This is a genomic window from Pseudoalteromonas sp. 2CM39R (genome assembly GCF_023161845.1).
Map to the genome: position 1 here is coordinate 1 of NZ_JALNTM010000008.1, position 57671 is coordinate 57671.

The 57671-nt window shown below is 41.7% G+C and carries 50 protein-coding genes and 2 tRNA genes (1 of these 52 running past the window's edge); 12 read left to right on the forward strand and 40 right to left on the reverse strand.

The features are described from left to right. Position 1 precedes the first annotated feature (1 nt). A tRNA-Pro gene (locus tag MTF66_RS18040) sits at positions 2–75 on the reverse strand. A gap of 341 nt (positions 76–416) precedes the next feature. On the opposite strand from MTF66_RS18040, the gene folD reads away from it, so the two are divergent. After that, a complete protein-coding gene (folD, locus tag MTF66_RS18045; RefSeq protein ID WP_054553151.1) occupies positions 417–1271 on the forward strand; it encodes a bifunctional methylenetetrahydrofolate dehydrogenase/methenyltetrahydrofolate cyclohydrolase FolD in 855 nt (284 codons plus the stop codon). 52 nt (positions 1272–1323) lie between these two features. On the opposite strand, the gene MTF66_RS18050 is transcribed toward folD, so the two are convergent. Together MTF66_RS18050 and cysS are read right to left on the reverse strand one after the other, a co-directional pair. Then, positions 1324–2208, reverse strand: a complete 885-nt coding sequence (locus MTF66_RS18050; protein ID WP_248527731.1) for a DMT family transporter — start codon at positions 2206–2208, stop codon at positions 1324–1326. A 136-nt stretch (positions 2209–2344) separates the two neighbouring features. Further along, a complete protein-coding gene (gene cysS / locus MTF66_RS18055; RefSeq protein ID WP_248527733.1) occupies positions 2345–3724 on the reverse strand; it encodes a cysteine--tRNA ligase in 1380 nt (459 codons plus the stop codon). 177 nt (positions 3725–3901) lie between these two features. Between cysS and MTF66_RS18060 the strand changes: the two genes are divergently transcribed. The 3 genes from MTF66_RS18060 to MTF66_RS18070 are packed head-to-tail and all read left to right on the forward strand — an operon-like array spanning position 3902 to position 6030. After that, the gene (locus MTF66_RS18060; protein ID WP_248527735.1) at positions 3902–4393 is read left to right on the forward strand and encodes a peptidylprolyl isomerase; all 492 of its coding nucleotides are present in this window, start codon (positions 3902–3904) and stop codon (positions 4391–4393) included. A gap of 54 nt (positions 4394–4447) precedes the next feature. Next, complete coding sequence (locus MTF66_RS18065) at positions 4448–5182, forward strand: UDP-2,3-diacylglucosamine diphosphatase (protein ID WP_058586307.1); 735 nt, start codon at positions 4448–4450, stop codon at positions 5180–5182. A gap of 50 nt (positions 5183–5232) precedes the next feature. Beyond that, complete coding sequence (locus MTF66_RS18070) at positions 5233–6030, forward strand: transporter substrate-binding domain-containing protein (protein ID WP_248527737.1); 798 nt, start codon at positions 5233–5235, stop codon at positions 6028–6030. Here the strand turns inward: MTF66_RS18070 and MTF66_RS18075 are convergent. From MTF66_RS18075 to miaE, 3 genes are all read right to left on the reverse strand, one after another. Beyond that, positions 6023–7924, reverse strand: coding sequence for a sensor histidine kinase (locus MTF66_RS18075; RefSeq protein ID WP_248527738.1), 1902 nt, complete (start codon positions 7922–7924; stop codon positions 6023–6025). The two genes, MTF66_RS18070 and MTF66_RS18075, sit on opposite strands and share 8 nt — an antisense overlap. 5 nt (positions 7925–7929) lie before the next feature. Beyond that, positions 7930–10152, reverse strand: a complete 2223-nt coding sequence (locus MTF66_RS18080; protein ID WP_248527740.1) for an EAL domain-containing protein — start codon at positions 10150–10152, stop codon at positions 7930–7932. A 236-nt stretch (positions 10153–10388) separates the two neighbouring features. Continuing rightward, the gene (gene miaE / locus MTF66_RS18085; protein WP_248528073.1) at positions 10389–11147 is read right to left on the reverse strand and encodes a tRNA isopentenyl-2-thiomethyl-A-37 hydroxylase MiaE; all 759 of its coding nucleotides are present in this window, start codon (positions 11145–11147) and stop codon (positions 10389–10391) included. Between the two features lie 230 nt (positions 11148–11377). Here miaE and MTF66_RS18090 point away from each other — a divergent pair, with 230 nt between their 5' ends. Beyond that, on the forward strand, positions 11378–11977 hold the full coding sequence (locus MTF66_RS18090; RefSeq protein ID WP_054553157.1) for a Yip1 family protein: 600 nt from the start codon (positions 11378–11380) through the stop codon (positions 11975–11977). Between the two features lie 82 nt (positions 11978–12059). Here MTF66_RS18090 and purF read toward each other — a convergent pair whose 3' ends face one another. The 22 genes from purF to MTF66_RS18200 form a co-directional block, all read right to left on the reverse strand. After that, a complete protein-coding gene (purF, locus tag MTF66_RS18095; protein WP_054562087.1) occupies positions 12060–13586 on the reverse strand; it encodes an amidophosphoribosyltransferase in 1527 nt (508 codons plus the stop codon). An 18-nt stretch (positions 13587–13604) separates the two neighbouring features. Next, positions 13605–14099 (reverse strand): CvpA family protein, encoded by a 495-nt coding sequence (locus MTF66_RS18100; protein ID WP_036969851.1) that lies wholly within the window; start codon positions 14097–14099, stop codon positions 13605–13607. A 322-nt stretch (positions 14100–14421) separates the two neighbouring features. After that, entirely contained in the window at positions 14422–15075 is a 654-nt protein-coding gene (locus MTF66_RS18105; RefSeq protein ID WP_054562088.1) for an SPOR domain-containing protein, read from the reverse strand. Between the two features lie 11 nt (positions 15076–15086). Next, the gene (folC, locus tag MTF66_RS18110; protein ID WP_248527742.1) at positions 15087–16352 is read right to left on the reverse strand and encodes a bifunctional tetrahydrofolate synthase/dihydrofolate synthase; all 1266 of its coding nucleotides are present in this window, start codon (positions 16350–16352) and stop codon (positions 15087–15089) included. A 25-nt stretch (positions 16353–16377) separates the two neighbouring features. Next, positions 16378–17253, reverse strand: a complete 876-nt coding sequence (gene accD, locus MTF66_RS18115) for an acetyl-CoA carboxylase, carboxyltransferase subunit beta (protein WP_058586313.1) — start codon at positions 17251–17253, stop codon at positions 16378–16380. Positions 17254–17411: 158 nt separating this feature from the next. Beyond that, entirely contained in the window at positions 17412–18206 is a 795-nt protein-coding gene (truA, locus tag MTF66_RS18120) for a tRNA pseudouridine(38-40) synthase TruA (RefSeq protein WP_054553162.1), read from the reverse strand. A 141-nt stretch (positions 18207–18347) separates the two neighbouring features. After that, the gene (locus MTF66_RS18125; protein WP_054553163.1) at positions 18348–18680 is read right to left on the reverse strand and encodes a Na+/H+ antiporter subunit G; all 333 of its coding nucleotides are present in this window, start codon (positions 18678–18680) and stop codon (positions 18348–18350) included. A gap of 8 nt (positions 18681–18688) precedes the next feature. Continuing rightward, positions 18689–18958 (reverse strand): K+/H+ antiporter subunit F, encoded by a 270-nt coding sequence (locus tag MTF66_RS18130; protein ID WP_248527743.1) that lies wholly within the window; start codon positions 18956–18958, stop codon positions 18689–18691. Continuing rightward, positions 18952–19488: a Na+/H+ antiporter subunit E gene (locus tag MTF66_RS18135; RefSeq protein WP_054553165.1), complete on the reverse strand. Its 537-nt coding sequence runs from the start codon at positions 19486–19488 to the stop codon at positions 18952–18954. The genes MTF66_RS18130 and MTF66_RS18135 overlap by 7 nt, the downstream gene beginning before the upstream one ends. Then, on the reverse strand, positions 19488–21005 hold the full coding sequence (locus MTF66_RS18140; RefSeq protein ID WP_248527745.1) for a monovalent cation/H+ antiporter subunit D: 1518 nt from the start codon (positions 21003–21005) through the stop codon (positions 19488–19490). Before MTF66_RS18140 ends, MTF66_RS18135 begins: the two co-directional genes overlap by 1 nt. Continuing rightward, a complete protein-coding gene (locus MTF66_RS18145; RefSeq protein ID WP_054553167.1) occupies positions 21002–21346 on the reverse strand; it encodes a Na+/H+ antiporter subunit C in 345 nt (114 codons plus the stop codon). The genes MTF66_RS18140 and MTF66_RS18145 overlap by 4 nt, the downstream gene beginning before the upstream one ends. Then, on the reverse strand, positions 21346–24138 hold the full coding sequence (locus tag MTF66_RS18150; RefSeq protein WP_062566854.1) for a monovalent cation/H+ antiporter subunit A: 2793 nt from the start codon (positions 24136–24138) through the stop codon (positions 21346–21348). The genes MTF66_RS18145 and MTF66_RS18150 overlap by 1 nt, the downstream gene beginning before the upstream one ends. Positions 24139–24349: 211 nt before the next feature. Then, on the reverse strand, positions 24350–25552 hold the full coding sequence (locus MTF66_RS18155) for a hypothetical protein (RefSeq protein ID WP_248527747.1): 1203 nt from the start codon (positions 25550–25552) through the stop codon (positions 24350–24352). Next, on the reverse strand, positions 25536–26414 hold the full coding sequence (gene nlpI / locus MTF66_RS18160) for a lipoprotein NlpI (protein ID WP_248527749.1): 879 nt from the start codon (positions 26412–26414) through the stop codon (positions 25536–25538). Before nlpI ends, MTF66_RS18155 begins: the two co-directional genes overlap by 17 nt. A 128-nt stretch (positions 26415–26542) precedes the next feature. Continuing rightward, positions 26543–28672, reverse strand: a complete 2130-nt coding sequence (gene pnp, locus MTF66_RS18165) for a polyribonucleotide nucleotidyltransferase (protein ID WP_054562096.1) — start codon at positions 28670–28672, stop codon at positions 26543–26545. Positions 28673–28914: 242 nt separating this feature from the next. Continuing rightward, positions 28915–29184, reverse strand: a complete 270-nt coding sequence (gene rpsO, locus MTF66_RS18170) for a 30S ribosomal protein S15 (RefSeq protein ID WP_054553172.1) — start codon at positions 29182–29184, stop codon at positions 28915–28917. Between the two features lie 110 nt (positions 29185–29294). Next, complete coding sequence (gene truB / locus MTF66_RS18175) at positions 29295–30239, reverse strand: tRNA pseudouridine(55) synthase TruB (RefSeq protein ID WP_054553173.1); 945 nt, start codon at positions 30237–30239, stop codon at positions 29295–29297. Further along, positions 30239–30643 carry a 30S ribosome-binding factor RbfA gene (gene rbfA, locus MTF66_RS18180; RefSeq protein ID WP_054553174.1) on the reverse strand — a complete coding sequence of 135 codons (405 nt, stop codon included), beginning with the start codon at positions 30641–30643 and terminating at the stop codon, positions 30239–30241. Before rbfA ends, truB begins: the two co-directional genes overlap by 1 nt. Positions 30644–30753: 110 nt before the next feature. After that, positions 30754–33411: a translation initiation factor IF-2 gene (gene infB, locus MTF66_RS18185; RefSeq protein WP_248527750.1), complete on the reverse strand. Its 2658-nt coding sequence runs from the start codon at positions 33409–33411 to the stop codon at positions 30754–30756. A 25-nt stretch (positions 33412–33436) separates the two neighbouring features. Continuing rightward, the gene (nusA, locus tag MTF66_RS18190; RefSeq protein ID WP_248527752.1) at positions 33437–34936 is read right to left on the reverse strand and encodes a transcription termination factor NusA; all 1500 of its coding nucleotides are present in this window, start codon (positions 34934–34936) and stop codon (positions 33437–33439) included. A 38-nt stretch (positions 34937–34974) separates the two neighbouring features. Beyond that, a complete protein-coding gene (gene rimP / locus MTF66_RS18195) occupies positions 34975–35430 on the reverse strand; it encodes a ribosome maturation factor RimP (RefSeq protein WP_054562099.1) in 456 nt (151 codons plus the stop codon). A 289-nt stretch (positions 35431–35719) separates the two neighbouring features. Further along, positions 35720–35796: transfer RNA gene (locus MTF66_RS18200), tRNA-Met, on the reverse strand. Positions 35797–36039: 243 nt separating this feature from the next. Here MTF66_RS18200 and MTF66_RS18205 point away from each other — a divergent pair. Continuing rightward, positions 36040–36501 (forward strand): hypothetical protein, encoded by a 462-nt coding sequence (locus MTF66_RS18205; RefSeq protein WP_248527754.1) that lies wholly within the window; start codon positions 36040–36042, stop codon positions 36499–36501. On the opposite strand, the gene MTF66_RS18210 is transcribed toward MTF66_RS18205, so the two are convergent. Then, complete coding sequence (locus tag MTF66_RS18210; protein ID WP_248527756.1) at positions 36496–37269, reverse strand: DUF4124 domain-containing protein; 774 nt, start codon at positions 37267–37269, stop codon at positions 36496–36498. The genes MTF66_RS18205 and MTF66_RS18210 overlap by 6 nt on opposite strands. Positions 37270–37397: 128 nt before the next feature. Between MTF66_RS18210 and MTF66_RS18215 the strand changes: the two genes are divergently transcribed. After that, positions 37398–38948: a cryptochrome/photolyase family protein gene (locus MTF66_RS18215; protein WP_248527757.1), complete on the forward strand. Its 1551-nt coding sequence runs from the start codon at positions 37398–37400 to the stop codon at positions 38946–38948. Positions 38949–39011: 63 nt separating this feature from the next. Here MTF66_RS18215 and MTF66_RS18220 read toward each other — a convergent pair whose 3' ends face one another. Next, on the reverse strand, positions 39012–39458 hold the full coding sequence (locus tag MTF66_RS18220) for an Hsp20 family protein (protein WP_058586322.1): 447 nt from the start codon (positions 39456–39458) through the stop codon (positions 39012–39014). 329 nt (positions 39459–39787) lie between these two features. Between MTF66_RS18220 and MTF66_RS18225 the strand changes: the two genes are divergently transcribed. The 3 genes from MTF66_RS18225 (at position 39788) to MTF66_RS18235 (ending at position 42581) form a co-directional block, all read left to right on the forward strand. Beyond that, a complete protein-coding gene (locus tag MTF66_RS18225) occupies positions 39788–40246 on the forward strand; it encodes a TlpA disulfide reductase family protein (RefSeq protein ID WP_248527758.1) in 459 nt (152 codons plus the stop codon). A gap of 118 nt (positions 40247–40364) precedes the next feature. Beyond that, complete coding sequence (locus MTF66_RS18230; RefSeq protein WP_054553185.1) at positions 40365–40628, forward strand: GrxA family glutaredoxin; 264 nt, start codon at positions 40365–40367, stop codon at positions 40626–40628. Positions 40629–40775: 147 nt separating this feature from the next. Continuing rightward, positions 40776–42581 (forward strand): DEAD/DEAH box helicase, encoded by a 1806-nt coding sequence (locus MTF66_RS18235; RefSeq protein ID WP_054562104.1) that lies wholly within the window; start codon positions 40776–40778, stop codon positions 42579–42581. Positions 42582–42731: 150 nt separating this feature from the next. Here MTF66_RS18235 and MTF66_RS18240 read toward each other — a convergent pair whose 3' ends face one another. The 8 genes from MTF66_RS18240 to MTF66_RS18275 all read right to left on the reverse strand — a co-directional run bounded on the left by MTF66_RS18240 (position 42732) and on the right by MTF66_RS18275 (position 54338). Next, on the reverse strand, positions 42732–44291 hold the full coding sequence (locus MTF66_RS18240) for an AbgT family transporter (protein WP_248527759.1): 1560 nt from the start codon (positions 44289–44291) through the stop codon (positions 42732–42734). Between the two features lie 148 nt (positions 44292–44439). Further along, positions 44440–44718 carry a YfcL family protein gene (locus tag MTF66_RS18245; protein ID WP_054553188.1) on the reverse strand — a complete coding sequence of 93 codons (279 nt, stop codon included), beginning with the start codon at positions 44716–44718 and terminating at the stop codon, positions 44440–44442. Positions 44719–44720: 2 nt separating this feature from the next. After that, the gene (locus tag MTF66_RS18250) at positions 44721–45863 is read right to left on the reverse strand and encodes an ATP-NAD kinase family protein (RefSeq protein WP_248527760.1); all 1143 of its coding nucleotides are present in this window, start codon (positions 45861–45863) and stop codon (positions 44721–44723) included. Further along, positions 45853–46422 (reverse strand): elongation factor P hydroxylase, encoded by a 570-nt coding sequence (locus tag MTF66_RS18255; RefSeq protein WP_058586361.1) that lies wholly within the window; start codon positions 46420–46422, stop codon positions 45853–45855. The genes MTF66_RS18250 and MTF66_RS18255 overlap by 11 nt, the downstream gene beginning before the upstream one ends. Positions 46423–46512: 90 nt before the next feature. After that, the gene (locus MTF66_RS18260; protein WP_248527761.1) at positions 46513–49689 is read right to left on the reverse strand and encodes an HD domain-containing phosphohydrolase; all 3177 of its coding nucleotides are present in this window, start codon (positions 49687–49689) and stop codon (positions 46513–46515) included. A gap of 122 nt (positions 49690–49811) precedes the next feature. Next, positions 49812–52253, reverse strand: coding sequence for an HD-GYP domain-containing protein (locus MTF66_RS18265; protein ID WP_248527762.1), 2442 nt, complete (start codon positions 52251–52253; stop codon positions 49812–49814). 95 nt (positions 52254–52348) lie between these two features. Beyond that, on the reverse strand, positions 52349–53512 hold the full coding sequence (locus MTF66_RS18270; RefSeq protein WP_248527763.1) for a GGDEF domain-containing protein: 1164 nt from the start codon (positions 53510–53512) through the stop codon (positions 52349–52351). A 175-nt stretch (positions 53513–53687) separates the two neighbouring features. Beyond that, positions 53688–54338 carry a glutathione S-transferase family protein gene (locus MTF66_RS18275; protein ID WP_248527764.1) on the reverse strand — a complete coding sequence of 217 codons (651 nt, stop codon included), beginning with the start codon at positions 54336–54338 and terminating at the stop codon, positions 53688–53690. A gap of 101 nt (positions 54339–54439) precedes the next feature. Between MTF66_RS18275 and MTF66_RS18280 the strand changes: the two genes are divergently transcribed. Then, entirely contained in the window at positions 54440–55279 is an 840-nt protein-coding gene (locus tag MTF66_RS18280) for a LysR family transcriptional regulator (RefSeq protein WP_248527767.1), read from the forward strand. Between the two features lie 60 nt (positions 55280–55339). Here MTF66_RS18280 and aroC read toward each other — a convergent pair whose 3' ends face one another. Both aroC and prmB read right to left on the reverse strand, forming a co-directional pair. Next, the gene (gene aroC, locus MTF66_RS18285) at positions 55340–56437 is read right to left on the reverse strand and encodes a chorismate synthase (RefSeq protein WP_248527770.1); all 1098 of its coding nucleotides are present in this window, start codon (positions 56435–56437) and stop codon (positions 55340–55342) included. A gap of 65 nt (positions 56438–56502) precedes the next feature. After that, positions 56503–57438 (reverse strand): 50S ribosomal protein L3 N(5)-glutamine methyltransferase, encoded by a 936-nt coding sequence (prmB, locus tag MTF66_RS18290; protein ID WP_175079220.1) that lies wholly within the window; start codon positions 57436–57438, stop codon positions 56503–56505. Positions 57439–57539: 101 nt separating this feature from the next. Here prmB and smrB point away from each other — a divergent pair, with 101 nt between their 5' ends. Further along, positions 57540–57671, forward strand: partial view of an endonuclease SmrB gene (gene smrB / locus MTF66_RS18295; protein ID WP_054562116.1) — the 5' portion only. The gene runs 426 nt beyond the window's last position; the window shows 132 of its 558 coding nt (coding positions 1–132); the start codon lies at positions 57540–57542; the stop codon falls past the right edge of the window.

Below are 57671 nucleotides of genomic sequence, written 5' to 3' on the forward strand. Positions count from 1 at the left end.
GTCGGCGATGCAGGATTTGAACCTGCGACCCCTTGGACCCAAACCAAGTGCGCTACCAAACTGCGCTAATCGCCGATGCTTACCGTTGTTTGCGAGTGACCTCGTTAACAACGGGGTGCATAATAGTGATTTGACCGAGTCAGGTCAAACATTTTTTTAAGAAAATAATTCAATCGGTCACTTTTAGTTCATAATGGTTAAATATTGCAAATATAAGCTAAAATTTGAACTCTTTTTTATAAAGTAGCGCTTTATATAAGATTGCATCTTGGCGCTATGATGCTTTTCTGCGAAAATACGCAACATAAATAAATATGATCAAACAAACATGATTTGTGTATCCACGCCCCCTTTATTGGATAATCATATTTAGATGTATCAGTATCAAGTTAACTAACCCCAATTAAAGGTCACCCATGACGGCAAACATCATCGATGGTAAGGCAATAGCTAAACAAGTACGCAGCAATGTAGCAGAGCGAGTTGCAGAGCGTGTAGCGAATGGATTACGCGCTCCAGGACTAGCAGTTGTGTTAGTTGGTCAAGATCCAGCTAGCCAAGTGTATGTTGGTTCTAAACGTAAAGCATGTGAAGAAGTCGGCTTTGTATCTAAGTCTTACGATTTACCTGGCGACACAACTGAGCAAGATTTACTTGCATTAATAGATCAACTAAACGAAGACAAAGAAGTAGACGGTATTCTAGTACAGTTACCTTTACCTCAGGGTCTTGATGCTGAAAAAATTCTTGAACGCATCACACCACATAAAGATGTTGATGGTTTCCACCCTTATAACATTGGTCGTTTAGCTCAGCGTATGCCGGCACTTCGTCCTTGTACGCCGAAGGGCATCATCACCCTACTCGACTCTACCGGTGTTCGCTACAAAGGTATGCACGCAGTCGTTGTTGGTGCGTCAAACATTGTTGGTCGTCCTATGTCACTTGAGCTTTTACTTGCAGGCTGTACAACAACGGTTTGTCATAAGTTTACTCAAGATTTAGAAACTCATGTTCGCCGCGCTGATTTATTAGTTGTTGCGGTTGGTAAACCTGAATTCATTCCGGGTGATTGGGTTAAAGAAGGTGCTATCGTAATCGATGTAGGCATTAACCGCCTTGAATCTGGCAAGCTTGTTGGTGATGTTGAATACGATATCGCTGAACAAAAAGCACATTTCATTACACCAGTACCAGGTGGTGTTGGCCCAATGACTGTGGCAAGCTTAATCGAAAACACCCTTGAAGCGTGTGAAAAGTACCACAGCTAACAAAAATTTATGTTCGTAAAAAAGGCTGCCAATGGGCAGCCTTTTTTTGGTTTTAAGTTTTTTGAAGTTTGAACTGCTTAAGTTTTAGCATCTGGGGGAGCACTGAAAACACAATCATCATAAACATCAATAGGTATTGCCAGTCTTGATATTGTTCGTTTATGAGTAAAACAGCACATACTATTCCCGCGATTGGATTGGCTATTGTGCCGAATGAAAACTCAGCCACAGTCATGCGTCCTAATAACCAAACATACAGAATATAAGCGATGGCGGTATTGGGCACGATTAACCAAAATAGTGCAGAATATTGCAGCGTTGAAATAGGCTCAAATACCACTTGATATTGCTCTGGGTGAAGTAAACTGCCATCAATAAACGCAGCCAATAACAAAATAGTGCCGCCAATGATTAACTGCCAGGTAAGCACAACCCACCAATGAATATGCACCGACAAACTTTGTACCAAGGTGCTACCAATCACAATAGTCAGTAAGGCCCCAAATAAAGCAGCCACTCCCAATACATTTAATGCCACGTGTGCTGGGTCGAACAACAACCACGCCAATACCACCAGCGCCATAGCACAGAATGCTTGAATTTTTGCGGGGCGCTGCCCTTTAGTAAGCCAAGCATATAACAAAGCCACAACCGGCACAGACACCATCCCTACCCCAGCTATGGCTGCAGGAAGGTTTACCGCCATGATAAAAATAAAGGCAAAAAACAGCGCGATATTCACAGCACCTAGCGTTAACAAACTTGGCCACTGCGAACGGGTTGGCAAACTAGGTTTAAGCAATAAAAGTAATAACCCTGCAGGTAATGCACGCAATGCGCCTAATAAAAGTGGCGGCCAATCAGGTGTGGCATATTTGGTCACTGCATAGGTGGTGCCCCATAAAAAGGCGGGGATCATGGCAAGTAAAATATTCAATGTCTGTCCTTGTTAATACGAAGAGATGGCAAGGTAAAAGCTCAAGTACAGTTGAGGTCAATAGCTATATTGATTAATAACAAAAAAGGTTGCCTCGTTGGCAACCTTTTTTAATGAGTCATGCTTCGATGAATAGTTAGGCTTTACGCCATGTTGTTTTACCAGCTGAATCTTCAAGTACCACACCAAGCGCATTCAATGCATCGCGTGCTTCATCAGCTGCCGCCCAATCTTTGCTTGCGCGGGCTTCGTTACGTTTTGCTATTAGCGCTTCGATGTGAGCTACTTCGTCGTCAGCTTGGCAACCTTGTAAAAAGGCTTCTGGGTCTTGTTGTGCTACCCCTAATACCTCAGCAACACTGCGTAGTACATAAGCTAGCTTACCTGCTTGCTCTGCATCGCTGTCTTTAACACGGTTTAGCTCTTTTGCTAATTCAAATAATACTGGTAGTGCTTCAGGGGTGTTAAAGTCATCATCCATCGCTTTTCTGAATTTAGCCACATATTCATTGCTAGCTAAATCACATTCGATTGGCGTTACGCCGCGCAGTGCAGTGTAAATACGTTCAAGTGACGAACGTGCTTGCTCAAGGTTTTCTTGCGAATAGTTAAGCTGGCTACGGTAGTGACCTGAAATTAAGAAGTAACGAACTGATTCAGCATCGTACTCTTTTAATACGTCACGTACGGTAAAGAAGTTGTTTAAAGACTTAGACATCTTTTCTTTATTAACCTGAACCATACCTGTGTGGATCCACGTATTAACGTACTTGCCGTTATTTGCACAGCATGACTGAGCAATTTCGTTTTCATGGTGCGGGAACTGTAAATCTGAACCACCACCGTGAATATCAAAGTGCTCACCTAAGTGCTTAGAACTCATTGCTGAACATTCAATATGCCAACCAGGGCGACCCTCACCCCATGGTGAAGACCATGACGGCTCTTCTGGCTTGGCTTTTTTCCAAAGCACGAAATCAAGTGGATCTTGCTTATCTTGTGCAACTTCAACACGTGAACCAGCCTGTAGCATGGTTAGGTCTTGTTGCGATAAAGCACCGTATTGCTCAAAGGTTGATACATCAAATAATACATCACCATCTGCAGCAACATACGCATGGCCTTTGGCAATTAAACGCTCAACCATAGCGATGATTTCATCCATGTGGTTTGTTACTGTTGGCTCAACATCCGGACGCAGCATATTTAAGCTGTCGAAATCTTCATGCATGGCTTTGGTCATACGAGTCGTTAAATCATTAATTGACTCACCATTTTCGTTAGCACGTTTAATGATTTTGTCGTCTACATCTGTGATGTTACGAACGTATTTTAAATCGTAACCAATGTGGCGTAGGTAACGAACAATGACGTCAAAACCAACGAAAGTACGAGCATGACCAATGTGACAGTAATCATAAATGGTGATACCACACACGTACATGTCGATTTTGCCATCAACAAGGGGTTTAAACTGCTCTTTTTGTCGCGTAAGTGTGTTGTAAATTTGTACCATTTATAAAATGTCCTTAACGGTGTTTCGAGATTCTCTATGGTAACACTTGCAAAGCCACTGCTCTAGCGCTTTATCAATTGAATAAGCACTTTGTTAATCGTTTTAAACAAGCTCTTTGTTAATCAAAGACAACTACTATAAAATAGCCCCATTATTAAACCTGATATAGGAAACCTCATGGTTGTACTACACACAAACTTTGGTGACATCACTATCAAGATGCACGAAAGCGATGCACCAAACACAGTTAAAAACTTCTTAGAGTATGCGAATGCTGGCTTTTACGACGGTACTATCTTCCACCGTGTAATTGATGGTTTTATGGTACAAGGCGGTGGTTTTGAGCCGGGTATGGTTCAAAAAGAAGTAAACAACCCTATCGAAAACGAAGCAAATAATGGCCTTGCAAATAAAGTGGGCACATTAGCAATGGCACGTACGCCGGATCCACATTCAGCGACTGCGCAGTTCTTCATTAACGTTAACGACAATGACTTCTTAAACTTCAGCAGTGAAACATCACAAGGCTGGGGCTACTGCGTGTTCGCAGAAGTTGTTGAAGGTATGGACGTGGTAAACAAAATCAAAGGTGTTGCTACTGGCAGCGCTGGTTTCCATCAAGATGTACCTCTTGAAGATGTAATCATCGAAAAAGTAACGGTTAGCTAATTTAATCGTTTAGTCTTTTTAAGCGGGCCTTTGCCCGCTTTTTTGCGAGTAACCATGAAACAAAGTTATTTTATTGCCGACCTCCATTTAACAGAAAACCGCCCAGACATCACTGCGGCATTTTTTGATTTTCTTGATAACAAGATTATTAATGATGACGTTGATGCACTGTATATTTTGGGTGACTTTTTTGAAGTATGGGTAGGTGATGACTATCAAACTGACCTTTCAAAGAGTGTTGCCGCACGTTTAAGCCAAGTCAGTGAAAGTGGTACTGAGGTGTTTTTTATCCATGGCAATCGCGATTTCATTATGCGAGAAGACTATGCAAAAAGCGCAAGTATGACTTTGCTACCTGAGCAAGTTGTTATTGATTTATACGGTACTCCAACAGTTATCTTGCACGGTGATGAAATGTGCACTCAAGATATTGAATATCAAAAGTTTCGCAAAAAAAGCCGTGGTTGGTGGTGGCCAAAATTAATGCTTGCTATGCCGCTTTGGTATCGTAAGAAAATTGCCCGCAACGCCCGCGAAAAATCAAAACAAAGCCAAGCAGGCAAAGCGTTAGAGATTTTAGATGTGACTGAAGATGCGGTACTAGCCATGTTTGAAAAGCATCAAGTTACTAATATGATCCACGGTCATACCCACCGCCCTAATGTGCATCACTACAATCAGGCAGGTAAAACGCTAACCCGCACTGTACTGGGTGACTGGTATGAGCAAGGTTCATACTTAAGAGCTACTCCAGAGCAGCAAAAACTAGTCCACACGCCCTTTAAATAGCCGATATTTTAACTATGCTTTAACCAGTATTGTCAAAAAAAGTATCCTTTATGACGAGTCGGTTAAGCCTATTATGTTGTTGTTTACTAATTAGCTTTTCAATCAATTGCCAAACTTGGCAATTGGTCACAGAGCCGTTTCCACCTTATTTTATTGATAAGCCAAACAAGCCGGGCTGGCTGCACGAAGTAATCATCGCAGCACTGAAAACACAAAAACATCAAGCCACTATTGAATACACACACTGGGGACGTGCTCTAAAGCTTGCCAAACGCCATAAACGTGTTGCAGTGCTAGGTGCTTTTTATACAAAGCAAAGAGCGAGAGATTTTCTATATTCAGCCTCATTAGCAACCGCACATACCGTGTTATTCAAGCGTGTTGATAGCAAGATAACCTTTACAGGCTCCCTTTATTCATTAAAGCCATATACAATTAGCAAAGGTGAAGACTATGTGGTTAGTGAGCAATTTGAGCACCACCCAAACCTTAGCCTAACAACCACAGGTAGCTTAATTGAGAGCTTGTTGCTATTAAAGCATGGTCGTGTTGATTTAGTTGCAGGCACAAAAGAGGTTGCCTTGTACTGGCTCAATAATAGCGAACGCTTACAGCGAGCAAAGCAAACAGAGTTAGAAATAGTTACCCCCTATCTTGCTACTCAACACTTACATGTGATTACTGATAAAAATCACCCTCAGGCTGAGCTTTTTCAGCAAAGTTTATCTTTAGGTCTTAAAGCTATTACGGCTTCAGGCAAGCTTTTAGAGATACTGAAGCATTATGAACTGAATGAAAAAGAAATTAGCCATATTACACAGCTATACGAAAAAACCTATGCTAACTAATTTTGTTCTTTTTCAAGCGTGGCAAGGTAATCTTAAACTGCGTTGCTATACCTTCAGGTAGGTCTTTGCTTGCAACTAGCTGGATTTTTCCATTAAGAACACTCGTAACCCATTCATGCACAAGGTACAAACCTAACCCTGTATGACCATGGTTTCTCGATGTAGTCACGAAGGGGTCAAATAGATTACTGCATAAAGAGTCATCAATCCCACAACCATTATCAGAAACGCTAATACAAAGGTCACCTTGTTGATTTAAATGTACATGCAGTTGAATGAGCTTGCTATCAAGCTCGTCAAAGGCGTGAGAAATTGCATTAACGATTAAACTCTCGATAACCTGAGAGATAATCCCAGGGCGACTAACAATGTCTTTTTTGACATCGATTTTGGTTTCTATAGATACTTTTGAGGCTTTAAAGCGGGATTTTAAACCAAGTAGTAGATCATCGATGACTTTTTCAATATTAAAGCTAATATATTGATCGTTTGACCGATCATGGGCCATTTCTTTAAAGCTTTTCACATGATCAATAGCCTTTTCTAAGTTTACTTGTGAGAGCCTTAAGTTATCAGCAACTTTTACTACGCTTGATTCTAAAAACTGCTTAGTAAAGCCCTCATCTATTTTATCTTTGAGTTGTTGATTAATTAATTGTGCATTCGATAGTGAAATAGCAGCACCGCCCAATGGTGTATTCATTTCGTGGGCAACACCTGCCACCATTAAACCCAGTGATGACAACCTTTGTGCTTCAATAAGCTCACCTTGTAGTTGATGCTGCTGTTTTATGTAACGTTGTAATTTAGTATTGGCCGCTAACAGCTCTTGCTGCTCGTGCTCTAAGTGCGCTCTGGCTTTAATAACCTTACATTGGTCTCGGTAACTGCGCTGCAAATATAGGCCAGAAATTGATATCAGGCTGACAGCGCAAGCTAAAGCGATAATAAAAGATCGTAAAATAAGTGCGTTTTGCACTGAACCATCTGCCTTTACCAGTACAATAATATCGTTTGTACCATTTGCGCTATTATTACCTAAGGTCATTTTTAAAAAGCTAGTTGCATGACTATGCGATGCAATAAGATCCTGAGATTTCGGCAGTTGAGTGATGACTTGCCATAATGAGCTATCTTCGTTACCGAGTGTCAGCATCGGTTTCTCCAGCATAAACCCCCACTCTTTATCTTTCTTTGGGTGTAACAACCAATAACCTGCGCCATTAATTAATTGTATTTGTGCTTGTAAGCTGCTGAGTGACTTTATTTGCTGTAAGGTTTTCGACAGGTCAAAATTGACAACCACTAATCCGTCTAGAAAAAAGCTATCGCTTGTGGTTCGATAAGATGCTCTTAATGTTGGTTCATGCGGTGTAGCAACTGCGCCACGCTCTACATTTAAATCTATTGGCGTGATATAAACTTCACCCTTCCTGTGCTCCATCCCCTCGGTAAAATAATAACGGCTACTTTTATTTTGTAACTGTTTTGTTGGTACTGGCTCCGCTTGCCCTGCTTTAAAGTTAACCCGATACCTTTCTTGGCCTTCATTATCTAGCCAACGTATTTGAGATATATTTTCTGCGGCTAAACCAAAGTTCACAAAATGGGTTTGTATTTGTTGCTCAAGTAATGCGTTTTCACCACTTTGCTTTAATATGTCATCGGCCACCAGCAACTTAACAACTTTACGTACATCACCAAGCTCCCTGCTAAGAGTATTGTGAGCGGCAAGTAAGGTGTTATCTTGCAAAAGCGTGACACTACTTTTTTGTATTTGATATTGAATCACATAAACCATCAAGCTAATTAATAAGCTAACAGCTGCCATGACCATAAATTTAAAAAGTAGACTTTTCTTCAGTGACTTATATTGGCTTGTTACTGCTATCATAATAGTTATCTAGGCCTGTCCTTTAGCCACTGCAATGCATCATCATAAAACATGGGTTTTGCGTAATAGTAGCCCTGCCCTATGCTACACCCAGCTTCAATTAGACAGTTGTGCTCGGCTTCTGTTTCGATGCCCTCTGCCGTTACCTCAAAGCCAAATTTTTCTGCCAGCAACATAATCATTTCGATAATGTGTTGGTTAGATTTTGACTCTTGAATATCGGTTACAAAGCAGCGATCTATTTTTATTATCTGCGCAGGAATTTCACTAATATGGGCAAGTGACGAATAGCCAGTACCAAAGTCATCAATACTAATTTTTATACCCAAGCTCGCAAAACGACATAAACATGTATTGATCTTTTCATAGTTAAAAATCGCTTGAGTCTCTGTTACTTCAAGCTCAAGTAACGAAGGTGAAATGCCATATTCCTCAATGCGTGCTGCAACCTCGACAAAGTAATCATCGGCTAACAAATCAAACGTCGATGCATTAAACGCGATTGGCAAACTAACGCCCTGCTCTGCAAATTGCTTAATCGTTTGCATTATTTTGTCAAAAATCAACTTATCTAACTCACTAATAAGTCCTGCGGTTTCGGCAAGTTCAATAAACTCATCGGGCCTTACAAATGTTCCATCACCTCTTTGCCATCGCGCCAGTGCTTCAAAACCAATCACTTCATTAGTGGTTAAATTAACCTTGGGTTGCAGGGCTACTTGGAGCTCTTTGTTACGTATTGCTGTGCGCAACTCCTGCATTAGCTCATAGCGCCGTGTAATCGCTTTGGTATTATCTAATGTATAATAGAGCAGCTCAGCTCTTTGTGTGTTTTCTTCGTTGAGTGTCGACTCTGCAAGATTAAAAATTTGCTCAGCGCTATGTTCTTCAAAAGCGATTAGCTGCATGACTAAAATACGCACATCTAAAAACTGTTTTACTCCATCAATTTCAAAAGATTGACGTTTTAAAGAGTCAACAACGCTTTCATCTTCAAATGCATGGCTTGACACTAAAACACCTAAACAATCACTTTTAAATACTGCTATTCTAGGATGGTACGACTCCAATGCTTGCAAAATATTCTCGCGCATTTTGAGGTGTGTTTTTTTACAAAATTCATGACCAAACCGAAAAGACTTTTCGTCAAACTGGAGTATTTCAAATACCACTAACTGAGTTTCAGCTTGTTCGTATTTGTTCATATTATCGATTTCGCGCTGTAACCAGTTTCTGTTAGGTATATTTAGCGTTATATCGGTATATGCAAGTTCCGTCAGGCGGTTCATCAGTGCAATATTCGAAAAGCCAGTACTGACATTTTCACTAAACACTTTTAGCAAAAATACATTATGCTCGTCGATGGGAACATCTGATTTAACAATCGTGATGTAATAGCTAATATCAACATCTGCGGTATCAAAATAAAAAACACTGTAATGCTCAGAAAACACATGCTCTTTTTTATCTCTGGCTAAAATATACGATTGCTGTGCTTCTTCAGAGAGCACATCTTTGCTGAGCTCTTTACCATCAAGCCCTCTATAGCAGCCGATACTAGTTATAACTTTGGGGTGTTTATCAAAGTGCTTTTCATTGCCAACACATAATACGCCACCTCCCTTAGATAGGTGCAAAATTTTACCTATTTCATCTAGCACCGCATGAGAAAACGCACGTATATCGTGTTTACTATTAATGCTTCTTGATGCATCGAGCACTAGCTGCAGTCCTTGTTTAGCACTTGAGATTTGCGAAATGTATTGATACGTACGAAGATGGCTACTAACGATAGATTTAAGCTTATCTACCGTCATGTCTGACTTATTCCAGTATTCGTCAATATCAAGCGATTGCATTACTTGTGGTTCAGGGGCAAAGCTTGGTTGCCCTGTTAATAGCACTATGCGTATATCGTTATTGCCTAAAACGTGACGAATGGTATTTACAAGTCGTAGGCCAGAATCATCCTCTTCCATTACCACATCAAGAAATACAATAGCGATGTCTTTGTGACGCGATAACACAGACGATGCCTCTGACACTGAATTTGCCGTTAAGAGCTCCAGTGACTCATTATTATCAAGAGATATGGCATTAAAACTGTTTAGTAATGCTTGTTGATAGTTTAAGTCGTCTTCAACCGTTAATATTTTCCATGTTTTTTGAGTATGCGATTGTTCAGAAGCATCCTCTTTAAACTCGAAAGGCACATTAGAATCACGCATGACTTCTCCTTTTAACAACTTATGATTCTATTTTACGAATGTTAATAGCAATCTAGGTCAAAGGTAGTGCAAGATTTTAAAAGGTACAAATTATCTACTAAAACAATAAATGAATAAGTATTAGAAAAGTAATGAGAATTAGTTAATTTGAATAGGGGTAAAACCTAACTAATAAAAGACTAAGTTTGGCAAGATAAATGAACTAGAGCGCCAAACAGGCGCTCTGATTTAATATATTATGCAGGCACACCGCTGTGAAATTTAAAGTCTTCATCTGGGGTTGAAATAAGCTCAGCTTCATGTTGACCAAAAAATTCAACACGCTCAGTAATATCAAACTCACTGATTTCTTGCGCAAGAGTTAAATAATCTTGGTAATGACGCGCTTCAGAGCGCAGTAGTGAGATATAAAAATCACCTAAGCGTTTATCAACATGTGGGGCTAATTTAGCAAAACGCTCACACGATCGGGCTTCGATGTAAGCACCGATAATTAACTTATCTACCAAGGCATCTGGCTCGTAAGTTTTTACGTGGCGCAGCATACCCTTTGCATAACGGCATGGTGTAATGCTTTTATATTCAATACCGTACTCATCCATAATCTCAAGAACTTGATAAAAGTGATGTAACTCTTCTTTGATGAGCATCACCATTTTATCAATGAGATCTTGCCCATAAGGTGAATTCGATTTTGGGATCATTGATTTAGTCAGCTTGTTTTTATCTGCAAGCTCACGCCAATCCCCTTCTCGCTTATAAATAAGTGTTTCAAATGGTTTTAACCACTCAAGCAACGCATCACTGCTTTCTTTATCAACCGCGTACTTACGGATTAAAAACATAGCAGACTGAGCTGCTTTTAATTCACAGATAAGATGGTCGATTAAAACCACATCTAAGTTTTCTTTTTTGGTTGCCGCAGCAATCCACTCATCGGGTGTTTCGCACTTTAAAAAAGAATGAATGGGCGCTAATAAATCAGAATAAGGCACTGAATAACTTCTCATCAAAAATCTTAATTCGATTTTATCACATAAATTAGCCCACGTTCCATGACCCACATCAGTGCAAGTTAATTTTCTATATGCACTAAAGAGTTACATTTAATCGGCTATTTCGATTATTTCAGCTTCTTGACAAGATTTAATTACTGAACCATAACTTAATCAAAGCTGTACAAAAATAAAACAGCTCATATTCCTTTTTTACAGGGGCAATGATTATGATTCTAAACCACTTATGGGGCTTATACGCTCACCCACTCGAAGAATGGCAGACAATTGATAACCGTCACGAAAGCTTGCGCTATAGCTTATCGCACATTTTATTAATCGCCTGTATTCCTTCATTAATGGGCTACTATTCATCAGTTTATTTGGGCTGGAGTATTGGCGCAGGTGAGGCTGTATATTTAACCCATGATAGTGCATTACTTATCGCGGTTGCGATGTACTTTGCACTAATTGCGGGCGTTTTTGCACTGGCATACTTAGCTCATTGGATGGCAGTGACCTTTGGTGCAAAACCCACCTTTACACAAACCCTAGAGCTTGCAGCTTATACAGCGACGCCAGTATTTATGTCTTCATTTGCGGCATTTTTACCTGAGCTGTGGTTTGTGGTGTGCGTAGGCCTTGTAGCACTAGCCTACTCAGTTTACTTACTCTACACAGGGGTGCCAATTTTAATGCACATTCCTGAAGAGCGAGGTTTTATCTATGCCAGTTCAGTAGTCACCTGTGGGCTGATCTTACTGGTAATTATTTTAGCTGCGACAGCTATTTTATGGACTAACGGAATTGTCCACCCTATGTTTACTTAAGTTCATTGTTATTTTCCTTTCTTTCCATAAACAAAAAAGGAGCTGTAAAGCTCCTTTTTTATACCAATCAAATCAAGGCTGATTAATCAGCGCTGTTTTCTTCTTGGTTATGTAACTCTAAACTCGCTGACATCGCATTTTCACGAGTTGATTTCGCTGAATCATTACGTAAACGGTCAATGTGGTTTAGGTAGTCTTGGTCGATATCACCAGTGATGTATTGACCATCAAATACTGATGTTTCAAAACGGGTGATTTCTGGGTTTTCTTGGCTTACTGCTGAGATTAAGTCATCTAGCGATTGATAGATAAGACCATCTGCACCAATGCTTGCGTTGATATCTTCAACTTCACGGCCATGAGCAATTAGCTCAGCTGCTGATGGCATATCAATACCATAAACGTTCGGGAAGCGAATCTCTGGTGCTGCTGATGCGAAGTAAACGTTCTTAGCACCTGACTCACGAGCCATCTCAACGATTTGCGCTGATGTTGTACCACGAACAATTGAGTCATCAACAAGTAATACGTTTTTACCTTTGAACTCACGGTCAATGGCATTCAGTTTTTGACGAACTGACTTCTTACGCATTTCTTGACCTGGCATGATAAACGTACGGCCAATGTAGCGGTTTTTAACAAAACCTTGGCGGTATGGCAGGTTAAGGGCTGATGCAATCTCCAGTGCTACGTCACATGATGTTTCTGGGATTGGAATAACCACGTCGATGTCTTTGTCAGCCCATTCACGTGCGATTTTCTCACCTAACTTAGTACCCATGTTTACACGTGTTGCATAAACAGACATACGGTCAATTGTTGAATCTGGGCGCGCAAAGTAAACGAACTCAAAGATACACGGCGAGTAAGTTGCTTTTTCAGCACACGCTTGCGAGAAAAGTTGACCATCTTCAGTTACGTAAATTGCTTCACCTGGTGCAACGTCACGTACAAACTCAAAGCCATCTGTTTTTAAAGCAACGCTTTCTGATGCAAACATGTACTCAGTACCGTTTGCAGTTTCACGCTTACCAAATACTAATGGGCGGATACCGTTCGGATCACGAAACGCAACAATACCGTGACCAATGATCATTGCAATCGTTGCATAACCACCGGTTACTTTATTATTCACTTCAGTTACCGCTGTGAAGATATCTTCAGCATCAAGTTTTAGCTTGTTCGATTTACTTAATTCATGCGCCATGATGTTAAGTAAAATTTCAGAGTCAGATGTTGTATTAACATGACGGCGAGCTTCTGAAAATAATTGCTGCTTTAATGCTTCTGCGTTTGTTAAGTTACCATTGTGCGCAAGTGCGATACCAAATGGCGAGTTAACATAGAAAGGTTGCGCTTCAGACGAGCTAGAAGAACCAGCTGTCGGGTAGCGAACATGGCCAATACCAATTGTACCTTGCAGACGTTTCATATGACGGGTATGAAATACATCTTTTACAAGGCCATTGGCTTTACGTAAGCTAAACGTGTTGTTTTCAATGGTAATGATGCCAGCTGCATCTTGACCGCGGTGTTGCAAAACAGTTAAGCCGTCATATAACGCCTGATTAACAGGAGAAGTTCCGACTATGCCAACGATACCACACATTAAATTTATCCTCGCCGATTAACGGTTTACAGAATTTAAAAAGCTCGAGTTGTTTTCGAGGTACGAGAAGAACCACTCAACAACAAAGCCAAATTCTGGAATCAAAATAGAGTTGCCCCACCAATGCGTATTAGGTGCACCGGTAAAAGCATCAAGAAAGAAGAGTAACGCGCTTACGACCAACACGCCACGAAGAGCACCAAACACTATGCCGAAAACACGGTCTGTGCCAGATAAACCAGTACGTTGTACAAGTTCACCTAAAATATAGTTTAGTAACCCACCCAACAGGAGTGTCGCAAAGAATAATATGGCTATTGCGGCTGCATTTCTTAAAAGGGGTTCTGAAATACTTGTTAGGAAGGATGCTAAATATTGGTAAAACAAACTAGAGATGATAAATGCGCCAGCCCATACAGCTAATGACATTGCTTCTTTTACAAAGCCACGTATTAAGCCGATGATAGTGGATAGTGCAATAATGCCAAGTATGGCGTAATCAACCCAGATCATAAGAACCAACTAGTCGTTAATTTGGGGCGCATTCTATACCCAAACCACCTGTGGATGCAAGAATTCAGCATGAGATAAAACGCATTTAGGCAAGGCATTGATTGTAGGGAATGGTGTCCCCTTGTCAAAATCAATAACGCAGAATAAATGCGTTTTAGCCATGCCCTTCGGGCGCTTCACAGGGCTTCCACTACTGTGTTGTGGCAATTTGAAAGGTACCTACATTCCTGCATCGCCACGCCTTGTATTGAAAACCCTGTGATAGCGCTGAATCATGGATCTACAGGTGGTTTGGGTATTTGGCTATACTCAAAATGCCAGATCATTTTGTAATTTCAAACTGAGTAACTTTGCCGTTTAACTTGGTTAACTGCTTTAACTCAGGAAGCTTACTTTCTAACTCTTTCTTGCTAAGTGAAGGACCTACAAAGACTTTTGTCAGTGTGCCGTTCGGGGTTTTGATTGGGCGAGTGAAGGTTTTGAAACCATTCGCTTTTAATTTTTCTTGTAGTGATTTCACATTAGGTGCGTGAGAAAAACTGCCCAGTTGAATAACATAAGCCATTTGTGTGAGGTTCTCTTCTGGCTTACGGGTTGGCTCAGGCGTTTTAGCAGCTGGCTTGGCAGGCTCTTGCACTGCAACTTTCGGCTCAGCTTTGTTAATTACCGGCTCATCAGTTGAAGCTTCTACCATTTGTGGCGCAGTATCAATTTGCTGGGTTTCATTTGCGACAAGATCAGCATCGTTTGCTTGCGTATCTTCAACTGGAATTTGCGAAGGTTGCTCAGCAGAGGCGACTTTATTATCAATCACCTCTTGCAAGTCTATCGTAGTGAACTCAGGGCGTTCAGGAATAGCTTTAAAGCCTTCTTTATAATGAACCTTTTCACCATCCAAAATGTTTGGAATGAAGACAATAGCCGCCACAACCACAATCGTGGTGCCTACTAAGCGATTAATAAACCCTGCGTTCACCGATTTCCTCTCTATTTTTTAAAGTAATTGATGGCTGCAGCCACAGTTATAAACGAACCGAACACAATCACTAACGTGTTTTCATCAACATTTGGTAATAACGTATCTAGCGCAGTTTCAACACTCTCATAGTGCGTACTAGGCGCTGTTGATGTGGTTTCGGCTAGTGCTTTAGCAAGATTCTCAACTTTGTCGCCACGAAAACAATCTAAGCTTGCTAACGACCACTGGTCAACAACATTTGCCACGGCCGACATTGCAGCCACTTTATCTTTATCTGCAAGCATAGCGACTAATGCATGAATTTTAAACCCTTGATCTTTATACACGCTTAATTTGCGTGCCAAATATCGAGCTGACTCAGGATTATGTGCAACATCGGTAAAAACAAGCGGCTGCTGACTTAACTGCTGAAAGCGCCCTTCTACAGTTAGATTCGCCAAGCAATCACGCACTTGTTGCTCACTTGGCAATAGCTCAAGTTTTGCAAGTAGGGTCAACGCAGTTGCTGCATTTTGACAAGGGATAGCAGGCTTAGCTAAGCGCCAATCGTTATCTTGGTACTGCCAGTTAAAGCCTTCATTATCTTCTGTGAATATGAAGTCTTGGCCTGATAGCACCATATCAGCGTTAATCTCATTTCCATAATCAGTCACTGTATGCGGAATCGCTAAATCGCCAACAATAGCCGGTGTATTGGTACGGAAAATACCCGCTTTATCGTAACCAACAAGTTCACGAGTATCGCCTAGGTATTCTTTATGGTCTAAATCTATGGTGGTGATCACACAAGCATGCGGGTTCACGATATTAGTCGCATCATAACGGCCACCCAGCCCCACTTCTAGCAGCACATAATCAACGGCGTGACGTTTAAAAATAGCAAGCGCGCCTAGGGTACCATACTCAAAATACGTGAGCTGCGTGTCACCACGGCCTTTTTCAAGCATATCGAAAGCATCAACATGGAATTGATCGTCAAGCTCTTGGCCATTAATACGTACGCGCTCGTTATAACGAATAAGATGCGGCGAAGCATAAGTACCCACACTGTAACCCTGAGCAAGTAATAAGCTTTCAAGGCAACGGGCTGTGGTCCCTTTACCATTAGTACCTGCAATTAGGATTATTTTGCTTGATGTATCGAGTAAGCCGACTTGGTTTGCCACGCGTTCTACGCGCTCTAAACCCATTTCGATATTAGCAGGATGGACACTTTCTAAATAACAAAGCCAATCATCAAGGCTTGATGATTGGCTAGGAAGGATTTCTGTCATAGCGTTTAATCAGTTAAGCTGAAATTTACGCTACTCTATGCTCTTGTTCAGTAGAAGGCAAGTTCATAAATTTCGCTAAGATACGTGCAAGGGTGTCACGCATTTCACGACGGTCTACAATCATGTCGATTGCACCATGCTCTAGCAAGAATTCACTGCGTTGGAAACCTTCAGGAAGCGTTTCACGAACTGTTTGCTCAATTACGCGAGGACCCGCAAAACCGATAAGCGCTTTAGGTTCAGCAACGTTTACATCACCAAGCATTGCCAGTGATGCAGATACACCACCCATTGTTGGATCAGTTAATACTGAAATAAACGGTAAGCCTTTTTCGCTCATTTTTGCAAGTGCAGCACTTGTTTTAGCCATTTGCATTAATGACATAAGAGCTTCTTGCATACGTGCGCCGCCTGATGCAGAGAAACAAATAAGTGGCATGTCGTGCTCTAAACATTGATCTACAGCTTCAACAAAACGAGCACCTACTACTGACGCCATTGAACCACCCATAAACGAGAACTCAAAAGCAACAGCAGCAACAGGAATGCCTTTTAGGCGGCCTTTCATTGCTACAAGTGCGTCTTTCTCGCCACTTACTTTTTGTGCTTGGGTAATACGGTCAGAGTATTTTTTAGAGTCTTTAAACTTTAATACGTCTTTTGGTTCGTGCTCTGCACCAATTTCTTGGCGGTCAGCATCATCTAAAAAGTTTTCAAGACGTTTACGGCCACTTAAACGCATGTGGTGATCACACTTAGGACACACGTTGAGTGCTTTTTCTAATTCTGCTTTATATAAAATTGAATCACAGTCTGTACACTTAGCCCAAACCCCTTCAGGGATTTCTTTACGACCTGACGATTTAGTCGTTTTAGGTAAGATTTTTTCTAACCAACTCATTTGCAACTCTCTTAATGCTGTTCTGTGTCGCAGTCTGTTTAATTGGAAACACTCGCTTGTGTTTCTGATAACAAATAAACAGACAGATTTTTTCAATTAAAACATGAATTACCCGCAGACGATATAAAAAACTGGTCTTAGTAGTCGTGGACTTAAGACTAACTGTCTGAATCAGGTAAAAACAAAGGCCCTAATGGTGTTTTAGGAATGCCAAAATGTTCTGGGTAATCCACGTCAACTAAGTAAAGGCCAGCGGCTTTTGCTGTTGCACTTGCCTTAGCGCGCTCTTTTAAATCAAGTAATTCTTTTAACCACACAGGTTCATGCTTATGCAGACCAATGTCCATCAAACACCCGGTGATGTTTCGTACCATGTGATGTAAAAACGCATTGGCTTTAATATCAATGATCACATAATCACCTTGGCGTTTTACCGATAAATGGTGAATAGTACGGTTTGCTGTATTTGCTTGGCAGTGTAGTGCTCTAAACGAAGTAAAGTCATGCTCACCTATTAAATACTGACAGGCTTCTTGCATTTTAGTTTCGTCTAATGGGTGATGAAAATGGGTCACCCCTTCACTCATAATAGCGCCGCGATAGGTGTAATTATAAATCACATAGCGATAGCGACGTGCTGTGGCACTAAAACGAGCGTGAAAGTCTTCGCTTACAGGCTTGGCAAAGCGAATAGCAATATCTTTTGGCAGTAAGGTATTCATACCCATCGTAAACGCGACCATTTCACGCTCAGCGTGAGTATCAAAATGGATCACCTGCCCAGTGCCATGTACACCCGCATCGGTACGGCCTGCACAAACTATTTCGACTGGATGATTACAAATACGCGACAACGCCGTTTCTACTTCTTGTTGTACGCTATTGACGTGTGATTGACGTTGCCAACCACTGTAACGCGCGCCGTTGTACTCTACTCCAAGTGCTACTCGCATAATGCTCTATTTACCTACTGTACTAAATGACGGGGCATTTTATGCGATCTACGAGCGCAATAAAAGCCACTGTAGTAGATCACATTGTTCTGGTTACTCAGATATCACACCAATTCGCTTAACTATAGTTGCGAGCTGGTATTAATCTTCTTCGATGTTATCGAGGCCCTTGGTGCCATCTTTAGCACGAAGCTTGTGGTGGATGGCTGATTTGATCAGCATATAGCCGCTGATAGGTGCGGTGATCAGTAAGAAAATTGAAATCAAAATTTCTTTCACACTGATGCCATCGTGGGTGTAGCTAAAATACACCATGGCGGCAATTAACAATGATGCCATGCCAAGCGTTGTTGCTTTAGTTGGACCGTGCAGGCGCATAAAAAAGTCAGGCATTTTCACAAGTCCGATTGAACCTATAAGAATAAAGCAACCACCAATTAATAATAAGATTGATACAATCCATTCACTCATCATTTGCTACCTTATTCAATAATATCGCCACGTAGCAGGTATTTACATACCGCTACAGTACTCACAAAGCCAAGCATGGCGATTAATAATGCGGCTTCAAAATATAAATCGGTGCCCATGCTCATGCCATACAGAATAATTAAAGCAATGGTATTTATGAACATAGTATCTAAAGCCAATATACGATCAGGTACCGACGGCCCAGCAATTAAACGCCATAGGTTTAACAATAACGATATGGCGATCATTGCAAAAACAATTAGAAAAACGGTATCTAGCATCGAAAAATCTCCTTAAGCGGTGCTTCGTAGCGCTGCTTAATAGTATTAATTAACGCTTGTTCATCAGCTAAATCAAGTACATGAATCAATAAGTAGCGCTGCTGAATTTCTTCGCCCTCTTCGAGTGACTCAGGAATAGGATAAACCTCTGCGCTCACTGTACCTGGTGTTAAAGATACTGTGCTTGCCAATATAGTGATTGGCATTTCATGGCTTAAATCCAATGGTACTTTGATAAAACCTGGGCGTAACTTTTTCGTTGGTCCAAGGATCAACAGAGCAACTTGTAAGTTAGCAGTCACAATATCGTACAGCACTAACAATAAGTGCCTAAACGCAAGACCTGGCCTTACAATAAGAGGCTGTGGATCACGAAATGGGAATGTGATCCACGGAATAGTAATAGCAAAAAATGCAGCTAAAAACAGATGTCCTGGCGACACACTGTTATTTAACAACAGCCATACAATGAATAATAAAACACTGCGAAATGGTGTTGGCAACCAACGAAAGCGAGCTTCTAAACGCATTATTGGCCTCCTTGTAATACAGCGTTGATGCTAGTATTGATATCAAACAACTGCTCTGACGTTGCTAACATATAGTCTGAAATAGGTCCTGCAAATACAACCATTAATGGTGAACACGCAAGTAATGCAACTACAGCTATCACTTTAACAGGGTGTGCTTTGGTGCCTTCAATTGCTTCACTGTCTTTATGGGTGTGATCCCAAAATAAGCTGGTACCGGCTCGTGAAACCGCCACTAATAACGCTAAACTCGAAACTAGATATATTGGCCAAAACAACATGGCTTTTTCGCTATCTAGCGTGCTCTTTAAAATCCATACCTTGCCGACAAAGCCAGATAACGGTGGCATACCCACAACAGCAAGCGCAGCCACTACAAAACAAGTACCAAGTAAATATGGCTGTGCAACGGCGCGCCCTGCAACTAACCGGTCAGCAACTTTACCGCGCTGTTGAGCAATTAAATCAGCAATTAAAAACAGTGCTGCGCAAATGATGGTTGAATGCACTAAGTAGTAAAGTAATGCAGCTGTTGCAGAGATATTTTGAATCGCAACCAATGCCACTAAAGTACCTACAGATACAACAACCAGATTCGCAATAAGCTTTCTAAAATCTTGACTTGCTAACACACCAATACCACCCATCACTATGGTCGCAAGTGCTAAGCCCCATAACCAAGGCTGTGCCATATGAGCAAGCTCACCAGCATTATCACCAAATATTACGGTATACACGCGCAACATGGCATACACACCGACCTTGGTCATAATCGCGAATAATGCAGCAACTAATGGCATTGCACTGGCGTAGGTATTCGGTAGCCATAAATGTAACGGTAATAACGCGCCTTTTAACGCAAAAACCACGATTAACAGCAGGCCACCAATTTTGGCAAGGTAAACATCATCGCCCGTCAGCTGTGGTACTTTTTGCGCTAAATCAGCAATGTTCAATGTGCCTAGCACACCATAAAGTACACCCAGCGCAATTAAGAATACGCTTGAACCAATCAGGTTTAAAATGACGTACTGCAGTGCAGCACGAGTGCTTTGTTTGTTGCCGGCATGCATCAATAATGAATACGAAGCAATCAATAGCACTTCAAAAAATACAAACAGGTTAAATACATCGCCAGTTAAAAAGGCGCCATTTACGCCTAACACTAAAAAGTGCACTAACGGATGGAAAAAGCTCCCTTTTTTATCATCACCAGCACAGCTATAAAGCACTACGACCGCACCAAGGAAACTGGTAAGTAGCACCAGTAGCGTTGCTAGCCTATCGGCAACCAGCACAATACCAAATGGTGCAGACCAATCACCAATTGCATAAACAAGCGGTGCAGTACTATTTACGTGAAATAATAAATAAACGCTGACCAATAGTGTGACAATCGACAAAATAACCGACGAAACACGACGAATATGTAAGTTTTTACCACATGGCGGCATGAGTAAAATAACCCCTGCCAACATCGGAATTAAAATCGGTAAAGAAGCTAAATGCTGAATCATTTTTGCTCCTTCGATGACTTAACAAGATGGCCATCAACATGGTCATTACCCAAGTCAGCACGACCACGAATCGCTAAAATAACCACAAAAGCAGTCATCGCAAAGCCAATTACAATGGCTGTTAAAACCAGCGCTTGAGGGAGTGGATCGGCATACTCACTGCCTGTACCAAGTACAGCAGCTTTGTTAATAGTTAAACGACCTGAAGAGAATAAAAACAGGTTAACTGCATACGACAACATAGTCAGGCCGAGTACCACTGGGAAGGTACGAGCCCGCAATATTAAGTAAATTCCGCATGCAACCAGCACGCCGACGCATGATGCGTACAATACTTCCATTAAATATTTACCTCTTGCTTGGGTGTATCAGCAGTTAATTTACCTAAACTTGCTAAAATCATCAGCGTTGCACCTACAACAGTTAAATACACACCTAAATCAAATACGATAGCACTAGCAAGTTCTGTCTTGCCGACTAGCGGAATATCAAAATAATCAAACCAGGTTGTTAGGAATGGACGTTCGAAAAACCAACTTCCAAGACCTGTAAACAATGCAATAGCAATACCTGACGCAATAATCTTACGATAATTCACGTCAAATCTGTCTGCAATCCAGTGCGAACCATTAGCCATATATTGCAAGATAAATGCAATCGCGGTAACCAGTCCTGCAATAAAGCCACCACCTGGTAAGTTATGACCACGTAAGAAAATATACGCAGACACAAGTAATGCTAGTGGTAACAAGCTTTGTGAAATACTCGACAGTAGAATTGGGTAACGCTCTCTTGCCCATGGGCGCCCTTCACTATCACTTGCTGGCATAAACAGCGGCAAGTTAATAAGAAGCTTATAAATACCTAATGCAGCAATACCTAGTACGGTAATTTCACCTAAGGTATCAAAACCCCTAAAGTCAACGAGGATTACGTTTACAACGTTAGTACCACCACCGCCAGTTTTTGCATTGGCAACAAAGAAGTCAGAAATTGACTCAAGTGGTCTTGTCAGAAGCGCATAACAAATACTCGCCACAACCACACCAATTGCCGATGAGATACCTAGGTCACGCAGAATACGCAGTGAGCTTGATTCTTTCGGAGTACGCTGTGGTAAAAAGAACAGTGCAAGCATCAGTAGCATTACGGTAACAACTTCAACCGTTAACTGAGTCAGCGCTAAATCTGGCGCCGAGAATCGAGTAAATGCAACAGATACCATCAGGCCTACGATTGAAATCATAATCAAAGATATCATTCGTGAGCGGTGCCAAATAACCGTTGCCAGCGCACCAATTATTAGTAAGCCAGCACCAATAGCATTATGGAAATCGATTGGCGTTAACTCGCTTGCTCCTGCTAACTGGCGCATTTCAAATAAAGGCCAGCCCGCACACATAAGCACCACAGCAATCATTACAAAGGCATAGCGCTGTAACGAGCCATTTTCGATTCGTTTAATCTTTTCTTGTGACCATTTAATTAAGCTATATAAGCCACGCTCAAAGCCTTTTTTAGCATTTAAAGTTGGCAATGACGCTTGGAAGTGGAACAGGTGCTTACGCTGCACATAAATCATCACACCCACGCTTGTTGCAATAAAGCTCATTAACAGAGGTAAGTTAAAGCCATGCCATACAGATAGCTTATAATCTGGGGCTGCATCGCCAAGCACTGCATAAGACGCCGAAGCTAAAATATCACTTACCGCAAAGTGCGGGAACATACCAACGAGTAAACACAGCACAACCAAAATTTCGATTGGTACACGCATATAGCGTGGTGGCTCATGGGGCTGTTTTGGCAAATCGATTGGGTCGCCATTGAAAAACACGTCGTGAATAAAGCGTGCTGAATACGCGACAGAGAGTGCACCAGCAATAGTCGCTAACACTGGAATTAACCACGACATAGAACCAAGTACTTGCTGGTGTAGCGTTTCGGCAAAGAACATTTCTTTCGACAAGAAACCATTTAACAGTGGCACGCCCGCCATAGCTGCAGCTGCCACCATAGCAAGTGTGGCGGTATACGGCATAAATCGCCACATACCATTAAGTTTACGCATATCACGGGTGCCAGTTTCATGGTCAATGATACCCGTTGCCATAAATAACGACGCTTTAAACGTTGCGTGGTTAATAATGTGGAAGATAGCAGCCACTGTAGCAAGCTCAGTGTCTAAACCAAGCAGTAAGGTAATTAAACCTAAATGGCTGATTGTTGAATACGCCAGTAAGCCTTTTAAATCATGCTTAAATAACGCGATATAAGCGCCAACCAATAAAGTCGCCAAACCCGTCATTGCCACTAAGATAAACCATGTATCTGTACCTGAAAGCGCAGGATAAAAACGCGCTAATAAAAAGATACCTGCTTTAACCATGGTTGCAGAGTGTAGGTAGGCACTGACTGGTGTAGGTGCCGCCATCGCATGTGGTAACCAAAAATGAAATGGAAATTGTGCAGATTTAGTAAATGCACCTAAAAGCACTAATACAAGCGCAGCCTCATAAAGTGCATGAGATTGAATAAGCGCTTTGCTTGCTAAAATAACATCAAGATTATAGCTACCAACAATATCACCAATTAGTAATAAACCTGCTAGTAACGCAAGACCGCCGGCACCAGTAATAGCTAGTGCCATACGTGCGCCTTTGCGAGCTTCTGACTTATGCCACCAATAGCTAATCAATAAGAACGAGCTAATACTGGTGAGCTCCCAGAAAAACCATAGCTGGATCACATTATTCGACATCACGATGCCGACCATTGCGGTCATAAAGAGCATTAAATAGCAGTATAGCTTTGGCATTGAGTCGCTACTACTTAAGTAATAACGCGCATAAAAAATCACCAGGGTACCGATACCCAAGATCATATATAGAAAAAGTAACGTTAAACCATCAAGTCGAAACGAGACTTGCATGTTTAAAAGAGGGATCCACTCAGCAGTGTAGCGAATTGTTTCACCAGAAAAGACTGCAGGGGTATACGAAAATACAATTCCAAGGGCAATCAAAGGCGCTAACATGGTCAAAGCAGTGCTTTGGTTACGTGTTAGTTTTGAAGTGCAGGATGAAATAACACTGCCGATTAAGGATAACAGGGGTATCCAGAGCAAAGTCATAATTAGGAGCCTTTTAGTGTCATAAGAATATCAATACCGCTCTAGTTTTAATTAGTTGCGTACTGTTCATTTGGATGGTTAAAAGTTGGCTTCAAAAAAAGCTTACAATGCGTATAGTTATACTGATCAGGTGCTATTTTGTCTATAGGAGACACACCTATTCGCACAACATTTAACCACTTCGCATACTAAAATAGCAATAAATAGACGATTAGTCAGAAAATTTCTGCTCTTTGGAAGCTGTTGTAAACACTGGCTTTAAGCCTAAAAAGGCAAAATATTCAGAAAACCGAATCGGCTTTGTTAAGGGCTGGTTAATTTGTTTTTGCCAAAGCTCACGGTATTGCTCAGACAGGCTCATAGTTTGGTACTGCATAATCGACCAATTAGGGCTTGGTTTATAGGCTAACTGATTGCTACAAGCGATACTTTTTTGCCAGCCTTTTGGTGGGGAAACCTTATTTGCAATAAACAGATTTGGCGCAACCAGCCCCTGTTGCTTACACAGCCACTGTTGTTTTTGCTCTGCTAAAACATACTCATCTTCAAAGCCATTGAAATGCATTAGCTCATGTAAAAATACCGCATAAGATTGCGATGAATTGATATGCATAATCCCGCCAAGCACATTAGCAGCCCCTTGCTTTGACATCATCACAATAAAGTCAAAACCTTCAGGCCAGGGATGCGCTGCCGCATTTTGCCAGTTACACTTAAGCGCCCCACTACTATCATCACAACTAAACTTATCAGCAACATAAACAACGTCAGTAAAACAAAAGCTGCCTTTTGCAGGCTCAGGCGCTTTACTGTATTGCTGCTTATACTGCTTTAAAGTATCAATGCCCTTGTAATGATCTGTCATCATTAAAATATTAAATTGGCACTGACTGCTTGCTTGTACACTTGATGTTGATAAGGCTAATTGCTGTTGCTGCGCATAAGCTGGGTCAATTTGAGCTGGCGGCATTTGTTGCTGCAACAGCCAAGCTTGCTTGGCATTTCCCTCTGGTAACTTGCCAGCTTTACCTAGGTAACTTATATCGAGCCACTGGTTTGCTCTGACTAGCTGCTCCGCTAAGGTTTGTTGCTGAGCTAAATTGAATTTAGCAAAGTAAGGCTGCCACCATAACTTTGCTGCAGTGTAATTTTGTTGCTGCAAAAATCTGAGCGCAAGCTGATACGCCGCATTACTATCATTAAGCGTTGCTAACTGACGAAGCTGTGAGTTACTCAGCACTAAATGCTGCAAATTAATGGCGCTGGGTGCCAAATGATAGATAGCTGTTGCTTGTGAAGGAGTAGTATTTGCGTAATAAGCGTAAGCGGGAATAAAACGAGACACTGAGCTTGGTACGAAACCCAAGCTCAGTAATAGAATAGCAGTAAAAGAAACCTTAGCTTGCGTTTTCACCAGCCATTAACTCAAGCTCTAAGCGGGCATATTTGTATTCAACAAACTCATGCACATTGGTGGCAAGGGCAAGTCTAAAGTAATCGGCAGCAAGATAGTTATCACCCGCCGCTTGATGCATCTTCGCTAGGTAGAAATAAGCTTCGCATAAGCGATGCGCATACTCTTGCTCTGAAGTTACACCTTCAATAATGCCAGATAAAAACTCAAACTCACTGATGTCACCTAAATAAAGTGCCAACAGTTGGTAACCCCATTGAGACTCATCAACACCCTGCGAGTTAGCTTGTAAATCAATTAAAGCCTGCGCTTTATCAGCTTCTGATTGAGCTAAATAAAGCCATAGCACACGGTAAGGGTCGCTCGGTGAACGATTTAAAAACTGCTGTAAATCATCTTGTGCAAGTGATGGACGGTCACCATAGTAAAGGGCAATACCACGATTTAAATAGGCATACTCATGTTGCTCGTTAAGCTCAAGTGCCGAATCAAAGAACTCATAAGCTTGTTCATACTGCTGCATTAGTGTGTGATGAATGCCTAAGAAGTTATACACCTCTGCTAGGTCTGGTTTAAGCTTAATCGCACGGTTAAAGTCAATACGCGCCAAGGTCGACATACCTAAGCTGTCAAATAATACACCGCGATCGTAATAAAGTTTGGCTTGTTGCTCGGCACTTAAATCAGCACGATTTAGTAGTTCAGAATATCGAGCAATCGTAATTTCGTTTCGAAAATCAGGCGCTAATGGTGCGGTAAAAGGCACATTAACAATAGGGACTGACTCAGGTTGTGAAGTTGTTTGACATGCACTTAAAGAAAAAATAGCCACAGCGGTCAATGCTAAGTGTTTAAAAATCATTAAATTCCTTAATACCTGAATTCTCTGTAGACAAAGGCGAAGCGGATAGGTTTCATTAAAGCATAAAAAAAGGGGCTAAACAGCCCCTTTTTCTTATATCCAGCAAATAACTGGTTATTCAATCATCATTAAGCGTCTTTAGACTCTTCTGCTTTTTCTTCAGCAGCTGGTTCCATTGCTTCTTTGATGCTTAGACGTACACGACCTTGGCGATCTACTTCAAGAACTTTAACTTTAACTTCTTGGCCTTCGCTTAGGTGGTCAGTTACGTTGTTAACACGCTCTGTGCTGATTTGTGAAATGTGCACTAGACCGTCTTTACCCGGAAGGATATTAACGAACGCACCAAAATCAACGATACGTACAACTTTACCAGTGTAGATAGTACCTACTTCTAGTTCAGCAGTTAGTTGCTCGATACGCTTGATTGCATCGTTTGCGCTGATGCCGTCAGTCGCAGCGATCTTGATTGTACCATCATCTTCGATTTCGATCGTTGTGCCAGTTTCTTCAGTAAGTTGACGGATAGTTGCGCCACCTTTACCGATAACTTCAGCAATTTTCTTCGCAGGGATTTGCATTGTGTAGATGCGTGGTGCGAATTGAGATAACTCTTCAGAAGGTGCTGCAATCGCTTCGTCCATAACACCTAAGATGTGTAGACGTGCTGCTTTCGCTTGTTTAAGAGCGATTTGCATGATTTCTTTAGTGATACCTTCGATCTTGATATCCATTTGTAGTGCAGTGATACCGTTTGAAGTACCCGCTACTTTAAAGTCCATGTCACCTAAGTGATCTTCATCACCTAAGATATCTGAAAGAACAACGAAATCGTCGCCTTCTTTAACTAGACCCATCGCGATACCAGCAACAGATGCTTTGATTGGTACACCTGCGTTCATAAGTGCTAGTGACGTACCACATACTGATGCCATAGACGATGAACCGTTTGATTCAGTGATTTCTGAAACAACACGGATTGAGTATGGGAAGTCAGTAAGTGTAGGTAGTACCGCAGCAATACCACGCTTAGCTAGGTTACCGTGACCAATTTCACGACGCTTAGGAGAGCCTACAAAACCTGTTTCACCTACGCAGAACGGAGGGAAGTTGTAGTGAAGCATGAAGTGATGCTTGTTAGTACCTGTTAAGTCGTCGATTAACTGTGAATCACGCTCAGTACCAAGCGTTGCAGTTACAAGTGCTTGCGTCTCACCACGCGTGAAGATTGCAGAGCCGTGAGTACGTGGTAAAACACCTGTCATTACGTCTAGTGCACGAACCATATCTGGTTCACGACCATCGATACGTTTTTCACCAGCGATGATACGGCCACGAACGATTTCTTTTTCTAAAGAACCGAATAGTTTGCCAACTTCTTGCGTATCTAGCTCTTCGCCTTCAGCAAGTTCAGCTGTTAATGTAGCAACAACTTCTTCTTTCGCTGCACCTAGTGCTTCTTTACGCGCTACTTTGTCAGTGATGCGGTATGCTTCACCTACTTTATCAGCAGCAATTGCAGAGATTTTCTCAGCAAGTGTTACGTTTTTCTCTGGTGCAGTCCAATCCCAAGCAGGTTTACCAGCTTCAGCTTTGAACTCGTTGATTGCGTTGATGATAGCTTGAGATTGCTCATGACCATAAACAACCGCACCTAACATTACGTCTTCAGATAGTGTTTCAGCTTCTGATTCAACCATAAGTACTGCGTTATCAGTACCAGCAACAACTAGGTCTAATTGGCTTTCTTCAAGCTCAGCTAGTGTTGGGTTAAGTACGTATTCACCGTTGATGAAACCAACACGTGATGCACCGATAGGACCATTGAATGGAATACCAGAGATAGCAAGTGCTGCTGAAGTACCAATCATAGCAACCATGTCAGGTTGGATTTCTGGGTTAACAGAAACAACTGTCGCGATTACTTGCACTTCGTTTACGAAACCGTCTGGGAAAAGTGGACGGATTGGGCGGTCGATTAGACGAGCGATAAGTGTTTCGCCATCGTTAGGACGACCTTCACGCTTAAGGAAACCACCAGGGATACGACCCGCAGCGTACATACGCTCTTGGTAGTTAACTGTTAGTGGGAAGAAGTCTTGACCAGGTTGTGCATCACGCTTACCAACAACAGTAACTAATACTGAAGTATCGCCAATGCTTGCTAGTACTGCGCCGTCAGCTTGACGAGCGATAGCACCTGTTTCTAGGGTCACTGTGTGTTGACCTAGTTGAAATTCTTTAATAATTGCTTGCACTTAAAAATGTCCTTTAAATGTAAAAGCAACTCAGAGCTGTGCTCCGAATTGGTAAAAAATAGTCCATCAAAGTACCAATTACAGTACTTAATTGTGCTTATGAAAACACGATTAAGTACTACAATTGGCAATGATGTTTTTTGATATCTAAGCAGTATCCACTACCTAGGTGTGCGCTAGTATACCTTTCATGCGCGCACAAAAAAAGGGGCTAAATAGCCCCTTTTCTCGTAATCTAGTTCTTAGCGACGTAGGCCAAGCTCTTGGATTAACGCAGTGTAACGTGCAATGTCTTTACCTTTAAGGTAGTCAAGCAGTTTACGGCGTTGGCTTACTTTGCGAAGAAGACCACGACGTGAGTGGAAGTCGTGCTTGTGGCTAGCAAAGTGACCTTGAAGCTTGTTGATATCGAAAGTTAGAAGTGCAACTTGTACTTCAGGTGAACCAGTGTCGCCTTCAGCGCGTGCAAATTTAGCGATGATTTCAACTTTTTCTTGATTGCTTAGTGACATAGTAACTCCAAAAATTAATTTAAATTGTGTTTTAGCCGATCACTAATTCAGCCAAAACGATTGAGCGGGGCGTATTCTACCCAGCTTTGCTAATAACTACAAGGTAATCTTTACTCAGGCAGTTGATTTGATAAGCCACGCTTTGATTTTAAGTGACCGTCTTTATGACGCTCACCGGTGCCAATGAACACTCCATCAGCCATTACCTTTACCACACCATCTGGTACAGGCTTGCCAATCACGACTGTTTGACCATGACTAAATGCCACGCCCTGCTCTTGAGTAATCTCAATTACAGGTAAATCAACCAAAGCAGTATCCATTGGCAATAGTAGCTCATCTAGGTAGCTTGAAGGCGCAACATCGTCTGCTTTTGCTTGCTGTAGCTTTTCTTCAAGTTGCTCAAGAGTGACCATTTTTTCACTTGGATAATGGCCAACTGCACTGCGATGTAACATGATGACATGCGCACCACAGCCAAGCTTTTCACCTAAGTCGTCAACAATAGTACGTATATAAGTGCCTTTAGACACATGTGCCGTCATTTGTACTTCATTATTAGCTTCATCAAACTCATCAAGCGTTAAACTAAATACATTAATTTTTCGACACTTACGCGGCACTTCGATACCTTCGCGAGCATATTTATACAAAGGCTGACCTTGGTATTTAAGCGCAGAGTACATCGAAGGGTATTGATCCGACTCACCTAAGAAACTGGCAATTTGCTCAGCTAATTGTTCACGGGTGACCGATACATCGCGCGTTTCAACCACTTCACCATCTGAATCAGAGGTCGTGGTTCGCTCACCAAGTTTGGCGCGTACAACATAGGTTTTGTCAGTATCAAGCAAGAACTGGGTAAACTTAGTCGCTTCACCAAAACAAATAGGCAGCATACCCGTCGCGAGCGGATCAAGCGCACCGGTGTGGCCTGCTTTTTGAGCAAAGTAAATTCCCTTTGCTTGCTGCAATGCTTTGTTTGATGAAATACCTTGCGGCTTATTAAGTAATAAGATGCCGTCAATAGCACGACCTTTACTGCGTCTAGCCATTAGTCTTTAGTGCCTTCTTCGCTGTCATCTTCGTCTACATGCTTGGCATTGTCTTCACGAATAACTGAGTCAACCAAGTTTGAAATACGCATACCTTCCATAAGCGAGTTATCGATCACAAAACGTAACTCAGGCATGATGCGCGCACGAATACGTTTACCTAATAAAGAACGAATATAACCCGTTGCTTCATTTAAGATTTTAGCGCTTTGCTTGGCTTTATCTTCATCATCAGTATTAAACACTGTGATAAATACTTTTGCGTAAGATAAGTCGCGAGATACCTCAACCGCAGACACTGTCACCATGCCTAAGCGTGGATCTTTGATTTCGCGTTGCAGAATAACAGCAATCTCTTTTTGAATTTGCTGTGCAACACGATCAGTGCGAGAAAATTCTCTCATTTCATTTCACTCTAAAATAATAACTTATTGATGTTAAAGAATAAGTTAATTTAATTACGAATACACAAATGGGGGCTAGGCCCCCATTTAAAGCAATAACTTAAACGAAATTAAAGTGAACGTTGTACTTCAACCGTCTCGAATACCTCGATTTGGTCGCCAACTTTAACATCGTTGTAGTTCTTAACGCCGATACCACATTCCATACCGTTACGTACTTCTTGAACGTCATCTTTAAAGCGACGTAGTGACTCAAGTTCACCTTCATAGATAACCACGTTATCACGAAGTACACGGATAGGCGCGCTACGCTTAACGATACCTTCAGTAACCATACAACCTGCGATTGCACCAATCTTAGGTGACTTGAACACGTCACGAACTTCAGCAAGACCAATGATCTCTTGCTTGAATTCTGGTGCAAGCATACCTGACATCGCTTGTTTAACTTCTTCAATCAGGCTGTAGATTACACTGTAGTAACGTAAGTCTAGGTTTTCTGACTCAATTACTTTACGAGCTGATGCATCAGCACGTACGTTAAAGCCAACAACGATTGCGTTTGACGCCGCTGCAAGAGTTGCATCAGTTTCAGTGATACCACCTACACCTGAACCAACAATCTTCACTTTAACTTCATCAGTAGAAAGCTTAGTTAATGAATCAGCGATTGCTTCAATTGAACCTTGTACGTCAGCTTTAAGAACGATGTTAACTTCTGATACATCGCCTTCAGCCATGTTCGTAAACATGTTTTCAAGCTTCGCTTTTTGTTGACGAGCAAGCTTCACTTCACGGAACTTACCTTGACGGTAAAGTGCTACTTCACGCGCTTTACGCTCATCTTTAACTACTGTTGCTTCATCACCAGCAGCAGGGATACCAGATAGACCTAAAATCTCAACTGGGATAGATGGACCCGCAGACTTGATGTCTTTACCGTTCTCATCTTTCATCGCACGTACACGGCCATATTCAAGACCACAAAGTACGATATCACCTTGGTTAAGCGTACCAGACTGAACTAGGATTGACGCAACTGGACCACGACCTTTATCTAGACGCGATTCAATTACAACACCTGCAGCCATACCTTCAGCTGGCGCAGTTAGCTCAAGTAGCTCAGCTTGCATTAATACCGCTTCAAGTAGGTCATCAATACCTAAACCAGTTTTCGCAGAGATGTGTACAAACTGTGTTTCACCACCCCACTCTTCTGGGATAACGTCTAATTGTGCTAGCTCGTTCTTAACGCGATCTGGGTCGATGCCTTCTTTATCCATTTTGTTTACTGCGATGATTAAAGGAACGCCTGCAGCACGCGCGTGCTGAACCGCTTCTTTAGTCTGTGGCATTACACCATCATCCGCAGCAACTACTAGGATTACGATATCCGTTGCTTTAGCACCACGTGCACGCATTGATGTAAACGCGGCGTGGCCTGGAGTATCTAAGAAAGTAATCATGTTGCCATTCGTTTCAACGTGGTATGCACCAATGTGCTGAGTAATACCACCGGCCTCACCAGAAGCAACTTTTGCTGAACGAATGTAGTCAAGTGTTGACGTTTTACCGTGGTCAACGTGACCCATTACTGTTACAACCGGTGCACGAGGAATAGCTGTACCTTCTTCGCTACGGTCGTTTAGAACTTTCTCTTCTAATTCGTTTTCTTTAACGATAATAACCTTGTGACCCATTTCTTCAGCAACAAGCTGCGCTGTTTCTTGGTCAATCACTTGGTTGATGGTAACCATGTCACCCATCTTCATCATCGTTTTAACAACTTCAGCACCTTTAACTGCCATGCGTGATGCAAGCTCAGCAACAGTGATTGTTTCACTGATACGAACTTCGTTTTTCACGTCAGCCGTTGGTTTTTGGAAACCATGTTGTAAAGACGTTGGTGCTTTAAGCTTGCCTTTCTTACCTTTAGGACCGGCAGCGTGTTTATCTTTTTGAGGTCCTTTTTTCTTTTTCTTACGACGAGCGCTATTCTCTTCACGTGCATCAGATTCATCTTCTGCTTCACGTGCGTAAGTTGAAGTCGTAAGGTGGTGATCAGCGTTTTCTTCACGCTGCTTACGCTCTTCTTCTTCCTTTTTCCAGCGAGCTTCATTTTCTTCAGCTAGCTTTCTTGCCTCTTCTGCTTGACGTTTCGCTTCTTCTTCAGCTTTTCTCAATGCGGCCTCTTCTGCTTCTTTTTGCAGACGCTCAGCTTCGGCGCGATCTTGTTCAGACTTAGCACTTTGCTCTGGGGTCATCTGCTTCTGTTTCGCTTTACGCTCAGCTTCAGCTTTACGTTTAGCCTCTTCTTTGGCTTTACGCTCAGCTTCTTCTTTCGCTTTGCGCTCTGCCTCTTGTTTCGCTTTAAGCTCCTCAGCTTCTTGCTGGGCTTTAAGCTCTGCTGCTTTACGTGCAGCTTCTTCTGCAGCTAAACGCTCTTCTTCTTGCTGTTGCTCAATGGCGCTTTTCTTAACGTAAGTACGTGTTTTACGTACTTCAACTTGCACAGACTTCGCTTTACCTGTAGAGCCAGTTACGCTTAGCGTACTTTTGCTTTTACGTTGCAAAGTCATGCGAGCTGGGCCTTCTGAGCCCGTGCCGCCGTGCTGCTTGCTCAAGTGATCTAATAACGTCGACTTTTCAGACTCAGTTACCATATCACCTGCTTTTTTAGAAATACCGGCTTGTTCTAGCTGCTGTAGTAATTTATCAACAGTTGTACCAATATCTCCGGCTAGTTTTTCAACATTTACTTCTGCCATAGTGTGTAATACCTCCGTTAATAAATTACTCGTCTGCGAACCAACAAATGTTACGCGCAGCCATAATTAGCTTGCCAGCTTCTTCTTCTGAAAGTTCAGTGATGTCTACTAACTCATCAATGCCTTGCTCAGCTAAGTCTTCTAGTGTTATTACACCTTTACTTGCCATAACAAATGCAAGGTGACGCTCTAAGCCTTCAAGCGCTAGTAGGTCTTCTGCAGGTTCTGCACCTTCTAGGCTTTCTTCAGTTTTAAGCGCTTTCGTTGTTAATGCGTCTTTTGCACGTGAACGTAAGATATCAACTGTTTCTTCATCTAAACCGTCGATTTCTAGGAATTCTGATGCTGGTACGTAAGCCACTTCTTCAAGTGTAGAGAAACCTTCGTTGATAAGTAATGTTGCAAACTCATCATCTATATCTAGGTACTCAGTGAATAAGTTGATTAGCTTATCTGATTCCGCTTCGTTCTTTTCACGCATGTCATCAACTGTCATTACGTTTAATTCCCAACCAGTTAACTGGCTAGCAAGACGAACGTTTTGACCATTACGACCGATTGCTTGTGCTAGGTTATCAGCTTCAACAGCGATATCCATTGAATGTGTATCTTCATCCATTACGATTGACGCAACTTCTGCTGGCGCCATTGCATTGATAACGAATTGCGCTGGGTTGTCATCGTAAAGAACGATATCAACACGCTCACCACCAAGCTCAGTTGAAACTGCTTGTACACGTGCACCACGCATACCAACACACGCACCTACTGGGTCGATACGTTTGTCGTTAGATTTTACCGCGATTTTTGCACGAGAACCTGGATCACGTGCAGCTGCACGTAGTTCAATCATCTCTTCGCCAATCTCTGGCACCTCAATGCGGAAAAGTTCCATTAGCATTTCTGGCTTAGAACGCGTTACAAATAACTGCGCGCCACGTGCTTCTGGCTTAACTTCGTAAAGAAGACCACGGATACGGTCACCTGGACGGAAGTTTTCACGCGGTAACATATCATCACGGTAGATAACCGCTTCAGCATTGTTACCAAGGTCAAGTACGATTGCATCACGGGTTGCTTTTTTAACAACACCTGTTACTAATTCGCCTTGTTGATCTTTGTATTCTTCAACCACCAATGCACGCTCAGCTTCACGTACTTTTTGTACGATAACTTGCTTAGCCATTTGTGTTGTAATACGGTCAAACTTGATTGACTCAATTTGTTCTTCAACGTAATCACCTAATTGTAGGCTTTCGTCTTCAACCTGTGCCGCTTCAAGTGTGATTTCGCTGTAAGGATTTTCTAAAGAACCATCTTCAAGAACTTCAGCAATCTTCCAACGACGGAATGTGTCGTAATCACCTGTTTTACGGTCGATTGATACGCGAACTTCGATTTCGCCATCGTGTTTTTTCTTTGTTGCAGTCGCTAATGCGAACTCTAACGCTTCAAAAATCTTTTCTTTTGGAACCGCTTTCTCATTGGAGACGGCTTCAGCAACCAATAATATTTCTTTTGCCATGGGTTATGCCTCGCTTGCCCTATTCCTTCGCACTCGAATTAAAACTTTGCGATGATGTTCGCACGTTCAATGTTACTAAGCATAATCATATGCTCAGCGCCATCTGCTGAAAGTGTGATCATATCACTGCTAACTGATACTAAATCGCCTTTAAAGTTACGACGACCATCTTGCGGAAGCTTTGTACGCACGCGTACTTCTTCTCCTTGCGCCTTCTCGTAGTGATCTTGTTTGAATAATGGACGATCAACACCAGGAGACGAAACTTCCAAATCATATTCATTTGTAATTGGGTCTTCGACGTCTAAAATTGCGCTAACTTGACGACTAACGTCGGCACAATTGTCAACCGTAATCCCTGCATCGTGATCGATATAAACACGTAATGTAGAGTGGCGACCAGCTTGCACAAACTCAAGACCATGTAACTCAAAGCCTAACATTTCAACGGCCGGTGAGAGCATGGCTACTAAATCTTGCTCAAGTTTTGTCACGAAAATCCTCCATACAAACAAAAAAAGGGCATATAGCCCTGAAATACTGAGTTTAATAATGATTTAAAATCACCGCCAAGCAGATACAACAACGCCCCGAACCAAGCGGGGCGTCACACCTAAAGCATAAAACTGTGTGGCCTAGGGCCAAGCTTGGTTGCGAGTCAGTCACCTGACTAAATTAAACTAGATAGCCTAAACGCAAAACGCGCATTACCAGAATGCGCGACTTCATACAGTAAAAATTACTGTGCATACTAAGTACAATTACAATGCCTTAGCATGTATTTGGTTGCGGGAGCCGGATTTGAACCGACGACCTTCGGGTTATGAGCCCGACGAGCTACCAGGCTGCTCCATCCCGCGCCAATAGATATTAAAAGTAACTTAATATCATTTAATCGAGTGCTAAACACCTCAATTCAATGGCGGCTATTATAAGCATGTAGCGCTCAATTAGCAACCTTCCTACATGAATTAGTTAGACTATTTTTTGCCTAAAAATTTTATGACAACCTTGTCATAAAATTTCCCATAATCGAAAATTCTCGTCTATATTTAGTCATATAATAAGAACAACCTATAGCTTTGGCTATTAAGCGATTTACTATGAGTCTATCTTCATTTCAAAAAAGACTGTTACTACAAGATATTGAATTGCTAAAACCGGATTTTCATCAGTTTACAAGCGCATATCATCGCAGTCTTAGTGCTCGTCAATTAACCATGACAGTGCCTGAGCAAGAAAGCATAACTAAGCGCAGCTATATTCTTTACTGTGCGCTCAACAAAGTAGTAAGTCACCTCGATGACTTACAGCAAGTCACGCCGTTTATTCATTATTTAGCGAATAATCTGAGCTTTTTAAACGTGTCATTTGAGGATATCGATATCCTTTGCGAAGCCTTTATTGATACTCGCAAGTCGTATATTCATCACATTAGTACGCAATTACATCAAGCTTGGCTGCAAGCTACGAGAATATTTGCCAACATCGTAAAAAGTTACTTGTTTGCTTATTCAAATGTGGTGTCGTTTAGCGCCTATTGCCCAGCACGCTTAAGCTCATAGCTTGGTCAATTCGCTGTTGAGCCTATCTATTTGCTTTTGTTCAATGGCGATTAAGGTGTTAAAACGACTCGTTAAAGCTGTCATTTTGTCAGCTAATGCGTTATCGCTATTCGCATCAGCTAAATTACGAGGGCGGCTACTTAGTTGTTGCTCAAGCTCTGACATTTGCATGTTTAACTCACTTTGATAGGTATCAATTTTATTTTCATGCTCTGAAATTTTACGCATAATTTGTTTTGAGCGAATAAAACTAGCAACCTCATTATTAGCAACCGTATTTGCAGATGAAGTTAAAGTGTATTTTTCAGCCGTGAGTCTATCAATACTGCGCTGCTCACTGTCGATAAGCACGCCGTAACGCTCAGATACTGCGGTCATTTGTTTGGCGATTGCAGCTTGTTTTTTAGCCCCCACCAAGTTACGTAGCTGAGCATCTGATTGCTCAGATAAAGCCACTATTTCCCTGTCCATTTTGAGCTTGAATGTATCAATTTTATTGTTATGTTCTGCTATTTGCGCATCAATTTGCTTTAAACGAATATAACGATCAACCTCAGCGGTATCTTTACCAACTGATGCTTGTGCAGCATTATCTGACGCGCCCGAAAGGTGTGGATTTTGTTCTTTAATGGTAATCAACTTTGCATCTTTGCCACAGGGCTGTTGGCTAAATTCAGCAACACCGTTTTTCTCACAGTGATAAACAGTGCTGTGGGCCAAAGGGCAAACTAACAGGCTTATAAATAGTAAATGTAAGTTAATTTTCATCTCGACCCTTCCTTAGTAATGACTCATTAAAAATGCCACTAATGTACCTTTTATAGACTATATTTATCGATCTATCTTTGTGATTGCTTCGTAGTTACCTAGATTACTTGCTGCAAAGGCTATTAGAAGTGCAATACACCACCTTAAGATTTATTTTTGGCGATCAACTTAATGCAAGCCACAGCTGGTTTAAAGAAAAATCACAACCAGACACGCTTTATGTCATCGCCGAATTAAAACAAGAAACCAACTACGTAAAGCACCACCTGCAAAAAGTGGTCGCCTTCTTTGCTGCAATGGAAAACTTTGCTAATGCACTGACAAAAGCGAATTTAAACTGCCTGCATCTGACACTCGATGACACACAAGATGATGACTCACTACCAGAGCTACTGACCCGGTTAGCTAAACATTATCAATGCCAGAATATTGAGTACCAATATCCAGACGAATACCGCCTTAAAAAGCAACTTGCAGACTTTTCACAGCAGAGCGAATTTAATGTCAATGCAGTTGATTCGGAACACTTTCTACTACCTTTTAATGATATTGACCAGCACTTTAAGCCAAATAAGCCGGTAAAAATGGAGTTTTTTTATCGTGCAATGCGCAAACGTTTTAATATTTTAATGGACGATGATAATCAACCTCGTGGGGGCAAATGGAATTTTGATCAGCAAAATAGAAACAAGTTAAAACCGAACGATCTTAAAGAAATCCCAGAACCTTTGTGTTTTGGTCACGATGTTAGCCACATCCTTAAACGAATAGAAAAGCACAAAGTAAGCACCTTCGGTGAATGCAGCGAAACGTTAATTTGGCCAACCACTCGCGCTGAAGCAAAGCAGTTACTCGATTTTTTTTGCGACCATTTACTGGTTCATTTTGGTCAGTTTCAAGACGCCATGACATGCCAGTCTCAATACCAATGGTCTTTATATCACAGCCGTTTATCGTTTGCCCTTAATACTAAAATGCTGCACCCGATGCAGGTCATCGAGCAAGTGTTAACTAGCTTTGATAAGCAAACTATTGATATTGCACAAGTTGAAGGTTTTATTCGGCAAGTTCTCGGTTGGCGCGAGTATGTACGTGGTATTTACTGGCAAAATATGCCTGATTACGCCAGCAAAAATGCCTTAAATGCAAAGCGCCCCCTACCCGACTATTTTTGGCATGGCAAAACAGACATGAATTGTATGCACCATGCCATTACACAAAGCCTGCAGACAGCTTATGCACACCACATACAACGTTTGATGATCACGGGTAACTTTTGCTTATTAACCGCTATTGAGCCAAGTGAAGTAGATGAATGGTATTTAGGTATTTATATCGACGCCATAGAATGGGTAGAAATACCCAACACTCGGGGAATGAGCCAATTTGCTGACGGGGGATTAATTGCCACTAAGCCCTATGCAGCCAGTGGAAATTACATCAACAAAATGAGTGATTACTGCAAACATTGTAGCTACAACATTAAAGAAAAAGCCACTGAGGATGCTTGCCCATTCAACAGCCTATATTGGCATTTTATGTTAGAGCACGAACAACAGCTATCACAAAACCCACGTATCGGTATGATTTATAACAACTGGTATAAACAGGATGAATCTGTACAGCAAGCCACTCTCAAACGTGCTAACTGGTGCTTGGATAATTTAGAAAAGCTTTAACAACAAAAAAGCCGCCTCAAATGAGGCGGCAAAACTAACTAGGGGAAACAATGCTGTTGGGTATTACTGGTTTTCGAGTAATTTACCGTTACCGATTTCAATTTTACGTGGTTTTAAAGCTTCTGGAATTTCACGCTCTAAATCGATGCTTAGTAAGCCATTTTCAAGGTCAGCGCCAAGCACTTTAACGTGGTCACCTAATTGGAACTTACGCTCAAAGTTACGCTCTGCAATGCCTTGGTGAATGAACTTACGTTCAGCATTATCTTGTTTATCAGCTTTAGTACCGCTGACTTTCAATGTGTTGTTTTCTGACTCAATGGTCAATTCACTGTCACTAAAACCTGCTACAGCCATAGTGATACGATACTTGTCTTTATCGAGTGCTTCGATGTTGTACGGAGGAAAACTTGGCTGCTTGTCAGTGCGAGCTGCCGCATCCATTAATGATGCTAAATGATCGAAACCGATGAATGAACGATAAAGTGGTGATAAGTCTACTGTACGCATAATTATATCCTCATATTTAAGCGATATTTTGTTAGTACTCTTCTATTGAACCAGTGCTAACAAAGTTAAATTAATACTATATATTTCAATTACTTTAGTTTGTTTGGGACCCATCAGGCGTCCTCACTAAACTATTTATGGGCGGGTAAAATCTTTTCAAGATTTTTAGCAAAAAAAATTGCAAATTTTTTAAATTAAATGAAATTTCAACCCCCTCAAACTGGTCTGAATAAGTTGATTTTAAAGGGCTAACAACGTACAAAATAATAATGAAAAAAAATCCAACTTTTTTAAAAAAATTTATCAGTGTGCTAAAAAATGTCGTGTTAATGGCAGTCGTTGTGTATGCCGTGACCGCATTTCAGCAACGTAATTTACTCTCAACTGATAAAACTCCTGCCCCCTATTTTAATTTAGCCACGCTAAAAGACCCGACAGAGCGGATGACCATTGCACAATTACAAGGAAAGCAAACAGTGGTGTATTTCTTTGCGCCTTGGTGCTCAATTTGTCGTTACAGTATGCCAAATTTAGAAAAGGCTCATCAGCAAGGTAAGTTAAATGCCATAGCAATTGCCCTCGATTACCAAAATATTGCTGAAGTTAAACAGTTTACTGATTCACTCGAATTAACAATGCCGGTGTTACTAGGCAGTAAAAGTACAGGCCAAGATTATAAAATCAGTGCCTACCCAACTTATTATGTTATTGATGAGCAGTTGGCAATTACTGCGCATTCTATGGGTTACTCAACAGAACTTGGCCTCAGGATGCGCACACTTGATTAGCTCAATCGCTTTTAGTGAGAAAAAACAGAACAGTGCAATCGATTTTATGCGCTGTTTTTATTCATTTAATTCGTTAAGATGATAACCAGATAAACACATTCACATCGAGGAGAGCGATATGTTAACTGTAATTTTTGGCCGTGAAGGCTGCCCATACTGTGTTCGTGCAAAAGACGTTGCTGAAAAACTAGCAAATGAGCGTGACGATTTTAAATACCGTTATATCGACATCATTAAAGAAGGCATCAGCAAAGCAGATTTAGAACAGTCTGCAGGCAAACCTTGCCCAACTGTACCACAGATTTTTATTGACCAAGCCCACATTGGTGGCTTCACTGAATTCGAAGCATACGCTAAAGAAAATTTAGGGTTATATCAATAAATTGTAAACGTGGTTGATTTTGGTAATTTTAAACTGATTAAATTATGACCAACATCAACCACATACAAATTAGTTGTAATTTATACAAGCAATTGCATTGTATTTCCTATACAATGCGCGCCTCTTTAAATTCGTTGAGGCGTATTAATGTCAGAACCAGTCACGTTTGAATCTCTAAATCTTTCTCCTGCAATCCTTAAAGCAGTTGAAGAGTTGGGTTACAAGACTCCATCTGAAATCCAAGCTCAATGTATACCGTTATTGCTAGAAAGAAAGGACGTACTGGGACTAGCGCAAACGGGTACAGGTAAAACAGCAGCATTTGCACTGCCGTTACTAAATAATATTGACCCGTCTGTGAAGCAGCCACAGATCCTTGTTTTAACGCCTACGCGTGAACTTGCGATCCAAGTAGCTGAGGCATTCGAACAATATGCTAAGCATACTCGTGGTGTTGAAGTTTTAGCCCTTTATGGTGGCCAAAGCTATAGCATCCAACTAAGTGCACTTCGTCGTGGCGCGCAAATCATTGTTGCAACGCCAGGTCGCTTAATTGACCACATTAACCGTGGCACAATCAAGTTTGAGAGCTTACAAGCCCTTGTTCTTGATGAAGCAGACGAAATGTTACGCATGGGCTTCATTGATGATGTAGAAAGCATCATGGAGAAAACGCCACGTGAAAAGCAAACATGTCTTTTCTCTGCGACCATGCCTAAGCAAATTCAAAATATCAGCAGCAAGTACATGAATGAGCCTGAGCAAGTTCATATTTCTGCGCGTAACTCAACTGTATCAACAGTTGAGCAAGTATTTTGGAATGCACACGTACACAAAAACAAAGCAATCGTTCGCTTCTTAGAAGCTGAACAATACGATGGTGCAATTGTTTTCGTACGTACACGTAACGACACGGTACAGTTAGCTGAATTACTTGAGCGCGAAGGTTTCTCTGCGGCACCACTTAATGGTGACATGAACCAACAAGCACGTGAACGCACAGTAGATCGTTTGAAAAACGGCCTAGTTGATATCGTTATTGCAACAGACGTTGCTGCACGTGGTCTTGATGTAGATCGTTTAAGCTTAGTAATTAACTACGATATTCCACAAGATTCAGAAGCCTACGTTCACCGTATTGGCCGTACTGGTCGTGCGGGTCGTCAAGGTAAAGCGATTCTTTTCGTAAAACATAACGAGCGTTATTTACTTAAAAATATCATTCGTCATACGAAATCTGATATCGCACAAGTTGATTTACCAACAGCTAAAGTTGTTGAAGAAAAGCGTATTAAAGCGCTTCAAGACAAGCTTACAATTGCTCTTGAAAACAAAGACATCACTTTCTTTAATCAAGTTGCTGCTAACATGGCAGAGAAACTTGAGCTAAGTACTGAAGATTTAGCAGGTGCATTACTTTGTTTAGCGCAGCAACAATCACCAATCAAGGTTGAAGAAGTTAAAGTTCAACCACGTGGCGAACGGAATGAGCGTCGTCGCAATGAACGTGGTGATCGTGGCGACCGCCAAGGACGCGAGCGTAAACCTCGTGAGCCGCGTGAGCGCAACAGCCGTAACATGGGTCCTATGGATACTTACCGTATCGAAGTAGGTCGTGAGCACGGTGTACAAGTTAAAAATATCGTTGGTGCGATTGCTAACGAAGCTGATATCTCAAGCAAGTTCATTGGTGATATTCGCTTACATGACAATCACAGTACGGTACAGTTACCACAGAACATGCCAAAAGATGTGCTTGATCACTTCCAAAAGGTATTTATCTGTAAACGTCCGATGAATATGACGCTAACGCAAGACCAAGGTCCTGCGGCTCCTCGCTCTGAGCGCCCAAGTGGTGATCGTGGTGATAAGAAGCGTAACTTCAAAGACCGTGGTGAAAAACGTGGTGGCCCTCGTAAAGAGCGTCGTCCTGTGAGCTTCACTGCGAACTAATCGAAGCTTAAGCTTTAAGCAATAAAAAACCTTGTCATGAGAGTGACAAGGTTTTTTTGTGTTTGTAGTAAAGCTGTCAGCCGTCAGCTATCAGACTTCAGTTTTTTTAAAGCCTCACGCTGGAATGCTGAGGCTTTGTTACTCTAATCCTTATGAGCCGATGGCTGGGTATGCGTAGCTTGATTGAAGACCTAGTGGAATGCCTAAGCCCCAGTACGCAAGTAAGAAGATACTCCAACCGATTAAGAAGGCGATTGAGTACGGTAACATCATCGCAATTAAGGTGCCGATACCGGTGCCTTTTACATACTTTTGACAGTACACAACAACCAGTGGGAAGTATGGCATCAATGGCGTGATGATATTCGAGCTTGAGTCACCTACACGGTACGCAGCTTGCGTCAAATCAGGTGAAATACCCAGTTGCATCAGCATTGGAACAAAGATTGGCCCTAATAGCGCCCATTTTGCTGAGCTTGAGCCAACAAATAGGTTCACGAACGCCGTTAAGAAGATAATACCTACTACAGTGACTGAACTTGGCAGAGCCATTGCTTTTAATAGTTGTGCACCTTCAATTGCAAGTAATGCACCTAGGTTTGATTTACTAAATGCAGCAATAAATAACGCACAGAAGAACGCCATAACAATATAGTAAGCCATACCACTCATCGCTTTACTCATTGCATCGATCATATCTTTAGAGCTTTTGAAGGTACCCACGGCAAAACCGTAGACGGCACCAGGGATCCAAAACAGTAAGAAGATAAGTGGCACAATTGATTGCATTAACGGTGAGCGGAAATTAGTTAACGAGCCATCACTGCTTCGCATTGCTGAGTCGGCTGGCGCTGATACAAACCATAGTAGAGCAAGGCCTGCAATCATCACTGTGCTTGCAATATAGAACGCACGTTTTTCATCACTGCGCGCTTCATCAAAGGCAGGTAGGTCTTCGGTATCACCATCAAGTGGCGTATTCTGTAAACGCGGCTCGATGATTTTATCTGTGATATACCAGCCTAATAAGATAATAAATAAGCTCGAAGCTGAGGTGAAAAACCAGTTATTAAGCGGGTTAATCGCCATATCTGGGTTAATAATTTGCGCGGCACTTTGGGTAAAGCTTTGCAGTAACGGATCAATCCCTGACGGAATAAAGTTTGCGCTAAAGCCTCCACTTACCCCAGCAAACGCAGCTGCAATACCTGCAAGGGGATGACGCCCCATCGCATAGAAAATAACCCCAGCAAGTGGGATCACTAATACGTAACCGGCATCAGTTGCGGTATGACTGACAATCGCCACTAAAATAATAGACGGTGTTAAAAGCTGCTTAGGCGTTACTTTTAACATTAATTTAAGGCCGGTATTGATAAAGCCAGAATGCTCAGCAACACCAACACCTAACATAGCAACCAGCACTACACCTAGAGGCGCAAAGCCAGTGAAGGTTTTCACCATCGAAGATAAGAAGGTGGCAAGGGAGTCCCCTGCTAATAGGTTATTTATAACGATGGCTTCGCCTGTGCGCGGGTCGATTGCATCAAATGTAGTGCCCGAGAAAAGCCAAGATAAAAACCAAATAAGTAGCATAGCGACTAAAAAGATAATCGCTGGATCAGGTAGCTTGTTACCTACCCTTTCTATGGTATTTAGAAAACGTGCGATTGCACCACTTGGTGCCTGCACATCATTATTGTTATTCATTTTCAAATTCCCTGGAAAAATATCTCGTTAACCTTAACGTATCTAACTACTAAGGTAAATTTTAAGTTAATGGAATTACCTGATAAAGGTAAAGTGATGATGTAAAAAAAGCGACACAGGTCGCTTTACAGAATTTTATTTAATTAGATTAGGCTGCAAGAGCTTTAACTTCATCCCATAGGCGCACAACAAGCTCTTTATCTTCTTCGTTTAACTCACCGTTGCGATAAGCTTTAACTAGGCTAGATTCAACTTGATTGTTTAACTCATCAATCGATAAGTTTAATTCTTCTACTTGTGCATAGCCTACAGCTAAGTCAAAGTGACCACGTAAATAGCCACCAGCAAATAGCTCGTCGTCAGTTGCTTTATCGACTAAATCATCAAAATATTGCTGCGCTGCATCAATATAACTTACTAAACTCATTGTTACTTCTCCTCTGGGTGCAGCCCATCTTGATGACCCACTGCATACATAATATGGTCATTAAAACCTGTGGTTACGCGAATATAACCACTTAATTCATCGTCTAACTCACTGTCACCCGTATCGGCAATCAGTGGTCGGCCATTTAAAGCCTGTAATTTAGTTTTAGTGGCTACAACAATAATGTTATCACGGCCAATAGCACGAATAAGTGCAGGGCTTAATTGCTGATTACCTCGGCCGAAGATATGGCCTTGGCCACCTATTAAGGTGATCACCAATTTGGTTTCTTTACCTTGTGTGAGTTCAAGTAATTGCTGAGCAGTTAAATCCTGCGCGATAAGCTCTTGGTCTGCCACTAAGTCTACACCCAGCAAGGTATTTTCAAGACCCATTTCTTCCATAATTGCCGCGACTGTAGAACCACTGCCCATCACATATAAGCAGTCTTCATCCATTTCACTAACAACATAGGCAGCTATATCGGCAAGCACTAATTCATCGGTTTCTTTACCGCCATTTTTCACTGCCTGTACATAACGTACTTCGCTCGGCACTTGCATTTCACCATAGCGCTTAGCTTTTACCGTGCCTTCGCGAAATGCCTCTTCGTCGATATCCATCACATCAGCATCACCAAGGCTTACAAGTTCACCTTTAACTAGCATCTCAACAACACGCCCAGCTGCTTTTGGGGTAATAGCATAAACCCCAGAATGGATTTTACAGCCTGCAGGAATACCTAATACAGGAGTGCTATCGCCAACCGCATGGCAAATATTGCGGGCAGTACCATCGCCACCCGCAAATAAAATAAGATCGACACCTTGCTCAACTAATAGCTTGGCAGCCTGCTCTGTGTCATCTGGGGTGGTGATATCGTTTGCTTGGTAAATAACTTGGCTTTGAAAGCCTAGTTGCTTTGCCGTTTGCTCGCCCATTTCACCGTTTACAGTGTAAATGATTAAGTCATCTTGATGGGCAAGCAGCACTTCAAGTGCCGCTCGGGTGCGTAGGTTTGCTTTTGGCTCCGCACCAAGTTGCATTGCTTTTGCTGCGGTATCTGCGCCATCACTGCCCTTTAGTGCGACACTGCCACCTAAGCCGGCAACCGGATTTACAATCAAACCTAATTTAAACTGCATCAGATAAAGCTCCTGGGTTGCCATGAAAATCGCGCTGCCACGTAAACTGAGCAGCTGTTAGTGGCCATGGGGTTTTATAGAAATCACTCAATGCTTTAAGAAGTGCTGTTGTGCGCTGATTAAAGCCAGATGCTAAAAAGCTCAACACTTGCTGGTGAACTCGCGCTTGAAAATCGAATCGACAGGTTTGCTCGCCATTTAAATTATCAACCGATACATTAAAATCAAAACCAGCTGCAGTACTGAGCGCCCATTCAATAGCTTGGGGCTTTACTTCAACTGCTTCAAATTCAGCTTGCTGGTGCTTATCACGACCATCTGGGCAATACCAATAGCCATAATCTTCTTTTAACCGACGTGCCTCACCAGCCACCAGCCAATGGGCAATTTCGTGTAAAGCACTGGCATAAAAACCGTGGGCAAACACAATTTGGTGATAAGGCGTTTGCTCATCAGCAGGCAGGTAAATAGGTTCATCATCACCCTTTATCAAACGCGTGTTATGGCTTTGATAAAAGGTGCTTTCAAAAATAGCGATTAAGTCAGCAATCTGATGCATACGGCTTGAATTCATCTCGTTAAAAGCGTCACTAAAAACGAGGCGAATTGTACGGACTTTTCACTCTAAAGTAAAAGCAACCGCCCTCAGTTACAGGTATTTTGCGATATCAACATCATCGATTTGTTCTGGGTTCAAATAGCGTTTTGCATATTCAAGATAAATACCTGATGTTAAGAACAATTTGAACACATCTTCATCAACATGCTGATCGGCTACCATCTTGGCTAAAATATCAATGGCAACACTGAGTGGCTTGGCTTTTTTATAAGGTCTATCGGCTGCGGTTAATGCCTCGAAGATATCAGCCAGCACCAGCACACGCTCAGGTATCGATAAATCATCTGCAGATAACTTACGCGGATACCCCGTGCCTTTGAGTGTTTCGTGATGGGTCGAGGCATAACGTGGCACCCGTGCTAACTCTTCAGGGAACGGCACATTATCGAGCATTCGAATGGTACTGATAATATGCTCATTAATTTTAAAGCGATCTTCGTGTGTCAACGTACCGCGCTGAATTTGCAAGTTATACAGCTCACCAAGATTATACTTGTAATCAGGAATGCTCACTTTAATGCCTAAGCGCTCGTCATACTCAATGGGTTTATCGTGGGTGATCAGATGTTCTGGCTTATCTGAAAGCAGCTTTTCAGTAACAGGCAGCTGCTCATCGCTGCTGTGAACTCGCAGCTCTTCAACTGGCGAAAGGCCTATTTTATCATCAAAATGTCGTTGCCACGTTATGTTACTTAGCGACTCTAAACGCTTAAGACTTGCTTCATCCATAAATTCGCCACCCACATTGCAAGCTGCGATAAACGAAAAATCACTGCGTAATTGTGCTTGGCGTTTGCCAAGCTCGGCTTCAAGCTCAGGTTGCTTTTCTGGTGAGCTTTGCAACGCTTTTAAATAAGCGATTTCTGCATCTCGCCAAAGTACTTCAAAACGTGTGCGCACTTCATGAATACGGTTATAAATAGTTTCTAACTTAGTGCCTTTGTCTACGATATGCTCTGGGGTGGTGATTTTACCGCAGTCATGTAGCCAAGCTGCGAGGCTAAACTCTCTTAACTCGTCTTTATTTTTAAAGGCAAACTCTTTAAAAGCGTGTTCATCTGAGCTTGAGGCCGCTTTGGCCAACATAATGCCCAGTTCTGGTACTCGTTCGCAGTGCCCTGCTGTATAGGGCGATTTATCATCGATGGCCTGCGCAATAAGCTCAATAAATGATTCCATTAAGGCTTTTTGATTTTGCTCATGCTGCTGAATAGATTGACTCATTTGCACCATAGAGTTGGCCAGGTTATTGATTTCTTTAATACTGCTTTTTAAGGTTGAAACTTGGTCAAACTGACGGCGCTTTATCTTTAAGTTTTCGCCCTCTAAGGTCTTAATAGGTGCAACAATGGGTGAGGCAAAAAACCACGACACCGGCAATACCATAATTAAGCATGCGGCAGTGATAAAAATAGAGAGCTTAATTTTCTCACGGGTAGAGCTTAGTACCCCCTCTTTCGGCACCACTATCGCTAAGTAATCGCTATTAATGCCCCCTTCTGAAAGCGGAGTGATATACACATACTTTTCAATGCCATTTAGGGTCATCAAACGTAAATGGGCAAAGTTTGTTTCATCTGTAATTAAAGTTAAAAACTCAGGATATGGCACAGTGCCAATTACTTGTGTTTGCTGACTGGCATCGCTCCCTAACCATTTTCGCTCAAGAGCAGCAATGTACGAATTTGGCAACTGAGTGATTGCCATATCAATTAAGTCTTTAAGCGCTGCATCCTCTGGATGAAACAATAAATGCAGGGTATCGGGTAGTAGATCGTGGCTATAACTATCGAGCTGATTGTACTGAATACCATCTATAAAAAACTGCTTTTGGGTGTATTTGAATACCGCCTCGTTATCTAAACCAGCATAGACGCGCCCTTCGCTTACTGCATCAAGCACCGCTTTTGTACTTGGTAGCTCAACAATATCGATGTCGGGAAAGTGCTCTTTGATCACTTTAATCACCGACCAGCCCTCGCCTATAGCCAACTGTTTGCCCGCTAACTGCTTCATGGTAACAACGGGTGTGGACCCTTTTGCTGTAATGATACTGAACGGTAAGGTCGCCATAGTTTGGCTCATAAGACCAAGCGGCTCATTAGCAGGCGTTTTAAAAATAGGCTGAATAATGTCTATTTCATCTTTTGCAAATTGGCTTAAAAACTCAGCCCAAGTAAAACCATTTATAAAAGTCACCTTAATTCCCAGCAACTCAGCCAAACCATTAATATAATCAATGCTATAGCCTTTTGGGTTTCCGCCAACACTAAAGTCCATTGGTGGCCAATTGGTTTCGTTAGACACACTCAAATAAGGGTACTTTGCTAATACACTTTGCTGATCTTCAGTAAGAGCTAGTTTTTCAAGCCTTGGCAATAATAAGCTATTTTTTTGTTGGTTAGAGGCAACAATTTCACCTTCTTTGTTGTAAATATACAGCTCACTTAAATACTGGCTGCTCATTTTACTTTGCTGTTTACTTAAATACTCAGAAATGCTCGATAAGCTCACGTCTAACGCCAATACACTGTTTTCTCTTGCCGACTTTATCGAATAGGTTTGCCCGGGAGCTTGTAGGTGGGTGAAAAAATACGGCTTGGTTTTATTGACTCGGGTCGAGTTTGCTTGCTTAAACCACAAACGCTCTCGCGGATCATAGCTGGTACTCTTTGTTTGAGAGATACGCAAATTAAATTGCTGATCAAAGTAATGAGTGTGCTGAACACGCTTTGCACCTTCACCGCTAATATGGATCACTACCCAACGATCCGCTTCGATGGCTTGCAACTGCTGGCGAACAATTTTACTACTTTCTAAATTAATTAATTCATAAAAGTCACCATTTTCATAGCCGACATATAAGGCATAAAACAATGGATTGAGCTGCATGATTTCGCTCATGACATCTCTCAGTTCGCTTTTATTTTCGCTGTCGGCGCTGATAAGGCTGCTATTTTGTACCATCACACTTAATGTGTTTTCTGACTTTTCATTCACCCCAGTAAGGTAATCAGCAACGGAGCTGGTGGCTAAATTAAAGTTTTTAACACTGGCTTCTAAAGCCATTTTTTCACTGAAATAATATTGCAGGCTAATTGCAATCAGGGCTGTTAATGAGGTGGCTAATACGAACACCGCAACAACGGTAAGACGAATCGAAAAACGAATTTTTTGTTTGAGTTTTTGAAAAGCAGATACCAGCACTTATGCATCTCCTTGCAATGCTTTGTTCGTAAATAATATTAGCTTGTATAATCTTTATACACCAATAACTTTGTATTACAAACAAAAACACTGCAAAATTAGCCTAAAGCATAAGCAAATAATTACCTTAGATATTTTTGTATATCGACTGAATCTATTTGCGACTCATGTAAAAACTGTTTTGCATATTTTAGGTATATGCCTGAAGTTAAAAAGAGCTCAAATACGTCACGGTCAATGTGATCGTCATCGACCATTTTCGCTAAAATATCAATAGCAACACTCAGAGGTTTCGCTTTTTTATAAGGTCTATCTGCTGCGGTTAATGCTTCGAAGATGTCAGCAAGTACTAACACACGTTCAGGTATTGATAACTGCTCAGCGGTTAATTTTCGTGGATAACCGGTGCCTTTTAAGGTTTCGTGGTGGGTTGACGCATAACGCGGAACTTTCGCTAATTCTTTAGGGAATGGCACACTACCAAGCATACGAATTGTGCTGATCACATGCTCATTGATCTTAAATCGGTCTTCCGCTGTTAACGTGCCCCGCGCCACCGACAAGTTATACACTTCGCCAAGGTTATATTTATACTCAGGAATGACCATATTAATGCCCAAACTCTCTGGGTACTCAACGGCTTTTTCGTGTGGAATTAAATCACTTGGCTTATCGCTTAGCAGTGACTCTTCGGCAGGTAAATGCTGATTCTTCAAATCAGCCATACGCATTTCTTCAAGGGGTGATAAACCTAAACTTGCGTCAAAATGGCGCTGCCATTTAATGCTAGCAACCTCATGTAAACGAGACAGCTGCGCTTCATCCATAAACTCACCACCAACATTACAGGCAGCAATAAAGCTAAAGTCTGCGTGTAACTTTTCAGTTTGTTGCTCAAGCTTTTGCTTAAGCACAGATTGCTTCTCTGGGTGCGCTAATAGTTGCTCATAGTAAGCAATTTTTGCATCACGCAGCAGCACTTCAAATCGGGTGCGTATTTCATGAATACGGTTATAAATGGTTTCGAGCTTAGTGCCTTTATCAACAATATGCTCTGGTGTGGTGATTTTACCGCAATCGTGCAACCACGCTGCTAAACGAAACTCGCGTCGCTCATCAGGGGTTTTAAAGCTGAACTCAGAAAACGCCTCATCTGTTGAACCTGATGCTGCATCAGCAAGCCAAATACCCAGCTCTGGCACCCGCTCACAATGCCCTGCCGTATAGGGAGATTTATCATCAATGGCTTGCGCAATAAGCTCAACAAAGGACTCCATCAGCGCTTTTTGTGAGTTTTCATGTTGCTCAATGGAGCGACTCATATCGACCATCGAACTAGCTAAATAATGAATTTCTAAAATATGGCTCGAAAGCGTTGAGACCTCATTGTAATCGCGCTGTTGAATTTTTTTATTCTCACCCACTAGTTTAAGTATTGGGTTAACGATTGAAGAGGCAAAAAACCAAGAGACGGGCAGCAGCAAGAGTAAAAATAAACCCGTGACTAAAATTGAAATTCGTATTTTTTCTTTAATTACCGCTAACACATCATCTTTAGATACCAGTACGGTAAAATAATCCACTTCATCAGATTGCATATCGCTACTGAGCGGAAGAGGCAGCACAAACATGTACTTTTCTATGCCCTTTTCATGGACGCTTAGCATTTTACCAAATTGATGCGCTTTATTAGCAAGCCCAGATTGCTGCTCATCTAATTTAACTAACTGGGATAAATCAGCAAAACTATGCTGATGGCTTTGATTTTTACTGCTCGCAATAATCTCGCCATCACCCCGATAAACATACATTTCACTTTCAACCAAGTGCTTCATTTTAGTTTGTTGCGCGGTTAAAAAATGATTCAAACTTGCACTGGCAATATCAATCGCTAATACATCGCCTGTTTGCGCTGATTTAATTGCATAGGTATAACCTGGTACATCAAATACGTTAAACACGTACTGCTCAGTTTTCGTCACCGAAGTACTGATTGCATCCTGAAACCAAACACGGGTTCGCGGGTCGTAATCTGTCGCTTTAATGTCTCTTTTACGAACGTTGAGCGACTCGTCTAAATACGTGGTTACTTGCTTACGATCGCTGCCCTGCCCTGTAATTTGATACACCAGCCAATGATCGTCTTTATCAAGTTGAAACGATGAAGGAAGCTTGGCATAGCCTTTTAAATTAATAACCTGTAATAAGTCGCCATTAGCATGACCAAGAATAAGCGAATAAAAGTCTGGATGGCGCGTTAAAATTTCGAGCAATACATGCTGTAAAATCTCTTTATTATCTTGGCTATTCGAAAATAATCGCGTGTCGTGGATCATCACGCTTAAGGTATTGTCGGCACGATGGTTGATTTGGGTGATGTGATCGGCTATTTGCTGGCTAGTTTGTTTAAATTGTTCTGATTTAGTTTGCAGTATCAGCTTTTCACTAAAGTAATAATGCAAACTAATCGCCACCACGCCTGTGAGTAAACTTGCAAGGGCAAATACCAGCAAGACACTGGCTCTAATTGAAATTTTATACCCTTTATCGTGGCGTGTTAGCATTCGCGACTCCTTGCTTGCTAATATAAGAAAATAATATGATTAAAGATTATACCGAAATGACTATAAGGTACATGTTTTAACGCATAATTAAGTTTTTAAAGTTTAATAACTAATTGATTACGTCCTGCATCTTTAGCCTGATAAAGTGCAGCATCAGCTCTTGAAATAACTGATTTTTGCTCCTCTTCTCTCATCACTGTTAAACCAAAACTTGCGCGAATTGGTAAAGATAACTCACCAACTTCGCACATTTCACTATTCAACCTTGAGATCATACTATTAATAATAACCGTTGCATCTGGCACAGAGCATAGTGGTAGTACAATTACAAACTCCTCTCCGCCAAAGCGATACACATCATCAGAGGTACGTAGTGAGTGAGTTAAAAAAGCAGAAAAACGTTGTAATACAACATCCCCCACCTCGTGGCCGTGGGTATCATTCACACGTTTAAAATAATCAATATCAGCCAAAATAACACAGACCTGTTTTGGCTCACCTTGTTGCTGCTTAACCAACCGCTGATATTCTTCATAGGCATTATCAAAAGCACGACGATTGGGCAGCTGAGTAAGTGCATCTTTAAGGGCTTGGGTTTTCATTTCATGGGCAAGCTGGGCAAGCTGTGTATTTCTTACAAATAGTGCGCGGCGCATCGTGTGCTCTTGAGCAGCCATGATCAACCCCGCTAAATTAGCTGCCACATGCGCTAAGATCACCACATAAAATGAGTGAATAGATATATCTTTATAGGAGTAAATAACAATCACAGCGAACACACTGTAAGCAACACCTAAAAACAAAGATAACTTCAAAGATAACAATGTTGAAAAGTAAAAGGTGATCAAAATGATCACATCAAAAAACATGTGCAAAATATAATTTCGCTCATAGGTGACAACCATGAACTGGATATTCAAAAATAAAAACACCATAAACACGACAATCACGGGTTTTAACTGCCCTGGAGTTTTTATAAAACCTAAACCAAAAGCGCTTAGTAAACAAACTGATATAGTAACGGCTCTACCGATCAGGGCAATATCGGGCCAAAAGCTCGCTTGAATGATCATCTTGTCAAAGAATGTCACCAAAAAAGTAACAACTGCAATCAAACAGGTAAGAAACTGAGCTATTTTTTTATCTTGAGCAAATTTACTTTGCAAAAATGCTTGCTCAACCTGTAACGATTTAAATTGGCAAGCATAGCGCTCAATCGACATATCTTCGTTTAATAATTTTGCTGCAAAAGCGCCCATAAATAAATGCCTACTACGAAAGGAAGTGAGGGGTGTTAGATTAAAGAGCAACTACTCTAGTATAGAGTGTATGCTCATTAATTAAACTAGTATTTTTGTATAAAAATACGACAAAAAAACCTAGATAAAAGCATAGTAGACAATAAATTAAATAGGAAAATATTCTAAATTTCAGTTAGTTGATTTCTTCACCTGCTTCATCACAGTCTACTATATCGGTTTCTTTAAGGGCTTCGCTTATCCAGCTTTGCATTACCGGGCAACTAAGTACGTGCTGGCAATAAGCTTGTGCAGCATGCGAAAGCTCCACCTGATACGTTTTGAAGCGCAGAACCACAGGTGCAAACATTGCATCAACAATAGAAAATTCGCCAAATAACCATTCGTTAGGGTAACTTTGCTGCTGAGTAGAGAATATCTCATCGATACGCGCAATGTCTTTTTTAGCTTGCTCTGATAATTCAACATGCCTTTTAGCGCGAATATTCATTGGCATGTCATTACGAAGTGCAACAAAACCAGAGTGCATCTCAGCCGCTAGACTGCGTGCTTTTGCTCTTTGGGTTATTTCACTAGGCCAAGCAGCACCATTTAGATAAGCATCATTGATGTATTCACAAATAGCGAGTGAATCCCACACGGTTAACTCAGCATCAATAAGAGCCGGCACTTTTTGCACTGGAAACTTACTTTCTAATGCTTCATAAAATTCAGGCGTATCCAAAACTAACTGCAGCTCTGTAAAAGAGATATTGAATTTACTCAGTAAATACCAGGCCCGCAATGACCAAGTTGAGTAATTTTTATTGCCGATAAATAATTGCATTGTGCTTCCTTTAACGTTTAGATTAAGCTCACTATAAAACAGCAATTGGGTAATTACTCGCCAATTGTTTTTATGCTACCTATAAGAAAAGCTGATACATTATGGATATTGATGCCCTCAGGACTTTTTGTGCCTTTGTTGATACAGGCAGTTTCACCCGCGCTGCAGCACAAATTTGCAGAACCCAATCTGCGGTAAGTATGCAAATGAAAAAGCTTGAACAAGACATTGCAAGTCCGCTATTTGAAAAGCAAGGTCGTCAACTGGTGCTAACCCATCAAGGCCACCAGCTAGCAAGCTTTGCAAAGCAATTAATAGCGCTTCATGATGAAGCCTTTAAGCAATTAAAAGCAGGCACTGGCAATTTACGTGTGCGCATTGGTTGTCCTGACGACTATGCCCACTCTTTACTACCAGAGCTGGTTGATGCTTTACACCAACAGTTTAATGCACTGGATTTACAAATAAGCTGCGCCCCAAGTACTGAGCTTAGAGCCAAGCTAGACCAAGGTTTGCTCGATTTAGTAATTGCTACTCGCTCGCCAGACAGCGAAGAAGGCTACTTATTGCAATCAAGCCAAGGCGTATGGGTGAAAAGCCCCGCTTTTAAGATTAACGAGTCAACCCCGCTTCCTATCGCCTTGTTTCAACGAGACTGTAAATTTCATCAAGCCAGCATTGAGGGTCTATTAAAAGCCGAGCGTCGTTTTAATATTATTGCCTGTTGTGGCTCAGCGGGAGCGTTACATGGCTTGATTAAACAAGGACTGGCAATTGGCAGTATGGCACGAATATGCATGCAATCGAGTGTGGAAGAGATCAGCGATAGCTCACTTCCAGTACTGCCTGTCATTGATATCGTGCTGCTATACGGTAATCATGCCCACAACCCACTCTGTCATGAGCAACTTAAGCAGCTTGTTGATTTGATTAAGACGTAAAAAAAGCGCGATGATAATCATCACGCTCATTAACTGCGTTTACTTTATTTAAAGTCGCGCTTAAATCGAACTTTTGATTGGTCCATGTTCGTGGCTTACATGTGGGTTTTGACCACGTTGGCGCAGTAAGTGATCCATTAAAGTAATCGCCATCATCGCCTCAGCAATAGGAATTGCGCGAATACCTACACAGGGATCATGACGTCCTTTGGTGATCATCTCTACCGCTTCGTTGCTGGTATTAATGCTGTTGCCCGGTATGGTAATGCTTGAGGTTGGCTTAAGTGCGATAGAGGCAATGATATCTTGCCCTGTAGAGATACCCGCAAGTACACCGCCCGCGTGATTTGATGTAAAACCATCAGGAGTTAACTCATCACGGTGCTCAGAGCCTTTTTGCTCAACCACATCAAAGCCATCACCGATCTCAACGCCTTTTACTGCGTTAATGCTCATTAATGAGTGTGCAAGCTCTGCATCAAGGCGATCAAATACTGGCTCACCTAAGCCTACAGGCACATTTTTAGCAACCACTTTAACTTTAGCGCCTACCGAATCACCTTGTTTTTTTAGGTCGCGCATGTATTCATCAAGCGCTTCTAATTTACTCGGATCAGGGAAGAAAAATGCATTGTTTTCCACTTCATCCCAGTTGTAGTCTTGTGCTTTAATTGGTCCAAGCTGGCTCAAACATGCCCGCACTTCAATACCATGAAATTGTTTAAGGTATTTTTTTGCAATTGCACCCGCCGCTACACGAATCGCAGTTTCACGGGCAGAAGAGCGACCACCACCTCGGTAATCACGAATACCGTATTTATGCCAATAGGTATAATCACCATGACCTGGGCGAAATACATCGGCAATTTTGCCGTAATCTTTTGAACGTTGATCGGTATTTTCAATCAGTAAACCAATACTAGTACCTGTGGTTTTACCTTCGAATACACCAGAAAGAATTTTTACTTCGTCACTTTCGCGGCGCTGTGTTGTATAACGACTTTGCCCCGGCTTGCGACGGTCTAAATCAATTTGTAAATCGGCCTCGCTAATTTCAAGACCTGCTGGTGTGCCATCAACAACGCCGCCTAATGCAACGCCGTGGCTCTCACCAAAGGTGGACACTTTAAATAGTTGCCCGATGCTATTACCTGCCATTAATTTTCCTCATTCCTAATGACTACTGAGACCGAGCCCTCAGGCTCGGCTTTTAAAATCTGCTGTTAATCTGCGAAATATTTAACAAGTTGCTGTTTGCTGATCACAAACACGCCAAGACCACCTTGTTCAAATTCAACCCACTCAAATGGTGCGCCTGGGTACAGCTCTTCCATATGTACCATAGAGTTACCAACTTCGACAAATAACAAACCGTTATCAGTTAGATGCTCGGCAGCTTCAGCTAAGATGGTACGAGTAACATCAAGACCATCATGACCCGATGCTAAACCAAGCTCTGGCTCGTGATGGAATTCACGAGGTAAATCAGCCATATCTTCAGCATCAACATACGGTGGGTTAGCTACGATCAGGTCATATTTTTGACCCGGAACACCACTAAACACGTCTGACTGAATTGGCAGTACACGGTCATTGAGCATGTAATCGCTAATATTAATATCAGCAACTTCGAGCGCTTCATATGAAATATCAACCGCATCAACCTGTGCATCTTCAAATGCTTGTGCAAGTGCAATAGCGATACATGCAGAGCCGGTACATAAATCAAGAATGCGCGTTACTGAGCTTGGCTCTTCTAACCAAGGTGCAAAGCGATTATTAATTAACTCTGCAAATGGCGAACGTGGAATTAACACGCGCTCATCAACATAAAACGGCATACCTGCAAACCACGCTGTGTTGGTCAGGTAAGGTACTGGCGTACAATCATTAATACGCTCTGCAATTAGTTCAGCTAAACGGTTTTTCTCGGTGCTGGTTAAACGCGCATGCATTAACTCTTTTGGCGCATCTATTGGCAAGCTTAATGCTGGTAATAGTAAGCTAACTGCTTCATCCCACGCATTATCTGTGCCGTGCCCAAAGAAAATACCACTGCTGGCAAATTGACTGGTTGTCCAACGTAACCAATCATGCAACGTTGAAAGTTCTGCAATTGCCTCGTCTAAAATTGCGTCTTCTATCTGGAAATGGTTCATGTATGTTCCTTAACTTTCAAAGTCTGTTCTGACGCGTATTGTACCGTCTTTTCAGTTGGTTTTTACTCGATTTTTAGCGTTTTTTTGTTTAGACTGCCGCCATGAAAAAAGATCCCCACGCCAACAACCACATTAGCACTGACGATATTGACTTATTTCGTCAGAGTATTAGTGGTGCCAAAGCATTTAAACAAGACACTATTCGATTCACCAATAAGCCTAAAGTGTCACAA

What these genes read in the sequence shown, in the direction of transcription:
- folD (WP_054553151.1), top strand. Translation starts at nt 417, where the DNA reads ATGACGGCAAACATCATCGATGGTAAGGCAATAGCTAAACAAGTACGC.
- cysS (WP_248527733.1), bottom strand. Translation starts at nt 3,724, where the DNA reads ATGGTACAAATTTACAACACACTTACGCGACAAAAAGAGCAGTTTAAA.
- MTF66_RS18060 (WP_248527735.1), top strand. Translation starts at nt 3,902, where the DNA reads ATGGTTGTACTACACACAAACTTTGGTGACATCACTATCAAGATGCAC.
- MTF66_RS18065 (WP_058586307.1), top strand. Translation starts at nt 4,448, where the DNA reads ATGAAACAAAGTTATTTTATTGCCGACCTCCATTTAACAGAAAACCGC.
- MTF66_RS18070 (WP_248527737.1), top strand. Translation starts at nt 5,233, where the DNA reads ATGACGAGTCGGTTAAGCCTATTATGTTGTTGTTTACTAATTAGCTTT.
- MTF66_RS18075 (WP_248527738.1), bottom strand. Translation starts at nt 7,924, where the DNA reads ATGATAGCAGTAACAAGCCAATATAAGTCACTGAAGAAAAGTCTACTT.
- MTF66_RS18080 (WP_248527740.1), bottom strand. Translation starts at nt 10,152, where the DNA reads ATGCGTGATTCTAATGTGCCTTTCGAGTTTAAAGAGGATGCTTCTGAA.
- MTF66_RS18090 (WP_054553157.1), top strand. Translation starts at nt 11,378, where the DNA reads ATGATTCTAAACCACTTATGGGGCTTATACGCTCACCCACTCGAAGAA.
- purF (WP_054562087.1), bottom strand. Translation starts at nt 13,586, where the DNA reads ATGTGTGGTATCGTTGGCATAGTCGGAACTTCTCCTGTTAATCAGGCG.
- MTF66_RS18100 (WP_036969851.1), bottom strand. Translation starts at nt 14,099, where the DNA reads ATGATCTGGGTTGATTACGCCATACTTGGCATTATTGCACTATCCACT.
- folC (WP_248527742.1), bottom strand. Translation starts at nt 16,352, where the DNA reads ATGACAGAAATCCTTCCTAGCCAATCATCAAGCCTTGATGATTGGCTT.
- accD (WP_058586313.1), bottom strand. Translation starts at nt 17,253, where the DNA reads ATGAGTTGGTTAGAAAAAATCTTACCTAAAACGACTAAATCGTCAGGT.
- truA (WP_054553162.1), bottom strand. Translation starts at nt 18,206, where the DNA reads ATGCGAGTAGCACTTGGAGTAGAGTACAACGGCGCGCGTTACAGTGGT.
- MTF66_RS18125 (WP_054553163.1), bottom strand. Translation starts at nt 18,680, where the DNA reads ATGATGAGTGAATGGATTGTATCAATCTTATTATTAATTGGTGGTTGC.
- MTF66_RS18130 (WP_248527743.1), bottom strand. Translation starts at nt 18,958, where the DNA reads ATGCTAGATACCGTTTTTCTAATTGTTTTTGCAATGATCGCCATATCG.
- MTF66_RS18135 (WP_054553165.1), bottom strand. Translation starts at nt 19,488, where the DNA reads ATGCGTTTAGAAGCTCGCTTTCGTTGGTTGCCAACACCATTTCGCAGT.
- MTF66_RS18140 (WP_248527745.1), bottom strand. Translation starts at nt 21,005, where the DNA reads ATGATTCAGCATTTAGCTTCTTTACCGATTTTAATTCCGATGTTGGCA.
- MTF66_RS18145 (WP_054553167.1), bottom strand. Translation starts at nt 21,346, where the DNA reads ATGGAAGTATTGTACGCATCATGCGTCGGCGTGCTGGTTGCATGCGGA.
- MTF66_RS18150 (WP_062566854.1), bottom strand. Translation starts at nt 24,138, where the DNA reads ATGACTTTGCTCTGGATACCCCTGTTATCCTTAATCGGCAGTGTTATT.
- nlpI (WP_248527749.1), bottom strand. Translation starts at nt 26,414, where the DNA reads ATGATTTTTAAACACTTAGCATTGACCGCTGTGGCTATTTTTTCTTTA.
- rpsO (WP_054553172.1), bottom strand. Translation starts at nt 29,184, where the DNA reads ATGTCACTAAGCAATCAAGAAAAAGTTGAAATCATCGCTAAATTTGCA.
- truB (WP_054553173.1), bottom strand. Translation starts at nt 30,239, where the DNA reads ATGGCTAGACGCAGTAAAGGTCGTGCTATTGACGGCATCTTATTACTT.
- rbfA (WP_054553174.1), bottom strand. Translation starts at nt 30,643, where the DNA reads ATGAGAGAATTTTCTCGCACTGATCGTGTTGCACAGCAAATTCAAAAA.
- infB (WP_248527750.1), bottom strand. Translation starts at nt 33,411, where the DNA reads ATGGCAGAAGTAAATGTTGAAAAACTAGCCGGAGATATTGGTACAACT.
- nusA (WP_248527752.1), bottom strand. Translation starts at nt 34,936, where the DNA reads ATGGCAAAAGAAATATTATTGGTTGCTGAAGCCGTCTCCAATGAGAAA.
- MTF66_RS18205 (WP_248527754.1), top strand. Translation starts at nt 36,040, where the DNA reads ATGAGTCTATCTTCATTTCAAAAAAGACTGTTACTACAAGATATTGAA.
- MTF66_RS18210 (WP_248527756.1), bottom strand. Translation starts at nt 37,269, where the DNA reads ATGAAAATTAACTTACATTTACTATTTATAAGCCTGTTAGTTTGCCCT.
- MTF66_RS18220 (WP_058586322.1), bottom strand. Translation starts at nt 39,458, where the DNA reads ATGCGTACAGTAGACTTATCACCACTTTATCGTTCATTCATCGGTTTC.
- MTF66_RS18225 (WP_248527758.1), top strand. Translation starts at nt 39,788, where the DNA reads ATGGCAGTCGTTGTGTATGCCGTGACCGCATTTCAGCAACGTAATTTA.
- MTF66_RS18230 (WP_054553185.1), top strand. Translation starts at nt 40,365, where the DNA reads ATGTTAACTGTAATTTTTGGCCGTGAAGGCTGCCCATACTGTGTTCGT.
- MTF66_RS18235 (WP_054562104.1), top strand. Translation starts at nt 40,776, where the DNA reads ATGTCAGAACCAGTCACGTTTGAATCTCTAAATCTTTCTCCTGCAATC.
- MTF66_RS18240 (WP_248527759.1), bottom strand. Translation starts at nt 44,291, where the DNA reads ATGAATAACAATAATGATGTGCAGGCACCAAGTGGTGCAATCGCACGT.
- MTF66_RS18245 (WP_054553188.1), bottom strand. Translation starts at nt 44,718, where the DNA reads ATGAGTTTAGTAAGTTATATTGATGCAGCGCAGCAATATTTTGATGAT.
- MTF66_RS18250 (WP_248527760.1), bottom strand. Translation starts at nt 45,863, where the DNA reads ATGCAGTTTAAATTAGGTTTGATTGTAAATCCGGTTGCCGGCTTAGGT.
- MTF66_RS18255 (WP_058586361.1), bottom strand. Translation starts at nt 46,422, where the DNA reads ATGCATCAGATTGCTGACTTAATCGCTATTTTTGAAAGCACCTTTTAT.
- MTF66_RS18265 (WP_248527762.1), bottom strand. Translation starts at nt 52,253, where the DNA reads ATGCTAACACGCCACGATAAAGGGTATAAAATTTCAATTAGAGCCAGT.
- MTF66_RS18270 (WP_248527763.1), bottom strand. Translation starts at nt 53,512, where the DNA reads ATGGGCGCTTTTGCAGCAAAATTATTAAACGAAGATATGTCGATTGAG.
- MTF66_RS18275 (WP_248527764.1), bottom strand. Translation starts at nt 54,338, where the DNA reads ATGCAATTATTTATCGGCAATAAAAATTACTCAACTTGGTCATTGCGG.
- MTF66_RS18280 (WP_248527767.1), top strand. Translation starts at nt 54,440, where the DNA reads ATGGATATTGATGCCCTCAGGACTTTTTGTGCCTTTGTTGATACAGGC.
- aroC (WP_248527770.1), bottom strand. Translation starts at nt 56,437, where the DNA reads ATGGCAGGTAATAGCATCGGGCAACTATTTAAAGTGTCCACCTTTGGT.
- prmB (WP_175079220.1), bottom strand. Translation starts at nt 57,438, where the DNA reads ATGAACCATTTCCAGATAGAAGACGCAATTTTAGACGAGGCAATTGCA.